The sequence below is a fragment of the Luteimicrobium sp. DT211 genome (genome assembly GCF_049844995.1).
Lineage (GTDB): Bacteria > Actinomycetota > Actinomycetes > Actinomycetales > Cellulomonadaceae > Luteimicrobium.
Genome location: NZ_JBNCMC010000004.1, coordinates 567,334 through 625,004, shown reverse-complemented (window position 1 = coordinate 625,004; position 57,671 = coordinate 567,334). Strand labels below are relative to the sequence as shown.

The 57,671-nt window shown below is 73.3% G+C and carries 47 protein-coding genes (1 of these 47 running past the window's edge); 20 read left to right on the top strand and 27 right to left on the bottom strand.

From position 1 onward, the window contains the following. Positions 1-235 precede the first annotated feature (235 nt). The 4 genes from ACLQ14_RS13770 to ACLQ14_RS13755 all read right to left on the bottom strand — a co-directional run bounded on the left by ACLQ14_RS13770 (position 236) and on the right by ACLQ14_RS13755 (position 4,787). A complete protein-coding gene (locus ACLQ14_RS13770; RefSeq protein ID WP_425813889.1) occupies positions 236-1,648 on the bottom strand; it encodes a phosphotransferase in 1,413 nt (470 codons plus the stop codon). Next, the gene (locus ACLQ14_RS13765; RefSeq protein ID WP_425813887.1) at positions 1,645-2,772 is read right to left on the bottom strand and encodes a winged helix DNA-binding domain-containing protein; all 1,128 of its coding nucleotides are present in this window, start codon (positions 2,770-2,772) and stop codon (positions 1,645-1,647) included. Before ACLQ14_RS13765 ends, ACLQ14_RS13770 begins: the two co-directional genes overlap by 4 nt. 144 nt (positions 2,773-2,916) lie before the next feature. Next, positions 2,917-3,930: an electron transfer flavoprotein subunit alpha/FixB family protein gene (locus ACLQ14_RS13760; RefSeq protein WP_425813885.1), complete on the bottom strand. Its 1,014-nt coding sequence runs from the start codon at positions 3,928-3,930 to the stop codon at positions 2,917-2,919. An 11-nt stretch (positions 3,931-3,941) separates the two neighbouring features. Continuing rightward, the gene (locus tag ACLQ14_RS13755; RefSeq protein WP_425813999.1) at positions 3,942-4,787 is read right to left on the bottom strand and encodes an electron transfer flavoprotein subunit beta/FixA family protein; all 846 of its coding nucleotides are present in this window, start codon (positions 4,785-4,787) and stop codon (positions 3,942-3,944) included. A 191-nt stretch (positions 4,788-4,978) separates the two neighbouring features. Here ACLQ14_RS13755 and ACLQ14_RS13750 point away from each other — a divergent pair, with 191 nt between their 5' ends. From ACLQ14_RS13750 to ACLQ14_RS13690, 13 genes are all read left to right on the top strand, one after another. Continuing rightward, positions 4,979-5,554 (top strand): acetyltransferase, encoded by a 576-nt coding sequence (locus tag ACLQ14_RS13750; protein ID WP_425813883.1) that lies wholly within the window; start codon positions 4,979-4,981, stop codon positions 5,552-5,554. Between the two features lie 333 nt (positions 5,555-5,887). Further along, the gene (locus ACLQ14_RS13745; protein ID WP_425813881.1) at positions 5,888-7,015 is read left to right on the top strand and encodes a sensor histidine kinase; all 1,128 of its coding nucleotides are present in this window, start codon (positions 5,888-5,890) and stop codon (positions 7,013-7,015) included. Continuing rightward, the gene (locus ACLQ14_RS13740) at positions 7,012-7,776 is read left to right on the top strand and encodes a LytR/AlgR family response regulator transcription factor (RefSeq protein ID WP_425813879.1); all 765 of its coding nucleotides are present in this window, start codon (positions 7,012-7,014) and stop codon (positions 7,774-7,776) included. Before ACLQ14_RS13745 ends, ACLQ14_RS13740 begins: the two co-directional genes overlap by 4 nt. Beyond that, the gene (locus tag ACLQ14_RS13735) at positions 7,773-8,180 is read left to right on the top strand and encodes a hypothetical protein (RefSeq protein ID WP_425813877.1); all 408 of its coding nucleotides are present in this window, start codon (positions 7,773-7,775) and stop codon (positions 8,178-8,180) included. The genes ACLQ14_RS13740 and ACLQ14_RS13735 overlap by 4 nt, the downstream gene beginning before the upstream one ends. Continuing rightward, a complete protein-coding gene (locus ACLQ14_RS13730) occupies positions 8,177-9,706 on the top strand; it encodes a cation acetate symporter (RefSeq protein ID WP_425813875.1) in 1,530 nt (509 codons plus the stop codon). Before ACLQ14_RS13735 ends, ACLQ14_RS13730 begins: the two co-directional genes overlap by 4 nt. Positions 9,707-9,875: 169 nt before the next feature. Beyond that, on the top strand, positions 9,876-10,499 hold the full coding sequence (locus ACLQ14_RS13725; RefSeq protein ID WP_425813873.1) for an acetate uptake transporter: 624 nt from the start codon (positions 9,876-9,878) through the stop codon (positions 10,497-10,499). Between the two features lie 28 nt (positions 10,500-10,527). Beyond that, positions 10,528-12,501, top strand: a complete 1,974-nt coding sequence (acs, locus tag ACLQ14_RS13720; protein ID WP_425813871.1) for an acetate--CoA ligase — start codon at positions 10,528-10,530, stop codon at positions 12,499-12,501. A gap of 71 nt (positions 12,502-12,572) precedes the next feature. Then, positions 12,573-14,780 (top strand): glycogen debranching protein GlgX, encoded by a 2,208-nt coding sequence (gene glgX / locus ACLQ14_RS13715; protein ID WP_425813869.1) that lies wholly within the window; start codon positions 12,573-12,575, stop codon positions 14,778-14,780. 78 nt (positions 14,781-14,858) lie between these two features. Continuing rightward, positions 14,859-16,526, top strand: a complete 1,668-nt coding sequence (locus ACLQ14_RS13710) for an FAD-binding dehydrogenase (protein ID WP_425813867.1) — start codon at positions 14,859-14,861, stop codon at positions 16,524-16,526. Positions 16,527-16,718: 192 nt separating this feature from the next. Next, positions 16,719-17,699, top strand: a complete 981-nt coding sequence (locus tag ACLQ14_RS13705) for a hypothetical protein (RefSeq protein WP_425813865.1) — start codon at positions 16,719-16,721, stop codon at positions 17,697-17,699. 148 nt (positions 17,700-17,847) lie between these two features. Next, entirely contained in the window at positions 17,848-20,109 is a 2,262-nt protein-coding gene (locus tag ACLQ14_RS13700) for a maltotransferase domain-containing protein (protein ID WP_425813863.1), read from the top strand. A gap of 20 nt (positions 20,110-20,129) precedes the next feature. Further along, on the top strand, positions 20,130-21,902 hold the full coding sequence (treS, locus tag ACLQ14_RS13695; protein WP_425813997.1) for a maltose alpha-D-glucosyltransferase: 1,773 nt from the start codon (positions 20,130-20,132) through the stop codon (positions 21,900-21,902). Continuing rightward, a complete protein-coding gene (locus ACLQ14_RS13690; RefSeq protein WP_425813861.1) occupies positions 21,899-23,335 on the top strand; it encodes a maltokinase N-terminal cap-like domain-containing protein in 1,437 nt (478 codons plus the stop codon). Before treS ends, ACLQ14_RS13690 begins: the two co-directional genes overlap by 4 nt. Positions 23,336-23,357: 22 nt before the next feature. Here ACLQ14_RS13690 and ACLQ14_RS13685 read toward each other — a convergent pair whose 3' ends face one another. The 7 genes from ACLQ14_RS13685 to ACLQ14_RS13655 form a co-directional block, all read right to left on the bottom strand. After that, entirely contained in the window at positions 23,358-24,596 is a 1,239-nt protein-coding gene (locus ACLQ14_RS13685; protein ID WP_425813995.1) for an ROK family transcriptional regulator, read from the bottom strand. A 31-nt stretch (positions 24,597-24,627) separates the two neighbouring features. Further along, complete coding sequence (locus tag ACLQ14_RS13680) at positions 24,628-25,434, bottom strand: ABC transporter ATP-binding protein (protein ID WP_425813859.1); 807 nt, start codon at positions 25,432-25,434, stop codon at positions 24,628-24,630. Then, a complete protein-coding gene (locus ACLQ14_RS13675; protein ID WP_425813857.1) occupies positions 25,431-26,393 on the bottom strand; it encodes an ABC transporter ATP-binding protein in 963 nt (320 codons plus the stop codon). Before ACLQ14_RS13675 ends, ACLQ14_RS13680 begins: the two co-directional genes overlap by 4 nt. After that, positions 26,390-27,367: an ABC transporter permease gene (locus ACLQ14_RS13670; protein WP_425813855.1), complete on the bottom strand. Its 978-nt coding sequence runs from the start codon at positions 27,365-27,367 to the stop codon at positions 26,390-26,392. The genes ACLQ14_RS13675 and ACLQ14_RS13670 overlap by 4 nt, the downstream gene beginning before the upstream one ends. Before the next feature lie 26 nt (positions 27,368-27,393). Beyond that, a complete protein-coding gene (locus tag ACLQ14_RS13665; RefSeq protein WP_425813853.1) occupies positions 27,394-28,383 on the bottom strand; it encodes an ABC transporter permease in 990 nt (329 codons plus the stop codon). A 31-nt stretch (positions 28,384-28,414) separates the two neighbouring features. Further along, on the bottom strand, positions 28,415-30,139 hold the full coding sequence (locus ACLQ14_RS13660; protein ID WP_425813851.1) for an ABC transporter substrate-binding protein: 1,725 nt from the start codon (positions 30,137-30,139) through the stop codon (positions 28,415-28,417). Between the two features lie 204 nt (positions 30,140-30,343). Beyond that, positions 30,344-32,635, bottom strand: a complete 2,292-nt coding sequence (locus ACLQ14_RS13655; protein ID WP_425813849.1) for an alpha-galactosidase — start codon at positions 32,633-32,635, stop codon at positions 30,344-30,346. 152 nt (positions 32,636-32,787) lie between these two features. On the opposite strand from ACLQ14_RS13655, the gene ACLQ14_RS13650 reads away from it, so the two are divergent. From ACLQ14_RS13650 to glgB, 3 genes are read left to right on the top strand one after another with little or no spacing between them, the layout of a single operon-like run. Then, positions 32,788-35,322 carry a glycosyl hydrolase 2 galactose-binding domain-containing protein gene (locus tag ACLQ14_RS13650; protein ID WP_425813847.1) on the top strand — a complete coding sequence of 845 codons (2,535 nt, stop codon included), beginning with the start codon at positions 32,788-32,790 and terminating at the stop codon, positions 35,320-35,322. Between the two features lie 20 nt (positions 35,323-35,342). Then, positions 35,343-36,182, top strand: a complete 840-nt coding sequence (locus ACLQ14_RS13645) for a LacI family DNA-binding transcriptional regulator (protein WP_425813845.1) — start codon at positions 35,343-35,345, stop codon at positions 36,180-36,182. Positions 36,183-36,238: 56 nt separating this feature from the next. Further along, positions 36,239-38,470 carry a 1,4-alpha-glucan branching protein GlgB gene (gene glgB, locus ACLQ14_RS13640; protein WP_425813843.1) on the top strand — a complete coding sequence of 744 codons (2,232 nt, stop codon included), beginning with the start codon at positions 36,239-36,241 and terminating at the stop codon, positions 38,468-38,470. A gap of 654 nt (positions 38,471-39,124) precedes the next feature. Here the strand turns inward: glgB and ACLQ14_RS13635 are convergent. The 3 genes from ACLQ14_RS13635 to ACLQ14_RS13625 are packed head-to-tail and all read right to left on the bottom strand — an operon-like array spanning position 39,125 to position 42,340. Next, complete coding sequence (locus tag ACLQ14_RS13635; protein ID WP_425813841.1) at positions 39,125-40,066, bottom strand: co-chaperone YbbN; 942 nt, start codon at positions 40,064-40,066, stop codon at positions 39,125-39,127. Between the two features lie 10 nt (positions 40,067-40,076). After that, positions 40,077-41,153, bottom strand: coding sequence for a hypothetical protein (locus ACLQ14_RS13630; protein ID WP_425813839.1), 1,077 nt, complete (start codon positions 41,151-41,153; stop codon positions 40,077-40,079). Positions 41,154-41,209: 56 nt separating this feature from the next. After that, positions 41,210-42,340 carry a hypothetical protein gene (locus ACLQ14_RS13625; RefSeq protein WP_425813837.1) on the bottom strand — a complete coding sequence of 377 codons (1,131 nt, stop codon included), beginning with the start codon at positions 42,338-42,340 and terminating at the stop codon, positions 41,210-41,212. A 332-nt stretch (positions 42,341-42,672) separates the two neighbouring features. On the opposite strand from ACLQ14_RS13625, the gene ACLQ14_RS13620 reads away from it, so the two are divergent. Together ACLQ14_RS13620 and ACLQ14_RS13615 are read left to right on the top strand one after the other, a co-directional pair. Then, the gene (locus tag ACLQ14_RS13620) at positions 42,673-44,046 is read left to right on the top strand and encodes a hypothetical protein (RefSeq protein ID WP_425813835.1); all 1,374 of its coding nucleotides are present in this window, start codon (positions 42,673-42,675) and stop codon (positions 44,044-44,046) included. A gap of 106 nt (positions 44,047-44,152) precedes the next feature. Beyond that, the gene (locus ACLQ14_RS13615) at positions 44,153-44,485 is read left to right on the top strand and encodes a hypothetical protein (RefSeq protein ID WP_425813833.1); all 333 of its coding nucleotides are present in this window, start codon (positions 44,153-44,155) and stop codon (positions 44,483-44,485) included. A gap of 12 nt (positions 44,486-44,497) precedes the next feature. Here the strand turns inward: ACLQ14_RS13615 and ACLQ14_RS13610 are convergent, their stop codons facing one another. Genes ACLQ14_RS13610 through ACLQ14_RS13600 form a run of 3 tightly spaced genes read right to left on the bottom strand, consistent with a single transcriptional unit; the run spans position 44,498 to position 46,444 of the window. After that, on the bottom strand, positions 44,498-45,331 hold the full coding sequence (locus ACLQ14_RS13610) for an alpha/beta fold hydrolase (RefSeq protein ID WP_425813831.1): 834 nt from the start codon (positions 45,329-45,331) through the stop codon (positions 44,498-44,500). Beyond that, positions 45,328-46,098 carry an alpha/beta hydrolase gene (locus ACLQ14_RS13605; protein ID WP_425813829.1) on the bottom strand — a complete coding sequence of 257 codons (771 nt, stop codon included), beginning with the start codon at positions 46,096-46,098 and terminating at the stop codon, positions 45,328-45,330. Before ACLQ14_RS13605 ends, ACLQ14_RS13610 begins: the two co-directional genes overlap by 4 nt. A 52-nt stretch (positions 46,099-46,150) precedes the next feature. Next, positions 46,151-46,444 carry a hypothetical protein gene (locus tag ACLQ14_RS13600; protein WP_425813827.1) on the bottom strand — a complete coding sequence of 98 codons (294 nt, stop codon included), beginning with the start codon at positions 46,442-46,444 and terminating at the stop codon, positions 46,151-46,153. A gap of 125 nt (positions 46,445-46,569) precedes the next feature. Here ACLQ14_RS13600 and ACLQ14_RS13595 point away from each other — a divergent pair, with 125 nt between their 5' ends. Further along, positions 46,570-47,562, top strand: coding sequence for an FKBP-type peptidyl-prolyl cis-trans isomerase (locus ACLQ14_RS13595; RefSeq protein ID WP_425813825.1), 993 nt, complete (start codon positions 46,570-46,572; stop codon positions 47,560-47,562). A 90-nt stretch (positions 47,563-47,652) separates the two neighbouring features. Here ACLQ14_RS13595 and ACLQ14_RS13590 read toward each other — a convergent pair whose 3' ends face one another. Further along, the gene (locus tag ACLQ14_RS13590) at positions 47,653-48,117 is read right to left on the bottom strand and encodes a VOC family protein (protein WP_425813993.1); all 465 of its coding nucleotides are present in this window, start codon (positions 48,115-48,117) and stop codon (positions 47,653-47,655) included. 94 nt (positions 48,118-48,211) lie between these two features. Here ACLQ14_RS13590 and ACLQ14_RS13585 point away from each other — a divergent pair, with 94 nt between their 5' ends. Then, a complete protein-coding gene (locus ACLQ14_RS13585; RefSeq protein WP_425813823.1) occupies positions 48,212-48,706 on the top strand; it encodes a phosphoribosyltransferase in 495 nt (164 codons plus the stop codon). Positions 48,707-48,942: 236 nt separating this feature from the next. On the opposite strand, the gene nrdF is transcribed toward ACLQ14_RS13585, so the two are convergent. The 9 genes from nrdF to atpD form a co-directional block, all read right to left on the bottom strand. Continuing rightward, positions 48,943-49,923 carry a class 1b ribonucleoside-diphosphate reductase subunit beta gene (gene nrdF / locus ACLQ14_RS13580; RefSeq protein ID WP_425813821.1) on the bottom strand — a complete coding sequence of 327 codons (981 nt, stop codon included), beginning with the start codon at positions 49,921-49,923 and terminating at the stop codon, positions 48,943-48,945. A 225-nt stretch (positions 49,924-50,148) separates the two neighbouring features. Then, a complete protein-coding gene (gene nrdE / locus ACLQ14_RS13575; protein WP_425813819.1) occupies positions 50,149-52,311 on the bottom strand; it encodes a class 1b ribonucleoside-diphosphate reductase subunit alpha in 2,163 nt (720 codons plus the stop codon). Further along, positions 52,308-52,739 (bottom strand): class Ib ribonucleoside-diphosphate reductase assembly flavoprotein NrdI, encoded by a 432-nt coding sequence (gene nrdI, locus ACLQ14_RS13570; protein WP_425813817.1) that lies wholly within the window; start codon positions 52,737-52,739, stop codon positions 52,308-52,310. Before nrdI ends, nrdE begins: the two co-directional genes overlap by 4 nt. 46 nt (positions 52,740-52,785) lie before the next feature. Next, on the bottom strand, positions 52,786-53,028 hold the full coding sequence (nrdH, locus tag ACLQ14_RS13565) for a glutaredoxin-like protein NrdH (RefSeq protein ID WP_386797055.1): 243 nt from the start codon (positions 53,026-53,028) through the stop codon (positions 52,786-52,788). 582 nt (positions 53,029-53,610) lie between these two features. Continuing rightward, a complete protein-coding gene (locus ACLQ14_RS13560; RefSeq protein ID WP_425813815.1) occupies positions 53,611-54,903 on the bottom strand; it encodes an N-acetylglucosamine-6-phosphate deacetylase in 1,293 nt (430 codons plus the stop codon). Positions 54,904-54,973: 70 nt separating this feature from the next. Then, positions 54,974-55,669, bottom strand: a complete 696-nt coding sequence (gene nucS / locus ACLQ14_RS13555; RefSeq protein WP_425813813.1) for an endonuclease NucS — start codon at positions 55,667-55,669, stop codon at positions 54,974-54,976. Between the two features lie 65 nt (positions 55,670-55,734). After that, entirely contained in the window at positions 55,735-56,154 is a 420-nt protein-coding gene (locus ACLQ14_RS13550; RefSeq protein ID WP_425813811.1) for a DUF2550 domain-containing protein, read from the bottom strand. Between the two features lie 12 nt (positions 56,155-56,166). After that, the gene (locus tag ACLQ14_RS13545) at positions 56,167-56,451 is read right to left on the bottom strand and encodes a F0F1 ATP synthase subunit epsilon (protein ID WP_425813809.1); all 285 of its coding nucleotides are present in this window, start codon (positions 56,449-56,451) and stop codon (positions 56,167-56,169) included. A 32-nt stretch (positions 56,452-56,483) separates the two neighbouring features. Beyond that, positions 56,484-57,671: the 3' portion of a F0F1 ATP synthase subunit beta gene (atpD, locus tag ACLQ14_RS13540; protein WP_425813807.1), read on the bottom strand. 294 nt of this gene lie beyond the right edge of the window; the window shows 1,188 of its 1,482 coding nt (coding positions 295-1,482); its start codon lies off the right edge, out of view; the stop codon is at positions 56,484-56,486.

Below are 57,671 nucleotides of genomic sequence, written 5' to 3'. Positions count from 1 at the left end.
ACGTCACCGTCGGCGAACGCAACGTCACCATCGGCGGGCCCGGCGTCGCTGCGGCCTCGGCCGGGCGACCGTCCGCGGAGACGGGCCGAGCGCGTCAGGGCGAGGCGGGTGGTGTGCGCGCGGTCGTGGACGGGCCTGGCGGGAGCGGCCCGAGGAACGAGGGCCGCGGATGGAAGACCGCGCGCACGCCACCCGCCTCGCCCGCCCCGACCACGGCCGCCCGCCCGAGCCGGCGTCAGGCCGACCGCGACACCGCACCGACGAGCAGGTCGTAGCGCTCGAGGACGCGGCGCGCCCAGAACGACATCCCGTTCGCGAACCCGGGCCACTCGTCCTCCTCGAGCGCCCGCAGGAGCCGCTGCGACGTCACCACCTGGTACGCCGCGCACAGGACGTCGGCGCGGAGCAGCGCCGCCTCGCCGTCGGCGACCTCGGGCCACTCGGCGAGGTAGGCGTCCCGCAGAGCGCCACGCTCGTCGTCGGCGACGTGGCTCAGCCACACGTCGACGTCCACGAACGGGTGCCCGACGGCCGCGTCGGACCAGTCGAGGATGCACACCGACCCGTCGTCGCGGACGCCCACGTTGCCGGGGTGGCAGTCGCCGTGGAGCAGCGTGAGCGGCGCGCCGTCGTCCTCGGCCTCGCGGCACAGGTCGGCGAACGCCGGGAGCAGGGCGCGCAGCCGCGCCCGTTCCGTCCCGTCGAGCCCCCGGACGGGCGCGAGCTCGGTGGCGAGCTCGAGGTCCTCGAGGGACGCCGCCAGGTCGTCCGCGAGCGTCGCCGGGCCGCGGTCGGGGCACCCGGCGGCGCGCAGCGCGTCCGTCCGGCCGATCCAGGCGCGCTGCCGCCGGGCCAGCGCGCGGAGACCCTCGGCCGCCTCGGCGCCCGCGATCGGCCGGATGCGAGCGTCGGCGAGCAGCACCCAGCCGCGCTCCTCGTCGAGGGCGAGGACGTCCGGGACCGAGCCCGGCGCGTCCCGGGCCAGGAGTCGCGTGATCGTGGGCTCGGTCGCGAAGACCGCGCCCACCGCCTTGCCGAACAGCGGCCCCCGGTCGGTCCGCTGCCGGACCACGAGAGAGACCCCCCACTGCTGCAGCACCTCGGGGTCGCCCTGCGGCGCGGCGCCGGTCGCCCGCACCTCCTCGTCGAGCCAGGCGAGGAAGGGCGCGATCCCGCCAGGGTTCGACCACGCCGGACGCTGGGCCGGCGCCGGGGCGCCACGCAGCTCGTCGACCCACCGCGCGAACGGGACCTCCAGCGCCGCCGGGAGCGCCGGACCGACGGACGCGGCGTCGTCGAGCGGGCACCACGCCCACCGGCCCGGACCCGGCAGGTCCGCCGGGGGGACGGCCAGGGCGTCGAAGACGAGCAGCACGGTGCGGCGCGTCGGGCTCTGCCCGGCCCCCGCTGCTGCGCCCGGTTCGCCCAGGGATTCCTCCGCCCGGCCGGCGGACCGCAGGAACACCAGACCGGAGCCGGCCAGGCGGCCGACGTCGGCCAGCACCTCGTCGAGCTCGCGCAGCCGACCGCCGGTCACGGTGGGCCAGCGCCGCTCCCCCGTGTCGTCGACCTGCACCAGGAGCGCGTCGTGCGCCGGGGACGGGACGAGGAGGAGGTGGTCGTCGCGCGAGACCGGCGCCGCGCTCACGCGGCCACGCTCTCGTCCGCCGGCGTCGCGAGCAGCGCCTCGACCCGTGCCGCCTCGGCGTCGAGCTCCGCCCCCTGCGCGCGCGTCACGCGGTCGAAGAGCTCGACCTCGACGCGACCCTCCGCCGTCGACCACAGCCCCGCCATCACGCCGTCGACCAGCACCACGCTCCCGACCCCTCCGTTCGACCCCATCCAGCGTCGGCGCGCGTCGGGCGGGGTGACCCGGTCGCGGCCCGCGTGGGAGAGCCACACGTTGTCATAGCGTCCCAGCAGCCGAGGCGGCGCGGGCACGTCCGGGTCCGCGAGCGCCGCGCCCGCGAGGTCCCACACCGTCCGGCCGTCGTCCGTGCGGTGCGGGACCAGCTCGTCGCCGAGGGCGTCGAAGACCGCGCGGATGCCCGTGATGCCGGACCAGGTGGTCACGTCGGCGGGCGTGCCGGGCCCGAACGCCGCGAGGTAGCGGCGCACGACCGCCGCGAGCGCCGTCGTCCGCGTCTCGGGGTCGGGCTCCGGACCGAGGTCGAACGCGCCGTCGGGCTCGCCGAGCCACGACTCGAGCGTCACGTACGCGACGCCGCCGGGACGACCCCACAGCCCGCGCGGGGGAACCTGGACGAGGGCCGCACCCTCCCGGAGCCGGTTGACCAGCGCCGACGGCGGCGCGTCGGGGAAGCGTTCGGCCAGCGCGGTGCCGAGCGTCCTCACGGGGACGGGCCCGTCGGCCGTCAGCGCCCGCCCCGCCTCGACCAGGTCCGCGAGCGGGACGTGCGCAGCCGGGCGGCTCGCGCCGCTGTTGCGCGAGACCTTGTCGAGGAACGGCTGGATCAGGGGGCGCAGGAGGCGCGCGTCGTCGGCGGTGACGGTGTGGATGGTCCCGCGCATGAGCAGCACCCGCAGCACTCGACGTTCGGCGAGGGCGCGCGAGAGGTCACGCGGGTCGAAGCCGCCGACGCGCGCCGCGACCGACAGGTACGGCGGAAGAGGCTCCTGCGCCTGCAGGCCCAGAAGGTGCGCGGTCATGGCGACCGGGTCGGCGAGCGGCGCGCCCGCGGGCACGCGCTCGAGCAGGTGCTGGCGCGCGAGCAGGGTCCGGTTGAGGACCTGGGGCGTGACGTCGGCCATACCCGGGACCCTACGGGCCGCGGGTGACAGGCCCGGACCGTTCCGATGACCAGCCACGCCGAGCCAGAGGGTCCGACGTCGATCAAGCGGCGCCTGCCCGCGTGCTCGACGCAGGACCCGCTCGGTCGGCGCGAGGTCCGCCGGTCAGGCGGAGCCGGCGCGGTGCTCCCTGATCCGCTCGGCGGCCTGCGGCAGCACCTCGTGAAGGTCCCCGACGACGGCGAAGTCGCTGATCTCGAACAGCGGGCAGTCGGGGTCGTTGTTGACCGCGACGATCACCTGCGACGCCTGCATGCCGCCGCGGTGGTGCGGCGCTCCCGAGATCCCGGCGCCGACGTAGAGACGCGGTGCGACCGTCACGCCCGTCTGGCCGATCTGGGCGTCGTGTCCGATCCAACCCTCGTCGACGCAGTCGCGCGTCGCGCCCACGGCCGCGCCGAGCGCGTCCGCGAGGTCCTCGACGGGCGTGAAGTCGCCGAACGTCCCGCGGCCGCCCGCGACGACGTACGCAGCCTCCGCCAGGGCGGGACGAGCGGGGCCGTCCGCGTGCTCGGGCGCGTGGACCTCGCGGGCCGTCGGGACCCCCGCCTTCGCGAGGGGGGACGGCTCGACGGCGAAGCCCTCGACCGTCGTCTCGACGGCCGCCTCAGCAGGCTCGGGGACGACGGCGTTCGCCCGCACCGTGAGGACGGCGACGTCGGTCACGACCTCGCACGCGGTGTCCCACGTGCCCGCGAGGACACGCTTGGCGCCGACGACGTGGCCGTCCTCGGAGACCGAGACGCCCGCGGCGTCGATCACCAGTCCGGCGCCGGCGAGGAACGCGAGACGCGCGGCGGCCTCCTTGTTGGGGAAGGTCGAGGACAGCAGCACCACGCCGGCCCCCGACACGTCCGCGGCCCGGGCGAGCGCCTCACCGACGAGCGCGGTCGAGTGCGCCGCCTCGGGGCCGAGGTCCTCGCTCACCTCCGCCTGGCGCACGAGCTCGACGCCGTACGCGCCGAGCTGGGCGAGGGTCGTGAGGGAGGGCGACGCGAGGGCGACGGCCTCGACGCGGCCCAGCGAACGGGCGAGCGTGAGGAGCTCGAGCGCGGAGCTGCTGAGCTCTGCGGCGGGCGTGTCGAGGTGGACGAGGACGGTGCGGCGAGAGCTGGTCATCTCCGGGCCTCTCAGACGAGCTCGTTGCGGATGAGGAACTCGGCGAGCGCGACGCCGCCCTCGCCTTTGTCGGTGACGACCTCGGTCTCCGGGCGCGGCGGCCGCGGCTCGGCGCTCGTCGTGCGGGCACGCGCGCCGGCCCCGCCGACGCCGGGCAGCGGCAGGCCCGAGTCCTCGGCGAACCGCTCGAGCGGCTCCTCGAGGTCGGCGAGCGACCACGCCTCCACCGGCTTGCTGCGCGCCGCCATGATGAGCTTGAAGTTCGGGAACCGCGGGTCGTTCGCGTGGTCCGTGACCGACACGACGGCGGGGCGCGGGACGGTGACCGTCTCGGTGACGCCGTCGAGCTCGCGGGTCGCGGTCAGCGTGGGTGCCTCGCCGTCGTCCAACGAGAACGCCGTGACGAGCCCGATCGACGGCCAGCCGAGCCACGACCCCGCCAGCGTGGGCACCACGGAGCCGAGGCCGTCGAGCGCGGCCATGCCCGTGAGCACGAGGTCGACGGGGCGCTCGTCGTGCAGGCGCTGCACCGCGGCCGCGAGCGCCACGGCGGTGCCGTGGTAGTCCGAGCCCGCGAGCGCGTCGTCGACGACGTGGACCGCGCGGTCCGCGCCGAGCTGGTAGGCCTTGCGCAGCGCCGCCTCCGCGTCGGGAGGGCCTACCGTCACGACGACGACCTCGCTGCCCTCGCGCGGGTCCTCCGGCAGGGCCTCGACGAGCCGGAGCGCGGCCTCGACCGCGTTCTCGTCGAGCTCGTTGAGGGTGCCGTCGTCGCTCGTGCGGACGAGGCGGCGGTCCTCGAACGCGCGGGCGGACTGGATGTCCGGGACGTACTTGACGGCGACGACGACGCGCAGCGCGGCAGCCATGCGGCAGCTCCTTCTCCGGATGGGAGGCAGGCGGACCCGGCGGCTCGGCGCGCGTCGGGCGATCTCGACCGAGACTACCGGCGCAGGTGTCGACGAGCGTGGGAGCCCACGGGTCGGACGCGTCACACGACCAGGCGCGCCCGCCGAAGGCTGCGCCGCCGGCCCGATATCCTCAGCCCATGCTGGAGCCCAAGCTCATCGTCCCGGCCTCCAGTCCCGAGGCCCGCGCGGCGATCGCCCGTGGCGCACGGGTGGTGGCACGGTCCTGGGGCGCCGGGCTGGATGCCGACACCGTCGACCTGCGTCGCCTCGAGCGGCTCCTGCGAGCCGTCGACGTCGCGGCGATTCGTGAGCTGACGGCCGACGACCTTCCGGCGATCCTGCGACTCGACGACGCAACAGGGGCCGACTATCCCGGCGACGTCGCGACGACTCATCGGCCGCTGACGCCCGAGACAGCGACACCCACCCCCGAGCGGCGCGCGTTCGGCGCGAAGGTCGACGCCGAGCTGGTGGCCATGACCTTCGTCGACGTCGACGGGGATCTCGCCGAGACCGACTTCACCGTCGTGGCGGCGGCGTGGCGCGCCCGCGGGCTGTCGACCGCCGTCAAGGCACTGTCCGTCAGCGCCCTCGTCCGGGCCGGCGTCATGCGGCTCCGGACCGGAGGGTCCTTCGACAATCCTGCGATCATGGCGGCGAACGACCGGCTGGGGTACGTCCGCGACGAGGAGTGGCTCACGCTGAGCGTGTAGCGGCCGGCGCGGCGCCCGGCGTAGCGGCACCAGCCACCACAGCCCGACACGGACGCCCCCGACCGCCGCCGGGCGTCAAGGTCAGGGCCTTGATCTGCGACCCGCGGGCCAGGCAGAGCGACCGGACTGTGGTGGCTGGTGCCGCTACGCACGCCCGACGTCGGCGAGGTAGCGCGACCCACCTACACAGCCGGCCAGGGGACCACCCGCCCCCAAGGCTCAGGGCTTGATCCGCCTCCGCAACCGGTCCGCTGCCGGTCGGACGGACCGGAACTGTGGAGGTGGGTCGCGCTACGTCCGACCTTCACGGAGCGGGGTCGTACCCTGTTCCGCATGACACGGCGGTCATGGCTGCGCGGGCAGCACCTCGGCAGCGACGCCGACCGCGCCACGTTCGAGACGCTCCACACCGCCTCGCTCATGGCCACGGCGTTCCGCGACGGCCTCACGCCGGCCTCCGCGGAGAACTCGGTCCGCCACCTGCGCACCCTCGTCGGGGCGCACGCCGTGGCGCTCACCGACACCGAGACCCTGCTCGCCTGGGACGGCGACGACACCCACCGCGCGGACGCGCACGCCCTCGCGACGGCGGGGGTCGCGCACGGGCGCACGGACGTCGTCGGGCACCGGGAGCTGGGCTGCGACGGGCCGTGCCCGGTACGCCACGTGGTGGTGTCGCCGCTCACGGTCGACGACGTCGTCGTCGGGACGCTCCAGGTGTACGCACCCGATGCGCAGGCCGCCCTGGTGCGGGCCACGACGGAGCTCGCGGACTGGGTCTCGACCCAGCTCGAGCGCGGCGAGCTCGAGCTGTCGCGCTCCCGTCTCATCGAAGCGGAGCTGCGGGCCCTGCGGGCGCAGATCTCGCCGCACTTCGTGTGCAACGCCCTGACGGCGATCGCGTCGTTCGTGCGCACCGACCCCGATCGGGCGCGCGAGCTGCTGCTCGACTTCGCCGACTTCACGCGCTACTCGCTGCGGCGGCTCGGCGACTTCACGACGCTCGAGGAGGAGCTCGAGTCCGTGCAGCGCTACCTCGTGCTCGAGCAGGCGCGGTTCGGCGGGCGGATCGGCGTCCACGTGCGGATCGCGCCCGAGGTGCTCCCCGTGGTGCTGCCGGTGCTGTGCCTGCAGCCGCTCGTCGAGAACGCCGTCCGGCACGGGCTGGCGCCCAAGCCCGAGGGCGGCTGCGTGACCATCCGGGCGCGCGACCTCGACCGCGAGGCCGTCATCACCGTCGAGGACGACGGCGTCGGCGAGGACCCCGAGCGCATCCGCCGGGTCCTCGCGGGCGACACGACCCTCGACTCGCTCGGCCTGCACAACGTCGACGAGCGCCTGCGGTCGGTGTTCGGCGACGAGTACGGGGTCGTGGTGGAGACGGCGCCGGGCGCTGGCACCAAGGTGAGCGTGCGGATCCCGAAGTTCGCGCCCGGCGTCGCGCCGGGGGTCGCCGTATGACGGCGCCGCTGCGCGTGCTCGTCGTCGACGACGAGGCCCCCGCCCGCGACGAGCTCGCCTACCTGCTGGGCCGGGACCCGCGCGTCGGGCCGATCCTGGCGGCCGGGTCCGTCCCCGACGCGCTGCGGGTGCTGCGCGACGCCGACGTCGACGCGGTGTTCCTCGACGTCGCGATGCCCGGCCTCGACGGGCTCGAGCTCGCCGCCACCCTCGCCCGGTTCCGCGACCCGCCGGCCGTCGCGTTCGTGACCGCGCACGCCGAGCACGCGGTGACCGCGTTCGAGCTGTCCGCCGTCGACTACCTGCTCAAGCCCGTGCGCGAGCCGCGCCTGCGCGAGGCCGTCCGCCGCATCCGCGCCGAGCGCGGCGGCCCCGCGCCGGCGACCCCCACGCCCCGCGCCGAGACGCCGCCGGCCCCGCCCGACGACGCCATCGCCGTCGAGCTCGGCGGCGTCACCCGGCTCGTCGCGCGCTCCCAGGTGCGCTACGTCGAGGCCCACGGCGACTACAGCCGCCTCCACACCGGCGACGGCAGCCACCTGGTGCGCCTCACCGTCACGGGCCTCGAGGAGCGGTGGGGGCCGGCCGGGTTCGTCCGCGTGCACCGCTCCGTGCTCGTCTCGCTCGCGCACGTCGAGGAGGTGCGGGAGTCGGGCGGCCGCGTGGCCGTCGTCGTCGGCGGGAGAGAGCTGCCCGTGAGCCGCCGGCACACGCCCGCGCTGCGCGAAGCCCTGCGCCGCACCCGCCGGGCGCCCGGGTGAGCGGCGAGCCGACCGGGCGCGTCGGCCGGGCCGGCCGGGTCACCGTCACGGCGCCCCCCACGCACCGGCGGCGCCGCACGACCATCACCTCCGAGATCGACGCGCAGACACAGGTCGGCGAGGTGTACGTCCGGTCGCTCGTGCGCGCCCAGCTCCGGCTCGCGCTCGTCGTGTGCGGGGTGCTGGCCGTGACCGTCGGGCTCCTGCCGGTGCTGTTCGTCGTCGCGCCCGGCCTCGGCGAGGTGCGCCTGCTCGGCGTCACGCTGCCCTGGCTCGTGCTCGGCGCCGGCTGCTACCCCGTCCTGATCGCGCTGGCCGTTTGGTACGTCCGACGCGCGGAGCGCAACGAGCGCGCGTTCGTCGAGCTCCTCGAGACGCGCCCGCCGCCCTCGGAACGCCCGTGAGCACGCGCGCCCTCGCGACCGTCGTCGGGGTGGTCGTCGTCGTCGCCCTCACGCTCGGCGCGGGCGCCTTCAGCCTCCGGCGCGCGCGGACCCCGAGCGAGTACTACGTCGCGTCCCGCGCCATCTCCCCCGCGACCAACGCGGCGGCGGTGAGCGGCGAGTACCTGTCGGCGGCGTCGTTCCTGGGCATCGCGGGGCTCGTGCTGTCCCGCGGCGCGACGAGCCTCTGGTACCCCGTCGGGTGGACGGCCGGCTACCTGCTCCTCCTGCTCTTCGTCGCCGCCCCGCTGCGGCGCTCGCGCGCGTACACGCTGCCCGACTTCGCGGAGCTGCGGCTCGGGACGCGCGCCGCCCGGACCGCGGCGAGCACGGCGGTCGTCGTCGTGGCGGTCCTCTACCTCGTGCCCCAGTTCCGCGAGGCCGGGCTCACGCTGCGCATCCTGACGGGCGCGCCGACGTGGGTCGGGGCCGCGATCGTCGCGGCCGTCGTCCTCGTCAACGTCACCGTCGGCGGGATGCGCAGCATCACCCTCGCCCAGGCGCTCCAGTACTGGCTCAAGCTCGTCGCCCTGTGCCTGCCGCTCGCGTTCCTGCTCGTGCGCCGGTCGGGCGGCGGGCAGGTCGTCGTGGAGCGGCTGCGCGACCCCGGCTGGCTCGAGCCCGTGCACGGCGGCCAGGGCCTCTACGTCACGTACTCGCTCGTCGTCGCGCTGTTCCTCGGCACCATGGGGCTGCCCCACGTTGCCGTCCGGTTCTACACGAACCGCGACGGCCGGGCCGCCCGCCGCACGACCGTCGTCGTGCTCGCGCTGCTCGGCGTGTTCTACGTGCTGCCGCCCGTCTACGGGGCGCTGGCCCGCGCGTACCTGCCCGAGACTCCCACGCCCGGGACCGGGGCAGCCGACGCAGCGATCCTCACGCTGCCCGGGCACGTCGTCGGCGGGACGCTCGGCGACGTCCTCGTCGCGGTGCTCGCCGCGGGCGCCTTCGCCGCGTTCCTGTCGACGTCGTCGGGGCTCGTGCTGTCGATCGCGGGCGTCGTCGGGCAGGACGTCATCGGGCGGCGGCTACCCCCGGTGCCCGCGTTCCAGGTGGCCGGCGCCGCGGTCGCGGCCTGCGCCCTCGCGCTCACCCTCCTGACGAGCGGGCTCGCCGTCGCGCAGGCCGTCGAGCTCGCGTTCGTCGTCGCCGCGTCGACGCTGTGCCCGCTGCTCCTGCTCGGCATCTGGTGGCGCGGCCTGACGTCGCCCGGCGCCGTCGCGGGGATGGTCGTCGGCGGGGTGCTGTCGACCGCGGCGGTGCTGACCGTCACGACGGGCGCGGTACCGGGCGGCGGGCCGGGCGTCATGGTCGCGCAGCCCGCTCTGGTCACCGTGCCCGCCGCATTCGCGACGATGGTCGTCGTCTCGCTGCTCACGCGCGGTGCGCGTCCGCCCCACGTCGCCCGGATCATGGTCCGGCTCCACACCCCGGAGGCCGTCGTCCTCGACCGCGACGGCTTCCGCGCCCGCGGCGCCGACGACTGACCTCGTCGCTCGTCGCAGCAGAAGCACCGCTCGTCGCACCGCCGACGACGCTCGTCGCAGCGGGCGGGCCGCTCACCGATCCGGCGGCACGGGGCGTACCGGGCACCCGCCCCGGTCACTAGCGTCGGTGGCGCCTCGGAGCCGAGGCCACGCTCAAGGAGGAGTGTTCATGACCGCTGTGAATCCCCCGCGCGACGTCACGACGCCGCCCGCACCCGAACCGCCCCGCGGCGCCGCCGCGTTCGCCGACCCCGCGCCGCTCGGGCTCGCCGCGTTCGCGCTGACGACGTTCGTGCTCAGCTTCACCAACACCGGGCTGTTCAAGGCCGAGCCCGTCGTGTTCGGGCTGGCGCTCGCGTACGGCGGCATCGCGCAGATGCTCGCGGGAATGTGGGAGTTCGCCAAGGGCAACACGTTCGGCGCCACCGCGTTCACGTCGTTCGGCGCGTTCTGGATCGCGTTCTGGTACCTCACCGGTCACACCGACCTCAGCGGGGTCGACCCCAAGGACGCCGGGCACGGGATCGGGCTGTTCCTGCTCGCCTGGGCGATCTTCACGGCGTACATGTTCCTCGCCTCGCTGCGCACGTCGGGGGCGTTGATCGCCGTGTTCGGGCTTCTGACGGTCACGTTCCTGCTGCTCGCGCTCGCCGACCTCACCGACACGTCGGGCCTCACCAAGGCGGGCGGCTGGTTCGGTGTCGCGACCGCGCTGGTGGCCTGGTACGCGTCGTTCGCGGGGGTGCTGGCGTTCACGAACAAGCGCCCCGTCCTCCCCACGGGCCCGCGCTGAGCCGCGCGACGGACGGAAGTGAACCATCGTGACTGACGAGACCCTGTCCAACCTGCTCCACGAGAACCGCCGGTTCGCGCCGCCGCCCGAGCTCGCTGCGCACGCCAACGTCACCGCCGACGCCTACGCCCGGGCCGCGGCCGACCCGGAGGCGTTCTGGGAGCAGGCCGCCGAGCGCCTGAGCTGGGAGCGCCGCTGGGACCGCGTCCTCGACTGGGACGACCCGCCGTTCGCGAAGTGGTTCGTGGGCGGGACCCTCAACGCCGCCTACAACTGCGTGGACCGGCACGTCGAGAACGGGCGCGGCGACCGCGTCGCGCTCCACTGGGTGGGCGAGCCCGAGGACGACAGCCGCGACCTCACGTACGCCGACCTCCAGGCGGAGGTGTCCCGCGCCGCGAACGCGCTGGGGGCGCTCGGGGTCCGGGACGGCGACCGGGTCGCGATCTACCTCCCGATGATCCCCGAGGCGGTCGTCGCGATGCTCGCGTGCGCCCGCATCGGGGCGATCCACACGGTCGTCTTCGGCGGGTTCTCCGCCGAGGCGCTGGCGAGCCGCATCGAGGACTGCCGGGCCACGCTGGTCATCACGGCGGACGGCGGGTACCGGCGCGGGGCAGCGTCGGCGCTCAAGCCGGCCGTCGACGACGCCGTCGAGATCGCGGCCCGCGCCGGGCACGAGGTGCCCACGGTCCTCGTGGTGCGCCGCACCGGCCAGGACGTCGCGTGGCACGAGCGCGACGTCTGGTGGCACGAGACGGTCGACGTCGCGTCCGCGGAACACGTCCCGCAGGCCTTCGACGCCGAGCACCCGCTGTTCGTCATGTACACGTCGGGCACGACGGGCAAGCCGAAGGGCATCCTCCACACCACCGGCGGCTACCTGACGCAGGCGGCGTGGACGCACTGGGCCGTGTTCGACCTCAAGGCCGACACCGACGTGTACTGGTGCAGCGCCGACATCGGCTGGATCACCGGCCACTCGTACCTCGTCTACGGGCCGCTCGCGAACGGCGTCACGCAGGTGATGTACGAGGGGACGCCCGACTTCCCCGAGCGGGGCCGGTGGTGGCGGGTCATCGAGGAGAAGAAAGTCTCGATCTTCTACACGGCCCCCACGGCGATCCGCTCGTTCATGAAGCAGGGCCGGGAGATCCCCGACCGGCACGACCTGTCGTCCGTCCGGCTCCTCGGCTCGGTCGGCGAGCCCATCAACCCCGAGGCCTACATCTGGTACCGGGACGTCATCGGCGGCGGGAAGGTCCCCGTCGTCGACACGTGGTGGCAGACCGAGACCGGCGCGATCATGATCAGCCCACTGCCGGGCGTGACCGCGGGCAAGCCGGGGTCCGCCATGACGGCCCTTCCGGGCGTGGGTGCGGACGTCGTCGACGACGCCGGCGTACCCGTCCCGAACGGGTCCGGCGGCTACCTCGTGCTCACCCAGCCGTGGCCGTCGATGCTGCGGACGATCTGGGGCGACGACGACCGCTACGTGGACACGTACTGGTCACGCTTCAGGGACCAGGGCTACTACTTCGCCGGCGACGGCGCGAAGAAGGACGAGGACGGCGACGTCTGGCTGCTCGGGCGCGTCGACGACGTCATGAACGTCTCGGGGCACCGCCTGTCGACCACGGAGATCGAGTCGGCGCTCGTCTCGCACCCGAAGGTCGCGGAGGCGGCCGTCGTGGGGGCGAGCGACGAGACGACCGGCCAGGCCGTGGTGGCGTACGTCATCCTCCGCGAGGAGGCCGGCGACGGCGGACCCGAGGTCGTGCAGGAGCTGTCGGCTCACGTCCGCACGCAGATCGGCCCGATCGCGAAGCCGCGGCAGATCATGATCGTGCCGGAGCTGCCCAAGACGCGGTCCGGCAAGATCATGCGGCGCCTGCTCCGTGACGTCGCCGAGAAGCGGCCCGTCGGCGACGTGACGACGCTCGCCGACTCGTCGATCATGGAGCTCATCTCGGCCGGGAAGGCGGAGTCGACCGAGGACTGAGCACTCACCACGACGGCGCCTCCCGGCCCTCCGTTTGGCCGGGGGGCGCCGTCGTCGTCAGACTGAGACGCGTGCCACCGTCCCCGCGCCACGTCGCGACGCCGCCGCTCGGCGTCCACGTGACTCCCGACGGCGTGAGCGTCGCGGTCCTCGCGTCGCACGCCACCGCCGTCGACCTGTGCCTGCTCGACCCCGCGTCCGACGGGGCCCTGCGCGAGCGCCGCGTCCCCCTCGAGGGCCCGAGCTTCGGCGTCTGGCACGCGCACGTGCCCGGGGTGGCGCCGGGCCAGCGCTACGGCTTCCGGGTGCGCGGCGCGTGGGACCCCGCCGCCGGGCTGCGGCACAACCCGGCGAAGCTGCTCGTCGACCCGTACGCTCGCGGCGTCGTCGGGCGGACCGACCTCGACGGGGCCGTCGCGGGGTACGCGCCGGGTGACCCGTTCGGTCCCGCCGACCCGCGCGACTCGGCGCCGCACGTGCCCCACTCCGTGGTCGTCGACGTCGAGGGCATCCGCGACCGCAGCCCCGACCCGCGCGCCAACCGGCCGTACGTCCCGTGGAGCGACACCGTCGTGTACGAGGCGCACGTCCGCGGCCTGACGATGCTCCACCCCGACGTGCCCGAGGAGCTCCGGGGCACGTACGCGGCGCTCGGCCACCCGGCCGTCGTCCGGCACCTGACCGCGCTGGGCGTCACGGCGATCGAGCTGCTGCCGGTGCACGCCAAGGCCGACGAGCCGCACCTCGTCGAGAAGGGCCTGACGAACTACTGGGGCTACAACACGCTGGGCTTCTTCGCGCCCGAGCCGTCGTACGCGACGCGCGCCGCGCAGGACGCCGGCCCGGGCGCCGTCCTCGACGAGATCCGCTCCGCCGTGCACGCGCTGCACGAGGCCGGCATCGAGGTGCTGCTCGACGTCGTCTACAACCACACGTGCGAGGGCGGCGTCGACGGCCCGCAGCTGTCGTGGCGCGGGCTCGACAACACCACCTACTACCTGCACGACGGGAACGTGCCCGCGCGCCTCGTCGACACCACCGGCACGGGCAACACGCTGGACTTCCGCCGGCCGCGCGTCGTGCAGCTCGCGCTGGACTCGCTGCGCTACTGGGCGGACGTCGTGGGCGTGGACGGCTTCCGGTTCGACCTCGCGGTCACGCTCGGCCGCTCGTTCGCCGGGTTCCAGGCCGACCACCCGTTCCTCGTCGCGCTGCAGAACGACCCGTCGCTCGCCAACCTCAAGCTCGTCGCCGAGCCGTGGGACGTCGGGCCGGGCGGGTGGCGCACGGGCCAGTTCCCGCCGCCCTTCGCCGAGTGGAACGACCGCTTCCGCGACGTCGTCCGACAGTTCTGGCTCGCCGACGTCGCCCGCCTCCAGCGTGGCGAGCCGGGCCCCGGGCACGACGGCGTCCGCGACCTCGCGACCCGCCTCGCGGGGAGCGCCGACCTGTTCGGGCACAGCGACCCGCCGCTCGCCCGGGGACCCGTCGCATCGGTGAACTTCGTGACCGCCCACGACGGATTCACGCTGCGCGACCTCGCCACCTACGACCGCAAGCACAACGAGGCCAACGGGGAGGACGGGCGCGACGGCTCGGGCGACAACCGGTCCTGGAACCACGGGATCGAGGGCGTCGGCGACCCGCGCGACCCCCGGACCGCGCGCGTGGCGGCGCTGCGGGCCCGGAGCGTGCGGAACCTGCTCGCGACCCTGCTGCTCGCGGCGGGGACGCCCATGCTGACGGCGGGCGACGAGCTCGGCCGGACCCAGCGCGGCAACAACAACGCGTACTGCCAGGACGACGCGACGTCGTGGGTCGACTGGGACCTCGCACCCTGGCAGCAGGAGCTCCTCGCCTCGACCCGCACGCTGCTCGCGCTCCGGCGCGAGCACCCGGCGCTGCGCGTCGACGCGTTCTACCGCGGCACCCCGCTCCCCGGCGACGCGCCCTCCCAGCCCGACCTCGCCTGGTACGACGCCGCCGGCGAGCCCTTCACCCACGACGACTGGCACGACCCCGAGGCCCGGACGCTCCAGATGATGCGGCGCACCCCCGTCGCCGGGTCGTCGCACGTGCTGGTCGTGCTCAACGGCGCGCTGTCCCCCATGGAGGTCGCGCTCGCCGGGCGGGGCAACACCGACCGGCGGTGGCGGCGGGCGTGGAGCTCGACGTCGGGCACGCGCGCCATGGCCGAGCACCCCGAGCGCGAGCCCGGCGACCGGGTCCTGCTCGACGCGCTGTCCGTCGTCGTCTACCTGGCGGCCCCGCGCGACTGACCCGTGCGGCCGCCCCCTGCTGTCCCGGTCCCGGCCACGACGGCAGAACGCCTGCCCGCACCGGGTACGCTCCGCGGCATGAACGACACCGAGGTCGACGTCATCGTCGTCGGGGCCGGGCTCTCCGGCCTCGTCACCGCGGGCGAGCTCACCGCCGCCGGCAAGCGCGTGCTGCTGCTCGACCAGGAGCCCCGCGCGAGCCTCGGCGGCCAGGCGTTCTGGTCGTTCGGCGGGCTCTTCCTGGTCGACTCGCCCGAGCAGCGGCGCCTCGGCGTGCACGACAGCGCCGACCTCGCGTTCTCGGACTGGCTCGGCTCGGCGCAGTTCGAGCCCGGCGCCGAGCGCGGCGAGGGCCCCGACCGCCACGGGTACGCGTGGGCCCGCGGGTTCGTCGACTTCGCCGCCGGCGGCATGCGGTCCTGGCTGCACGGCAAGGGCGTGCGCTGGTTCCCGCTCGTCCAGTGGGCGGAGCGCGGCGGCTACCTCGCCGACGGGCACGGCAACTCCGTCCCCCGGTTCCACGTCACCTGGGGCACCGGGCCGGGCGTCGTCGAGCCGTTCGTCGCTGCGGCGCTCGACGCCGCGCGCGGCGGGCTGCTCGACGTGCGGTTCCGGCACCGGGTCACCGACCTCGTCGTCGCCGACGGGCGCGTCACCGGCGTCCGCGCCGAGATCCTCGCCCCCGACGACGGCGCGCGCGGCGTCCCGTCGTCGCGCGAGGTCGTGGGCGAGGTCGAGCTCGCGGCGGGCGCCGTCGTGATCGCGTCGGGCGGGATCGGGGCGAACCACGACCTCGTGCGGGCGCGCTGGCCCCGCGACGCCGGGACGCTGCCGCCGCGGATGCTCCAGGGCGTGCCTGACTCGACCGACGGCCTGCTCCTCGAGGTCGCCCGCGACTCCGGCGCCGCGATGGTCCACGAGGACCGCATGTGGCACTACCCCGAGGGCATCGCCAACCACTCGCCCGTCTGGACGAACCACGGCATCCGGATCCTGCCCGGGCCGTCGTCGCTGTGGCTCGACGCCGACGGGCGCCGGTTCCCCCAGCCGCTCTACCCCGGCTTCGACGCCCTCGGCTCCCTCCAGCACGTGACCAGGCAGAGCGACACGCACTCCTGGTTCGTCCTCAACCGCAAGATCATGGAGTCCGAGTTCGCCCTCTCCGGGAGCGAGCAGAACCCCGACCTCACCCGCAAGGACGTCCGGCTGCTCACCAGGCGGGTGCTGCCGGGCGCCGTCGGGCCGGTCGCGGCGTTCGCGGAGAAGTCGCCCGAGTTCGTGTTCGCGGCGACCCCAGCGGACCTCGCCGCCGGCATGAACGCGCTCGTCGGCGAGCGCCGCATCGACGCCGGCGAGCTGGCCCGGACCATCGCCCTGCGCGACGCCCAGGTCACGAGCGGGCTCGGCAAGGACCACCAGGTCGTGGCGACGGCCATGGCGCGGCGCTTCACGGTCGACCGGCTGATCCGCGTCGCGCCCCCACGGCCGCTGACCGACCCCAAGGACGGGCCGCTGCTCGCCGTGCGGCTCTCGGTGCTGACCCGCAAGACGCTGGGCGGGCTGCACACCGACGCCGTCGGGCGGGTGCTGCGGTCCGACGGCGAGGTTCTCGAGGGGCTGTGGGCCGTCGGCGAGGCCTCGGGTTTCGGCGGCGGTGGCGCCCACGGGCACCGCGCGCTCGAGGGCACGTTCCTCGGCGGCTGCCTGTTCACCGGCCGGACCGTGGGCCGCGCCCTGGCCCGCTGACTCCGCCCCTGACGCCGACTCCTCCGCCGAGTACGAGGATTTCCGCCGAGTACGAGCATCAGGCCCTCGTACTCGACGAAGATCCTCGTACTCGGTGACCACCGAGGCGAGGGCCGACCACAGACCGTCGTCTCGTCCACAGGCGCGCAGACGACCCGTCCGTCGCGGCCGGCGTCATGCACGCTCGCCGGTGTGACGAACATCGTGACCGCCACCGCGCGCGAGACTCCGCAGGCCCGATCCGCTCCCCGCCGGGCGTTGCGTCGGCCCGTGGTTCCTGAGGTCCTGCGCTCCGACGACGTCCCCGCGGCCGAGCTGCGGACCGGCCTCAGGAACGGCACCCTCGTCCGGGTCGCTCCCGGCGTGATCGGGCACGCACCACCGTCGGAGCCGCGCTGGCAGCGCTCCGAAGGGCTCCAGCTGCTCGGGGTGCGCGCCACGAGCAGGAGACTCTCGACGCCGTTCTGGTTCAGCCACGAGACGGCCGCTCTGCTCTGGGGCTGCCGGGTGTGGCGGCCGGGAGCCGAGGTCCATGTCACGCAGCTCTCGAAGCCACCACAGGACAAGCTCCCGAAGGTGCACCGCCACGCCGACGCGCTCCCGGAGGCGGATCGGACCGTCGTCGGCGGGCTCCCGGTGACCTCCCTCGTCCGCACGGCGCTCGACTGCGCATGCAGCATGACGCCCGAACGCGCGCTCCCCGTGGTGGATTCGGCGCTGTTCGCCGGCGCCGACCTCGCGTCGCTCGTCGCTCAGGCGGACGATGCCGTCGGGCGGCGAGGCATCAGGCTCGCCCGGCGCGTGATCGCACTGGCGGACGCGCGCTCCGACTCCGTGGGCGAGTCGCGGACGCGCTGGCAGCTGGCCGCAGCCGGGCTCCCTGCCCCCGATCTCGCCATCCCCGTCGAGACGTTCCTCGGCACCCGCTGGGTCGACCTCGGCTGGCCGGACCTGAAAGTCGGCATCGAGTTCGACGGGGCGATCAAGTACAGCGGCGGCGAGTACGGCGACCCGCGGCGCCGCCTGCTCGACGAGAAGCGGCGCCACGACGCGCTGGTCGAGGCGGGATGGATCATCGTCCGCGTCACGTGGGAGGACCTGGCCGATCCCGAGCGGCTCGTCGCCCGGGTGCGGGCAGCGCTGGCGGCCGGGCGTCGCCGTCGGCGGACGTGATCGCCGAGTACGAGGGTTTCCGCCGAGTACGAGCACCACGCCCTCGTACTCGACGGAAATCCGCGTACTCGGCGGAGGAAGACGCCCGGGCAAGGCGCGCGGGGTTGCTCGGCGGGAGCGCTCGGGCCCGCGGCTGTAAGTTCGAACCGTGACCTCGCCCCGCCGCGCCACGCCCCGGCCCGCCGCCGCAGCGCCTCGCGACACCGATGCCCCGACCGTTCCGACCACCCCCCGCTCGTCCGCAGGCTCCGCTCGCGCGCCCCGTCCGCCCCGGACGACGCCGCCCACCCGCACCACCCGCGGCCGCGCCGCACCCCCGGCACCCGCGGCACCCGCGGCACCGTCGGGCTTCCCCCAGGGCGCGACCGTCACGGGCGCGCCGGGCATCGGGCGCATCCCCGTCGTCGAGGTGTCCCCGACGATCGCGGAGGGCCGCTGGCCCGCGAAGGCGGCGGTCGGCGAGCTGGTGCCCGTCGAGGCGACGGTGTTCCGCGAGGGCCACGACGCGGTCGCTGCGACGGCCGTCCTCGTGGGTCCCGACGGCCGCGACCGCTTCACGTCGCCGATGGTCGACGTCGAGCCCGGGCTGGACCGGTTCCGCGGCTACGTGTCCCCGGACGAGACGGGAACCTGGGGGCTGCGCGTCGAGGGCTGGTCGGACCCGTACGCGACGTGGCGCCACGACGCCGGCATCAAGATCCCCGCCGGCATCGACGTCCAGCTCATGCTCGCGGAGGGCGCGGCGCTGTTCGAGCGGATCCTCACGGTGCCCGGCCGGCCGGGCTCGGCGCAGGAGGTGCTGCGGGCCGCCGCGTCCGCGCTGGCCGACGCGGGGCTGCCGCCGGAGGTCCGGTTCGCCGCGGCCACGAGCGAGCAGGTGCTGGCGGCACTGGCCCTCCACCCGCTGCGCGACCTCGTCTCGCCGTCGGACACGTACCCGCTCGTGGTCGACCGCCCGCTCGCGCTCGCCGGCTCGTGGTACGAGCTGTTCCCCCGCTCGGAGGGCGCGAAGCAGGCCCGCGACGGCAGCTGGCGGTCCGGGACGTTCGCGACCGCGGCGAAGCGGCTGCCCGCGGTCGCCGCGATGGGCTTCGACGTCGTCTACCTGACGCCGGTCCACCCCATCGGCACCACGTTCCGCAAGGGCCGCAACAACTCCCTCTCCCCGCAGAAGGGCGACCCCGGGTCGCCCTACGCGATCGGCTCGCCGGACGGCGGCCACGACGCGATCCACCCGGACCTCGGCACGTTCGACGACTTCCGCGCGCTCGTCCGCAAAGCCCGCGAGCTCGGGCTCGAGGTCGCGCTCGACGTCGCGCTGCAGTGCTCGCCGGACCACCCGTGGGTCTCGGAGCACCCCGAGTGGTTCACGCGCCGCGCCGACGGCTCGGTCGCGTACGCGGAGAACCCGCCCAAGAAGTACCAGGACATCTACCCGCTGAACTTCGACAACGACCCGGAGGGCATCTACGAGGAGGTCCTGCGGGTGCTGCGCGTCTGGGTCGACGCGGGCGTCACGGCCTTCCGCGTGGACAACCCGCACACCAAGCCGCTGCCCTTCTGGGAGCGGCTGCTCGGGGAGTTCCGCCGGACGAACCCGGAGGTGATCTTCCTGTCGGAGGCGTTCACCAAGCCGGCGATGATGCGCACCCTCGCGACGGTCGGGTTCCACCAGTCGTACACGTACTTCACCTGGCGCAACACGCGCGACGAGCTCGCGGAGTACCTCCAGGAGGTGTCGGGCCCGCTGGGCTCGGTGATGCGGCCGTCGTTCTGGCCGACGACGCACGACATCCTCCCCCCGTACCTGCAGCAGGGCGGCGTGGCGGGCTTCGCGGTGCGGGCGGTCCTGGCGGCGACGGGATCGCCCACGTGGGGCGTCTACTCGGGCTACGAGCTCGTGGAGAACGTGCCGCGGCCCGGGGTCGAGGAACAGATCGACAACGAGAAGTACGAGTACAAGCCGCGGGACTGGTCGCGCGGCGACGACCTCGGCATCGCGCTGCTGATCGGCCGCCTCAACGAGATCCGCCGCGAGCACCCGGCGCTGCGCCAGCTCCGCAACCTCACCGTCCACCCGACGGCGAACGACCAGGTGCTCGCGTTCTCGCGCCGCCTGCCGCCGTCGTCCGAGTCGGGCGCGAGCACGGGCACCCGGGCGGACGCCGTCGGGGACACGGTGCTCGTCGTCGTGAACCTCGACCCCCACCAGGTGCAGGAGACCACCGTCTTTCTCGACATGGACGCGCTCGGGATCCCGGAGGACCGACGCCACGACGACCCCTGGTTCCCGGTCATGGAGGCCCACGACACGCTGTCGGGCGCGACGTTCGCCTGGGGCCAGAACGCGTACGTGCGGCTCGACCCCTCGGTGCAGGTGGCGCACGTCGTGCACGTGAGGGCCTCGTGACCCCGGACTCCTCGGCGGGCATGACGCCCCAGCACCTGGTCTCGGCCCCGCCCACGGCACCCATCCCGACCTGGGCCCTGCCGCCGGCGCAGCAGCCGCACCCCCCGGGGATGGAGCGCCGCGGGCTGTCGGACGACCCGCAGTGGTACCGGACCGCCGTCTTCTACGAGGTCATCACCCGCGCGTTCTCGGACTCGGACGGCTCGGGAACGGGCGACCTCCGCGGGCTGATCGACCGCCTCGACTACCTGCAGTGGGTGGGCATCGACTGCCTGTGGCTGCCGCCGTTCTTCCCCTCCCCCCTGCGCGACGGCGGCTACGACGTCTCGGACTACACCGCGATCGCGCCGCAGTTCGGGACGATGGCCGACTTCCTGGAGCTCGTCGAGAAGGCGCACGAGCGCGGCATCCGCGTCGTGATCGACCTGGTGATGAACCACACGAGCGACGCGCACCCGTGGTTCCAGGCGTCGCGCAACGACCCCGACGGGCCGTACGGCGACTTCTACGTGTGGAGCGACGACAACACCCGGTACCCGGACGCCCGCATCATCTTCACGGACACCGAGACCAGCAACTGGACGTTCGACCCGGTGCGGCGGCAGTACTTCTGGCACCGGTTCTTCTCCCACCAGCCCGACCTGAACTTCGACAACCCGCACGTCCAGGACGCGATGGTCGACGTCGCGCGGTACTGGCTGCAGGTCGGTGTCGACGGTTTCCGGCTCGACGCGGTGCCGTACCTGTTCGAGCGCGAGGGCACGAACTGCGAGAACCTGCCCGAGACGCACGCGTTCCTGCGTCGGCTGCGGAAGATGGTGGACACGGAGTTCCCGGGCCGGATCCTGCTCGCCGAGGCGAACCAGTGGCCGAACGAGGTCGTGGAGTACTTCGGCACCGAGGAGGAGCCGGAGTGCCACATGTGCTTCCACTTCCCCGTGATGCCGCGGATCTTCTACGCGATCAAGGACCAGCGCCAGACCCAGCTCGTCGACATCCTCGCCGACACCCCGGACGTCCCCACGAGCGGCGCCCAGTGGAGCACGTTCCTGCGCAACCACGACGAGCTCACGCTCGAGATGGTGTCCACCGAGGAGCGCGCGGCGATGTACGGGTGGTACGCGAAGGACCCGCGCATGCGCGCGAACGTCGGCATCCGGCGGCGGCTCGCGCCCCTGCTCGACAACTCCCGCAAGGAGATCGAGCTGGCCCACGCCCTGCTCCTCAGCCTCCCCGGCAGCCCGTGCCTGTACTACGGCGACGAGATCGGGATGGGCGACAACATCTGGCTGCCCGACCGCGACTCCGTCCGCACCCCCATGCAGTGGACCCCCGACCGCAACGCGGGCTTCTCGACCGCGGACCCCGGCAAGGTGTACCTGCCGCTCGTGCAGTCCCTCGTGCACCACTACGCCCACACGAACGTCGAGGCGCAGCTCGCGCAGCCGACGTCGCTGCTGCACTGGCTGCACGGGATGCTCAAGGTCCGCCGCCAGCACCGGGCGTTCGGCGTCGGCTCGTACACGCAGGTCGAGACGACGGACGAGTCGGTCCTCGCGTACCTGCGGTCCACCGGGGACGAGACGATCCTGTGCGTGGCGAACCTGTCGTCGACGGCGTCGGCGGCCTCGCTGACGCTGCCCGGGCACGGCGGCGCCCTGCTGGCCGACGTGTTCGGGGGCGCGGCGTTCCCCGCCGTCGGCGCGGACGAGCGCACGCACGTGACGCTCGGGTCGCGCGACTTCTACTGGCTCGTGCTCACGGACCCCCGGCAGGAGGCCCCCTCGCCGTGACCGTCCCCCACCCGCCCGACGTCGTCGTCGGTGGCCTGCCCGTCGGTGACGCCGCCCGGGTCCTCGCCCCGTGGCTGCCCGCCCAGCGCTGGTACCCGGTCAAGGGCGTCGCGACACGCGCGCGCCTCGTGCGCACGGTCCCGCTCGGGCCCGGGGTCGCCTCGCTCCTCCTGGACGTGTCCCGCGCACCCGACGACGGCGCGCCTCCTTCCGCGGCCCCAGCCCCGGACGCTGCGCTGCTGCACGTGCCGGTGGTGGTCGAGCCGGCGCCCCCGGACGGCCGGACGCCGCCCGCGAGCGCCGTGGGCTCGCTCGAGAGCGACGGCGTCACGTACGTCGTGCACGACGGCGCCCGGCACCGTGCCTTCTGGGCGGCGGTGCTCGCGGGGGCACGGTGGGAGGACGGCGCGGGGCCCGTTGCGGAGACGGACGCGCCGGGCGGGCCGGACCTCGCGGGCGCGCGGGTCGTCGCGGGTGAGCAGTCGAACACCTCGGTGCTGCTGCCGCAGGTGGCGGGCGGGGCGATCCTCAAGGTCCTGCGCACCGTCGCGTCTGGGCCGAACCCCGACCTCGACGTCCCGCGCGCCCTGGCCCGCGCGGGCTGGCACGGGGTGCCGCGGCCCCTCGCGTGGTGGTCGGTGGACGGTGGCGCGCCCGACGCGCCGCCCGTCGAGCTGCACCTCGCGATCCTGTCGGAGCTGGTCCCCCGCGCCGACGACGGCTTCGAGCTCGCCTGCGCGTTCGCCGGCCGGGCGGCGTCGTTCGCGGAGCAGGCGGCGGCGCTCGGCACGCTGGTCGCGCAGCTCCACGCCGCCCTGCGGCGCGCGTACGGCACGGGTCCCGTCGTGGACGCCGGCTGGCTGATGGACGACCTGCGAGCGCGGGCGCTGCGAGCCGTCGGTGAGGCGCCCGTCCTGGCGCGCCGGGAGCCGGCCATCGCCGCGGTGCACGTGCGCGCGGAGACGGCGCTCGCGGCGTCGGGCGACCGGCACGCGCTGCCGCGCCTCCAGCGCATCCACGGCGACCTGCACCTCGGGCAGGTGCTCCACGGCGCGGACGGCTGGCGGGTCCTCGACTTCGAGGGCGAGCCCCTGCGCCCCGTCGTCGAGCGGACGCGCGCCGACCTCGCGCTGCGCGACGCCGCGGGCATGCTGCGGTCGTTCGACTACGCGGCCGCCGTCGGGCGCGCGCACGGCACCCGGTGGGCCGCCGACGCGCGGGACGCGTTCTGGCACGCGTACCGAGCCGGGGGCGGCAACCCGGCGACGTCTCCCGCGGGCGGCGGGGGCGACGGCGCGCAGGACGACCTGCTCGCCGCGCTCGAGCTCGACAAGGCGCTGTACGAGGTCGTCTACGAGGTGCGCAACCGCCCCGACTGGGTGGGCATCCCGCTCGCCGGCGTGGACCGGATCCTGGAGCGCGCGGGGACGTGAACGGGGGCGCCGGCGTCCGGGATCAGAGGCGCACGGCCGCCCGCTCGGGCGCGGACGCGGGCAGCACGACGCTCGACTGCCGGGGCACCAGCTCGGACTGCAGGACCATCGCCGCAGCACCCACCGCGGCCGCCTCGTAGGCGTGCGGGGAGATCGTCACGCCCACGGCGTGGTTCCCCCGGGCGAAGTAGCGCGTCTCGAGCACCCGGCGGACGACCGGAAGGTACACGGAGCCGGCGACCCCGAACGACGGCCCGGTCAGGACGACGTGGTCGGTGTCCATGATGGTCGCGACCGTGTGCGCGGCGACCGCCACGTAGCGCGCGGAGTCCTCGAGGAGCGCGAGGGCGCCGTCGTCGCCCTGGAGCGCGAGCCGCGCGACGGCGGCGAAGTCGCCCGTGACCGACGAGCCCGGCCCGGCCGGGTCGAGCAGCCCGCGCTCGCGCGCCCGGGCGACCACGGTCGCGGGACCCGCGAGGATCTCCACGCAGCCGCGGTTGCCGCACCAGCACTCGGGTCCGTCGAGGTCGACGCAGATGTGCCCGAGCTCGACCGTGTTGCCGCTCGCGCCGCGGTAGGGCATCCCCCCGACCACGACCCCGCCGCCGATCCCCGTGCCCATGTACACGGCGGCGAGGCAGACGGACCCGGGCACCGCACGGGCCCAGTGCTCGCCGAGCGCGCCGGCGGTCGCGTCGTTGTCCATGAGCGTCGGCAGCCCGATCGACCGCTCGAGGGCCTGCGCGAGCGGGAAGTCGGACCAGTCCGCGAGCGTGGGAGGCGTGAACGCGCCGGCGCCCTGGAAGACCGGGCCGGGCATGCCCACTCCCACTCCCACGACGCGGCCGCGCTCGACCCCGGCCGCCGAGATCACGGCCCCGATCTCACCCGTCATGCGCGCGACCACCTCGACCGGGCCGGCGGTGCCGATGCCGGCTCGGCGTGTGCGGGCGACGATGTCGCCGCCCAGGTCGGTCACCACGTACGTGACGGAGCCGTGGTCCAGGTGCACCCCGACGGCGTACCGCGCGGTCGGGTCGAGCCGCAGCATCGTGCGGGGCTTGCCGCCCGTGGACTCCGCGGTCCCGACCTCCGTGACCAGGCCGTCGTCGATGAGCCGGCGGACGACCGTCGAGACCGTCGCCCCGGTCAGGCCCGTCCCCCGGACGAGCTCCACCCGGCTGATCGTGCCCGCCGCACGGACGGCGTCGAGGATCACCGAGCGGCTGTTCGCATGGGTCGAGACCGACCCCGCCGGCATCGGCACGCGAGCTCCCTTCGTTCCCGGTCGGTCAGGACGAGAGCTCGGCGAGCCGGCGCTCCGGGTTGGGCGCCGCGGCCGCGAGCAACCGGGTGTACTCGTGCTGTGGGTTCAGGATGACGTCGTCGGCCGGTCCGCGCTCGACGATGACCCCCTTGTACATCACGAGGATCTCGTCCGAGAAGTGCCGGGCGGTCGCCAGGTCGTGCGTGATGTACAGGACGCCGAGGTTCTCCTGGCGCTGCAGGTCGCCCAGGAGGTTGAGGACCCCGAGGCGGATGGAGACGTCGAGCATGGACACCGGTTCGTCCGCCACGAGGATACCGGGGGACGGCGCGAGGGCCCGGGCGATGGCGGCGCGCTGCCGCTGCCCGCCCGACAGCTCGTGCGGGCGGCGGGCCGCGAACATCTCCGGCGGGTCGAGCCGGACCCGGTGCAGCAGGTCGTGGACGCGCGCCTCGACCTCGTCGCCACCGAGCCGCGGGTGGTGGAGCTGGATCGGGCGGGCGATGTGGTGCCCGATCGAGTGGTACGGGTTGAGCGACGCGAACGGGTCCTGGAAGACCATCTGGACCTGCCCCCGGTACGCGTGCTTGCCCTTGCGGCCCTTCGGGACGGGCTTGCCGTCGACGAGGATCTGGCCCGACGTCGGCCGCTCGAGCTGGAGCAGCATCTTCGCGATCGTCGACTTGCCCGAGCCGGACTGCCCGACGAGCGCGACGGTGCGTCCCGGCTCGAGGACGAGGCTGACGTCGTCGACGGCGCGCAGCGAGGCGCCTCGCATGCCGTCGCGGACGCGGTAGTCCTTGGTGACGCCGCGCAGCTCGATCGTGGTCATGCGTCCGCCTCCTCGGCGTGGTCGGTTGCGGCCGGCTGCGCCGGCGCGTCCTCGGTGTCGGGTGCGGCGTCGGCAGCCGTCTCGTCGTGACCGGTGCGCACGAAGCCCCCGCGGGCCCCGGTGAGGCTGGGGAACGAGCTGAGCAGGGTGCGCGTGTACTCGTGCTGCGGCCGGGTGTAGAGCGTGCGGGCGTCCGCGAGCTCGACGATCCGCCCCTCCCGCATCACGGCGATCCGGTCGCTGATCTCGAGGAGCAGCGGTAGGTCGTGGGTGATGAACACGACCGCGAAGCCCAGCTCGTCGCGCAGCCGCGTGATCTCGTCGAGGATCTCGCGCTGGACGACCACGTCGAGCGCCGTCGTCGGCTCGTCCATGATGAGGACCTGCGGCTCGAGCGCGAGTGCCATCGCGATCATGACGCGCTGCCGCATGCCGCCGGACAGCTCGTGGGGGAACGCCTTGAGCCGGGCCGGGTCGACGCCCACGCGTTCGAGCAGCTCGCCCGCCCGGCGACGCCGCTCGGCCTTCCTCATCTCCGGTCGGTGCGTCGTGAAGACGTCCTCGAGCTGGGCCTGGACGTTGATGACGGGGTTGAGCGAGTTCATCGCGCCCTGGAACACCATGGCGACCTTGTCCCAGCGGAACTGGCGCAGGTCCTCGCCGTGCAGGTCCGTCAGGTCGAGGGCGTAGCCCTCGCGGGAGTGGAACTCGATGCTGCCGGACGTGATGACGGCCGGCGGCTTGAGCAGGCGCGTGATCGCGTAGGCGAGCGTGCTCTTGCCGCAGCCGGACTCGCCGGCGAGACCGAGCACCTCGCCACGGGCGAGCTCGAGGGACACGTTCCGGACGGCGTGGACGGGCTCGTCGACCAGGTAGTCGACGCTCACGTCGTCGATCGTCAGGACGACGGGTCCGGTGGGGGCGGCGCCGCGCGGGCGGGCCACGGCGGGTGCGCTCACAGCGAGTCCTCCTTGACTTCCTCGAGCTGCTCGTCGGTCAGGCGCCAGCGCTTGCGCTGGGAGCGGGTCTGGCTGCGCAGCTTGGGGTTGATGGCCTCGTCGATCGAGAAGTTGATCAGCGACAGGGCCGCGCCGAACAGCGCGAGCAGCAGGCCCGGCGGGACGAACCACCACCACGCCCCGAGGCGGAGCGCGAGGCCGTTCTGGGCGTAGTAGAGCATCGTGCCCCAGGTGAACGAGTTGGTCGCGCCCAGGCCGAGGAACGACAGCCCGGCCTCACCGAGGATCGCGAAGATGATCGCGAACACGAACTGCGACGCGAGCAGCGGGATGAGGTTCGGGAAGATCTCGACGAGGATCACGCGCCAGGTGCGCTCGCCCGCGACCTTCGACGCGAGGACGTAGTCGCGACCCCGCAGCGAGAGCGTGAAACCGCGGATGACGCGGGCGGACCCGGCCCACCCGGTGATCGCGAGCACGACCGCGATGAGCCAGATGCTCTTGTTGGGCACGTAGCTCGAGATGATGATGACGAGCGGCAGGCCCGGGATCACGAGGGCGATGTTGGTGAAGAGGTTGAAGACCTCGTCGGTGGCGCCGCCCGCGTAGGCGCCGATGATCCCGAACAGCGACGACAGGATCACCGTGAGGACGCCCACGACGAGGCCGATGGTGAGGGAGCCGCGCGACGCGTGCGCGAGCTGCGCGAACACGTCCTGCCCGGTCTGGGTGGTGCCCAGCAGGTGCCCGTTGCCGGGCCCCTGCAGGCCGACGTCGGAGATCGCGGACGGGTTCTGGGTGAGGAACGGGCCGACGATCGCGAAGAGCGCGATGGCGCCCACGATGACGAGACCGGCGACCAGCTTCGCGGTGAGGCGAGGGCGCGCGCGCCGACGCTTCGGCTTCGGGCCGGGCAGGTGCTCGCGCGACTCGACGGCGCCCGGCTCGAGGGACTCGGAGAGGGTGACGGACATGAGAGCCTCCTTGCTCTGGGACGGCCCTAGCCGCGCTGGCGGGTGCGGGGGTCGATGACGGCGTACAGGAGGTCGACGAGCAGGTTCGCCCCGAGGACCGAGAGCGTGATGACCAGGAAGATCCCCTGCATCAGCGCGTAGTCGTTGGCGTTCACGGCGTTGAGGAGCGCCGAGCCGATGCCGGGGTACGAGAACACGGCCTCGGTGACGATCGAGCCCGCGACCACGAAGCCCAGCGAGATCGCGAACCCTGCGACGGACGGGAGGACCGCGTTGCGCGCGGCGTAGGTCCGCATGATCCGCCCGGCGCGCAGGCCCTTGGCCTCCGCCGTGACGATGTAGTCCTCGGCGAGGGTCGAGACCATCATGTTGCGCATCCCGAGCATCCAGCCGCCGATCGAGGAGATGACGATCGTCGCTGCGGGCAGGATGCCGTGGGAGATCACCGAGCCGATGAACGCCGGGTTCAGCCCCGGTGACGTCGTGTACACGTCGTAGCCGCCGTTGAGCGGCGAGATCATCCACACGCTCCCGAACAGGTACAGCAGGATCAACGCGAGCCAGAAGTACGGGATCGACTGGAACATCGTGGTGACGGGGATGAGGTTGTCCAGCCACGAGCCGCGCTTCCAGCCCGCGAAGGTCCCCAGCCCGACGCCGAGGACGAACGAGATCACGGTCGAGATCCCGATCAGCCCGATCGTCCAGGGCAGGGTCTGGCCGATCACCGTCGAGACCGACGTCGGGTACTGGGACACCGAGATCCCGAGGTCCCCGTGCAGGAGCTGGCCGAGGTAGTCGACGTACTGGGACCACAACGACTGGCTGGAGTCGGCGCCGAGGAGCAGCTCGATCGAGTGGCGCGTGGCGGGCGTGACGGGCCCGTGCTGCGCCAGCTTCGACAACATGATGTCCACCGGGTTGCCCGGCATGAGCCGGGGAATCAGGAAGTTCAGGCTGACGGCCGCCCAGAGGGCGATGACGTAGAACCCGATCCTTCGGGCAAGTGTCTTCATGCGTGCGCTCCGCTCCTCGGCACCGACGGGGTCACTTGGCCGGCTTGAGGTTCTTCAGGACGATGCCGTTGTCCCAGGCCTTCCACGTGGCCGCGAACGCGTACTTGTCGTCGTTGGTCGGCCAGCCCGTCGCCCGCGTGTTGTTGAACTCGGTCAGCGTGGAGTTGATGTAGATCGGGACGTACGGCATGTCCTTGACGATCTCGGTCTGGACCTTGGCGTACTCGGCCTTCTGGGCGGTCTCGTCGTTGGTCGCGGCGGCCGCGTCGAGGGCCGCGTCGACGGTCGCGTTCTTGTAGCGCGCGAAGTTCCCGGCGGACGCGGAGTCGCCGACCTTGGCGGTGTTCGCGGAGTTGTACTTGCCCTGGTAGGTGAAGTACGGGTTGCTGGACGCGCCGAGCCCGATCGAGTCCAGCGACAGCTGGTACTTGCCCTGCGTCTCGTTCGCGTTCCACTCGTTCCAGGCGAGCTGGGTGGGCTTGAGGTCGATGCCCACGGCCTTGAACTGCTGCTTGAGCGTGTCGTTGATCGAGATGTAGTCGCTCCAGCCGGTCACGGTCTGGATCGTCATCGAGAGCTTCTGGCCGTCCTTCTCGCGGATGCCGTCGGAGCCCTTGGTCCAGCCGGCCGCGTCGAGGAGCTCGTTCGCCTTCGCCGTGTCGGCGGTCTGCGGCGCCGTGACGTTCGCCTGGTCCGCGATCCAGTCCTTGTCGCGGTCGGGCAGCAGGAGCGTCGGGGACCCCGCGCCGGCGAACCCGCCGCCGGCGAGCTTGTTGAGCTGCGTGCGGTCCATCGCGTAGTACATCGCCTGGCGCACCGCCGGGTCGGTCTGCGGGCCCTTGCAGCCGAGGTCGGCGCTCGAGCACGTGAAGATCGAGGTCGTCAGCGCCGGCGTGTTGACGTAGCTGAGCTCCTTGTGGCCCTTGAGGAGCTGGTCGAGGCCGGGGAGGTAGGAGCTCATCCAGTCGACCTGGCCGGCCGTCAGCGCCGCCGACGCCGCGTCGGCGCTGTCGAGCGCGATGTAGCGGATCTCCTGGATCTCGGGCTTGCCCGACTCCCAGTAGTTCGGGTTCTTCTCGAGCGAGTAGCTCTGCGGCGAGAAGGACTTGAGCTGGTACGGCCCCGTGCCGACCGGCTTGACGTTCGCGTCCTTGGTCGGGTCCTTGATGTCCTTCCAGATGTGCTCGGGCACGATCGCCTGGTTGCCGAGGATGCTCGGCTCCTGGGTGAAGGAGTTCTCCTTGAACGTCAGCACGACGGTCTTGTCGTCCGTGGCCTTGGCCGTCGCGGCGAGCCCGGTCGTGTTGAGGGCGGGCGTCTTGTTGATGAGGTTGAAGGTGAACGCGACGTCCTTCGCGGTGAAGGGCTGGCCGTCGGACCACTTGACCCCCTCGCGGGTGGTGATCGTGAGCTCGGTGCCCTTGTCGTTCCACTTGTAGCCCGTCGCGAGGATCGGCTGCGGGTCCGCGGTGGTGGCGAGGTTGTAGTAGTAGAGCGGCTCGTAGATCACGCCGAGCGTCGGCTGCAGGGCGGTGCCCGACATGAACGGGTTGAAGTTCTCGGTGATCGTCCCGGTCGACCCGTTGAAGATCGTGATGGACGAGTTCTTGGCGTTGCCGCCGCCGCCACCGCTGGTGCTGTTCGTCGACGAGCCGCCCGAGGAGCAGGCGGCGAGCACGAGTGCGGTGGAGCAGGCGATCGCCGCGAGTGCGACGGCGCGGCGCCGTGCGCGGCGCCCTGGACGGAGGACCTTCATCGTGTCTCCTGTTCTCGGGCCACTGCCGTGTGGCTCTTGAGGACGTCCGGACTCGGCAGCATCCACGTCGAGCTGCCGGTGCGTTCGTTCGGGCGTCGGGACTTTTGTAACTGATCGAAGTTATCCCTGGCAAGAGTCGGCGCGATCGTTATACGACCGTGACCCGCGCCCTCGGGGCGCGGGCCACGGTCGAGAGGGTCCGTGTCAGGCCACGTCGACCCGGGTCGCCCGCACCAGCACCGAGCGTTCCGGGAACAGCACGGGCAGCGCCACGCCGACGCTCGTCAGCACGGAACCGGGCACCAGGACTCCCTCCCCCGCCCGCTCGGAGCCGGCCGCCCCCCACCAGGGCACGTCGATCCCCCAGCGGCTCGCGACGCCGTCGACCGGGGCGTCGGGATGCAGCGCGCGCAGCCGGTAGGTGGCCGCCGGGTCGAGGCCCGGGAGCGGGACGGCGGGCGGCGGGTACGCGCTCGACGACGCGGTCGCCACCCACGCGAACACCGCGTCCGACCCGTCGGGCGCGACGACGCCGTGCAGCGCGTACGCCGGATCCTGGAGGTCGGCGTGCACGACCGTCCCGGTGTGCAGCAGCGGCCGCAGCTCGCGGTAGGTCGCGACCCAGCTCGCGAGCTCGTCGAGCTCGTCGTCCGACGCCGCCGTCAGGTCCCACTCGATCCCGAGATGGCCGAACAGAGCCGTGGCGCCACGGAACGACAGCGGCAGCGTCCGCTCGGTCGTGTGAGCGACCGGCGCGCCGACGTGCGCGCCCATCAGCTCGAGCGGGACGAGCAGGTTCGTCCAGCCCTGGATCTGCTGCCGCTCGACGGCGTCGATGCAGTCCGAGACCCAGATCCGGTCGGTCCGGGCCAGGATCTCCAGGTCGACCCGCCCGCCGCCCGACGAGCACGACTCGACCTCCAGGCCGGGGTGCCGCCGCCGCAGCTCGTCCATCAGGGCGTAGACGGCGAGAGTCTGGTCGTGCACGCCCGGCACGCCGGTCAAGCGGTGCCCGGCCTCCACGAGGTCGCGGTTGTGGTCCCACTTGAGGTACGCGATCGGGTAGCGGGTGAGCAGCGCGTCGAGCCGCTCGAGGATCCAGGCGTAGGCGTCGGGGTTGCCGAGGTCGAGCACCTGCTGGTTCCGCGCCCGGCCCGGCAGCCGCTCGCCCGGCGCCATGATCCAGTCCGGGTGGGCCCGGGCCAGGTCCGAGTCTTCGTTGACCATCTCCGGCTCGACCCAGAGCCCGAGCTCCATGCCGAGCCCGTGCACGACCTCGACCAGAGGGTCGAGGCCGTCCGGCCAGACCTCCTTCGAGACGTACCAGTCGCCGAGCGCGCGGCGGTCGTCGCGCCGCCCACCGAACCAGCCGTCGTCGAGCACGAACCGCTCGGCACCCACGCGGGCCGCGGCCTGCGCGAGGGCCGTGAGCCGGCCCAGGTCGTGGTCGAAGTACACGGCCTCCCAGGTGTTGGCGACGACCTTGCGCGGGGTGGCCGGGTGACCCGGCCGCGCGCGCAGCATGGCGTGGAACCGCGCCGACACAGCGTCGAGCCCGACGCCGTACGCGCCGTACACCCACGGCCCCGCGTACTCGTCACCCGTGCCGAGCACGACCTCCCCGGGCAGCAGCAGCTCGCCGCCCGCGACCAGGCCGGCGCCGTGGTAGCTGCGCTCCGCGAGCGTGACGTGGTTGCCGGACCACGCCGTGTGGACGGCCCACACCTCGCCCGACCGGTGGCCGAAGCCGGGCGTGCCCGCGGCGAGCACGAAGGCCGCGTCGTAGCCCGTCCGCCCACGCCTGCTCTCGCGCAGGTGCGTCCCGTGCCCGAACGCCGTGCGCTGCGGGCTGCGCTCGCGCAGGTGGTGGCCCGTGAAGTCGAGGATCTCGGCGGCCCGCCCGGGCACCGCGTACGCGACGAGGAGCCGCTCGAGCCCGTAGCCCGGGGCCCCGGCCTCCCCCGGCGCGCTCCGGAGCGTGGCCCGCTGGCGCACCACGCCCGACGCCGCCTGCTCGACCTCGAGGCGCAGCGCGAGCCCGGCGTCGTCGTCGGTCGCGTCGACGACGAGCCGGTGCGCCCAGCCCGCGGGGGCCGGCTCGAGGCGCACGCCGCCGACCACGAACCGGCTCGAGAACGCGGCCCCGCGCCGGCTCCCGGTGAGGCCCGGGGTACCGGGCCAGCCGGCGGACTGCTCGGGCAGGACCGAGACCAGCATCTCCCCGTCGACGGGGTTCCCGATCGGCTGCAGCCGCGTGACGTCGCACAGGGCGTCGAGCCCGTGCTCGTCGAGCGGGCCGAGGTCCGATCCCCAGTGCGCCATGCGCGGCAGCCGGTCGCCGTCGAGCGCGAGCACGAGGGAGACGCCGCCCGCGCGCAGGTGGACGGCGCGGCTGCCGTGCTGCGCCTCGGCCGGCGCGAGCGCGGGATCGGGTGCCGTGGTGGGTGTGTGCGCGCCGACCTCGGCGCGTACGGTCGTGCTGGGGGTGCTCGTCATCGAATCCTCCGTCCGGCCGACGGCACCGGTGCCGTCGGTGTTGCTTTCTTCACCGATCTAAGTATCCTGCCATTGCCCCTGGTCGCGGCCGTCATGTCGACGGTGGCGACCGCGGTCCCCCTGCGAAGCCTCCGAGAAAGCCTTGGTCACCGATGATCGACACTCTCGCGCGCACCGACCTCACCGGCTGGACGCTGCGCGCCACCCGGGGGCCGGTCCCCGACGCCCTCACCGCCCCTCTCCTCACCGACGGCGTGCCCGGCACGGTCCCCGGCACCTCGCACACGATCCTGCTCGACGCGGGCCTGATCGAGGACCCCTACCTCGGTGCCGCGGAGGAGCGCCTCGCCTGGATGCGCCACACCGCCTGGCGCCTGAGCACCCCGCTCACCCTCGCCCCCGCCGACGACGAGGAGCGCATCGACCTGCTCTTCGAGGGCGTCGACACCGTCGCGGAGATCCGGCTGGGCGACCTCGTGCTCGGCCGCACCGCGAACATGCACCGTAGCCACCGGTACGACGTGCGCGCTCTCGCCGACGGCGTCGAGCGCGAGCTGACCGTCGACCTCGAGCCCGCGCGGGCGGCCGGCGAGGCCGAGGCCGCCCGGATCGGCGCGCGCCCCGCCGCCTACCCCAACCCGATCAACATGGTGCGCAAGATGGCCTGCTCGTTCGGCTGGGACTGGGGGCCCGACCTCGAGACGGCCGGTCTGTGGAAGCCCGTGCGTGTCGAGCGCTGGCGCACCGCGCGGCTCGAGCGCGTCCGCCCCGTCGTCACGGTCGCCGACGACCACCGCTGGGCGACGGTCGTCGTGCACGTGGACGTCGAGCGGTCCGGGCTCGCGTCCGCGGACGACCGGCCCCTCGCGGTCAGCGCCGTCCTCGACGGCGCGTCGGGGACGGTCCGTGCGACCGCGACCCTCGCGCCGCACGCCGTCACCGCGACACTCACGCTCGAGGTCACCGACCCCGTCCTGTGGTGGCCGGTCGGGTACGGCGAGCCGACGCTGCACGGCGTCGAGGTCGTGCTGGCCGACGGCGAGGTGACCCTCGACCGGTGGGAGCACCGGATCGGCCTGCGCTCCGTCGTCGTCGACACCACCCCCGACGAGCACGGCACGCCGTTCACGTTCGTCATCAACGGGCGGCCCGTGTTCGCGAAGGGCGCCAACTGGATCCCCGACGACCACCTGCTCACCCGGATCACCCGCGACCGGCTCGCGAGGCGCGTCGACCAGGCGCTCGGCGCGAACCTCAACCTCCTGCGCGTGTGGGGCGGCGGGATCTACGAGTCCGACGACTTCTACGACGTGTGCGACGAGCGCGGCGTGCTCGTGTGGCAGGACTTCCTCCTCGCGTGCGCCGCCTACCCCGAAGAGGAGCCGCACCGCTCCGAGTTCGAGGCCGAGGCGCGGGAGAACGTCGTCCGGCTCATGCCGCACCCGTCGCTCGTGCTGTGGAACGGCGGCAACGAGAACCTCTGGGGGTTCATGGACTGGCGCTGGCAGGAGGAGCTCGACGGCGCCACCTGGGGCTGGGGCTACTACAGCGAGCTCTTCCCGGCCGTCGTGCACGACCTCGACCCCTCGAGGCCGTACGCCGCGGGCAGCCCGTACTCCCCCGGTGCGGCGCCCTGGGAGCGGCACCCCAACGACCCCGACCACGGCACGCACCACGAGTGGGAGGTCTGGAACCGCGTCGACTACACCGCGTACCGGGCCGACGTGCCGCGCTTCTGCTCCGAGTTCGGGTTCCAGGGCCCGCCGACGTGGGCGACGCTCGAACGTGCGGTGCGTCCGGCCGACGGCGCGTGGCGTCAGGACGACCCCGTCTGGCTGCTGCACCAGAAGGCCGACGAGGGCAACGCCAAGCTCTCGAGCGGCATGGCCCCGCACCTCGGCGTGCCCGAGGAGTTCGACACGTGGGCGTGGGCGGCCCAGCTCAACCAGGCGCGCGCCGTCCAGTACGCGGTCGACCACTACCGCTCGTGGTGGCCCCGCACCGCCGGGGCGATCGTGTGGCAGCTCAACGACTGCTGGCCCGTGACGTCGTGGTCGGCGGTCGACGGCGACGAGCGGCTCAAGCCGCTGTGGTTCGCGCTCCGGCACTCCTTCGCTGACCGGGTCGTCTCCGTCCACGAGCGCGACGGCCGCCTCGTCGCAGCGCTCGTCAACGACACCGACGCGGCCTGGACCGGCACCCTCGAGGGGTCGCGCACGACGCTCGCCGGGTCCCGGCTCGCCTCCGCGGCCGTCACCGTGGACGTCGCGCCGCGGTCGGTGACGATCGTGCCGCTCGGGGCCGACCTCGCGTCGCCCTCGGACGCGGCGCGCGAGGTGCTCGTGCTCGAGTGCGGGGACGAGCGGGTGGTGCATCCCTTCGCCGAGGACGTCGACCTCGACCTCGACCCGGCTCCCCTCGTCGCGTCCGTGCGGACCGTGGGCGACGTCCTCGAGGTCACGGTGGCTGCGACGAGTCTGGCGCGCGGCGTCACGCTGCTCGTGGACCGGGTCTTCCCGGACGCCGTGGTCGACGACGGCGTCGTCGACCTCCCCGCCGGGACCCGCCACACGTTCCGGGTGCGCGGCGCTGAGCCGGGCCGCGCGGCCGAGCTCCTCGACCCCGGGGTGCTGCGCACCGCGAACGAGGTGGTCGCCGCTCACCGGGGTGTCGCCCGCGTGCGATGACCGCCTCCTATCCTGGGGCCATGGACACCCGCCCGGCCGGACTCGTGCTGGCGAGGACGCCTCGACTGTTCGGCATCGAGCCCTTCTACATGGAGCTGCTCGGTGGCATCGAGGGCGCGCTCGCCGAGGTCGACCGGGCGGTCATGCTCCAGGTCGTGCCCGACGCGAAGGCCGAGCTGGCGACCTATCGCCGGTGGGCCGCCGACCAGGCGGTCGCTGCCGTCGTCGTCGTCAACCTCGTCGCCGACGATCCGCGGATCGACCTCCTGCGGTCGCTCGGCCTGCCCGCGGCCGCGCTCGCGCCGGCGTCCGTACCGCTCCCGGTCGCGCGCGTGACCGTCGACGGCGCGTCCGCCATGCGCGAGGCGGTCCGCGAGCTGGTAGCGCTGGGGCACCGGAGGATCGCCCGGGTGAGCGGGCCTGCGGCGCTCGAGCACACCCGCGAGCGCGACGGGGCGTTCGCGCAGGCGTGCGCCGAGGCGGGCGTCGAGCCCGTCGTGGCCGTCGCCGACTACACCGAGGAGACCGGTGCGGCGGCCGCCGCGGAGCTGCTGGCGCGCGAGCCCCGGCCCACGGCGCTCGTCTTCGACAACGACGTGATGGCGGTCGCGGGCGCGCGCGTGGCCAAGGAGCGGGGACTCGACGTCCCGGGCGACGTGTCGGTGCTCGCGTGGGACGACTCCGCCCTGTGCCGGCTCGCCACGCCGCCGCTCTCCGCCATGAGCTTCGACGTCGACGCGCTCGGCCGCCTCGTGGGAGCCGTCGTGCTCGAGCTGCTCGAGCACGGGCACGCCGACGACCGCGCGGCCGTCGAGCACCGCTTCCTCGCCCGAGGATCGACCGGACCCGCACCGGCCTGAGCCACGCCGCCCGCCGGACCGGTGCGCAACCGGTGCCGTCGTGGGAGGGTGTGGGCATGTCCGGCGCCGACCCGCACCCGTCCCCCGAAGCGCTCCAGCCGCTCCCCGCCGACGACGGCGCCCTCGACGCCCTCGCCGAGGGTCGCCACCGCGACCCGCACGCCGTGCTGGGGCCGCACCTGCACGGCTCGGGCGACCGGGCCACGGTGCGGGTCCTGCGGCCCCTCGCCGACGCCGTGACCCTGCTCGTCACGGGCCCCGACGCGCGCACCACCGAGCACCCGGCCTCGCACGAACGCTCGGGCGTGTGGTCCGCCGTCGTGCCGACGACGGACGGGCACGCGCCGGACTACCGGGTCCGCGCCCGGTACGGCGAGGTCGAGGTCACCGAGGACGACCCCTACCGCTTCCTGCCGACGCTCGGCGAGGTCGACCTGCACCTCATCGGCGAGGGACGGCACGAGGAGCTGTGGCGGGCCCTCGGCGCCAACCCGCACCGGTACCCCTCGGTGCACGGCGACATCGCGGGCACGGCGTTCGCGGTGTGGGCGCCGAACGCGCAGGCGGTGCGCCTCGTCGGCGACTTCAACGCCTGGGACGGGCGGCGGCACGCCATGCGCTCGCTCGGGCCGACCGGCGTGTGGGAGCTGTTCGTCCCCGGGCTCTCCGCCGGCGCGCTCTACAAGTTCGAGCTCCTCACCCCCGACGGGTCGTGGCGCCAGAAGGCCGACCCGCTCGCCAAGGGCACGCAGGTGCCGCCCGCCACGGCGAGCGTCGTGGTGGAGTCGGCGTACGCGTGGGGCGACACGGACTGGATCGAGGCCCGCGGCCACCGCGACCCGCACGACGGGCCCATGAGCGTCTACGAGGTCCACCTCGGCTCGTGGCGCCAGGGGCTGACCTACCGGCAGCTCGCGGACGAGCTCACCGCGTACGTGACCGACACGGGCTTCACGCACGTGGAGCTCCTGCCCGTCGCGGAGCACCCGTTCGGGGGCTCGTGGGGGTACCAGGTCACCGGCTACTACGCGCCGACGTCGCGCTTCGGCCACCCCGACGACTTCCGCTACCTCGTCGACCGGCTGCACCAGGCGGGGATCGGCGTGATCCTCGACTGGGTGCCCGCGCACTTCCCGCGCGACGAGTGGGCCCTCGCCCGGTTCGACGGCACCCCCCTCTACGAGGACCCCGACCCCCTGCGCGGCGAGCAGCTCGACTGGGGCACCTACGTGTTCAACTTCGGGCGCACGGAGGTCCGCAACTTCCTCGTCGCGAACGCGACCTACTGGCTCGAGGAGTTCCACGTCGACGGCCTGCGCGTCGACGCCGTCGCGTCCATGCTCTACCTCGACTACTCGCGCCAGCCCGGCCAGTGGCGGCCCAACGTGCACGGCGGCCGCGAGAACCTCGAGGCCATCGCGTTCCTGCAGGAGGCCAACGCCACGGCGTACCGGCGCACCCCTGGCGTCGTCATGATCGCCGAGGAGTCGACCGCGTGGCCCGGCGTCACCCAGCCGACCGACGCCGGCGGCATCGGGTTCGGGCTGAAGTGGAACATGGGCTGGATGAACGACACCCTCCGCTACGTGGAGGAGGAGCCCATCAACCGGCGCTACCACCACAACCTGCTGACCTTCTCGCTCGTCTACGCGTACACCGAGCAGTTCGTGCTGCCGATCAGCCACGACGAGGTCGTCCACGGCAAGGGTTCGCTCGTCCGCAAGATGCCCGGCGACCTGTGGCAGAAGCTCGCGAACGTCCGCGCCTACCTCGCCTACCAGTGGTCCCACCCCGGCAAGCAGCTCCTCTTCATGGGCTGCGAGCTCGCGCAGTGGGACGAGTGGTCCGAGGCGAGGAGCCTCGACTGGGCGACCCTCGGCGACCCGGGCCACGCCGGCGTCCTGCAGACCGTCCGCGACCTCAACGCGTTCTACCGCGCGACCCCCGCGCTCTGGGAGCTCGACCACGAGCCCGCCGGATTTCAGTGGCTCGTCGCCGACGACGCCGGGCACGACGTCGTCGCGTACGTGCGGCGCGACCGTCGCGGCGGGGAGGTGGTCGTGGCGGTCAACTTCTCCGGCGTCCCGCAGGAGGGCTACCGGCTCCCCCTCCCCCGGGGCGGCGTCTGGCGGGAGGCGCTCAACACCGACGCGCAGACGTACGGCGGCTCCGGAGTCGGCAACCTCGGCTCCGTGACGGCGGAGGACGTCGGCGTCGACGGGTTCGCGCACTCCGCGTCGGTGCGCCTCCCCCCGCTCGGCGCGCTCTTCCTCGTCCCCGAGGAGTGACCCGCCGGCGATGACGTCAGGCGTCCGTCGGTGACGGGCGGGCGGCCGTGGTTTCGTCCGCGGGCAGGTCCGGGCAGGTGGTTCGGACTGCGTCGCCTTCAGGCCCCTGGGGGCCTTCCGGCTCCTTGACGTCCTTCACCACCTGCCCGCACCCACCCGCTCCAGCCGCCACTTCGCCCACCCAGGCACCGCCGACGGCCGACCATGCGAGCACGCACATGCTCGACGCCGAGAAGGGGTCTGCGCGCATGGTCGGCGCCGCGGACGGTGGCCCCAACCGCCTGCTCGACGCTGAACGGGTGGCCCACCGCATCCTCGGCACGCTGAGGGGTCGGAGCCCGGCGCCGAGGTCGAGGGTGCTGCGTCGAGATCGAGGGGTTGAGGCTCGTCCTCGGCGAGAAACCCTCGACCTCGACGCAGAAGTGCCGCGGGGGTCTCGGCGGTAGCCGGTCGACTGTGGAGGTGGGACGACGGCGAAGGGCGGGGCGGGGCGGGGCGGGGGTGTGGCGCGCGGTCGTGGAGGGCTTGGCGGGAGCCGCGAGGAACGAGCGGCGGATGGAAGACCGCGCGCCACACCCCCGGACCGCACGCCCCAACCACGACCGCCCACCCCGGCCGAAGGACCGCCCGACCCAGCCGGACGAAGACGCGAGCTCAGTACAGGGCGTTCGCCAGCGCGCGACGCGCCACGGCGACGCGCGGGTCCTGCGTCCCGACGACCTCGAAGTAGTCGACGAGCCGCTTGCGCAGCCGCTCGCGGTCGTCTCCGCTCGTGGTGCGCACGAGGTCGATGAGCCGGCCGAACGCGTCGTCGACCTTCCCGCCGGACAGGTCGAGGTCGGCGACGTCCAGGGCGGCGTCGACGCTGGCGGGCTCGGCCGCGGCGGCGTCGCGCGCCGTCTGGAGGTCGAGGTCGCGCGTGCGTTGCAGGAGCTCGACCTGCGCGAGCCCGGCCTTGGCGAGGTCGTCGGAGGGGTCCTGCTTGATGGCCTTGGTGTACGCGGCGACGGCGGCGTCGAGGTCGTCGCGCTCGATCGCGTCGTACGCCTCCTGGTGCAGCGGGGGCAGCGGCTCCTCGGCGGGCTCGGGCTCCGCGGCCGGCGGCGTGGTGCCGTCGCCGGCGGGGACGGTGCCGGTGACGCCGTTCTGCTCGGCGGCGGCGAGCACCTGGTCGAGGACGCCCTGGATCTGCTCGGGCGACGCGTTCCCCTGGAACAGGGGCAGCGGCTGGCCCTGGAGCACCGCGACGACGGTCGGCACACCCTGCACCTGGAACGCCGAGGCGACCGCGGGGTACGCCTGCACGTCGACGCGCGCGAGGAGGAAGCGGCCCTGGTACTGCGTGGCGAGCGCGCCGAGGGTCTGCGCGAGCGTGGCGTTCGCCTCGTCCGTAGGCAGCCACAGCAGCACGACGACGGGGTAGCGGGCGGAGTCCTCGATGAGGCTCTGGAAGGTCTCGTCGGTGACGTCGACGACGTAGCCGTCCGCGACGGGTGCGCCGCCGGGCTCCCCTGGGGGCGGGACGGTGGGCCGCTGGAGCGCGGACAGGTCCACTGCCCCGCGCACGTCGAACGAGGGTCCGGTCGGCTGGCTCATGCCGACCATCTTAGGAGTGCGTGCCGACCTTCACCGGGACGTGCTCGACGCCGAGGACCTTGACCTTCGCGTCCGACGCACCCGCGGGCGGGACGTAGAGCGCGAACACGTCGCGATACGTGACGACCAGCGTGTTCGTCGGCTTCGTGTCCCCGAACAGCGCCTTGGTCGCGTCGGTGGACGGCGCGATCTTCGCCTTCGACTCGGCGGAGGTCTTCTCGACGGCGGACGCGTCCGCCATGACGAGCGCGCCGCCGTCCGCGGTGCGGACCGACGCGGGCGCGGTCTTCGCGACCGTGAACGTCTCCGCGTACGCGCCCTTCGCGTCCTTGAAGTCCTTGTTGCCGTCGAGCGCCGCGGCCTTCGAGGCGAGGCGGGTGCGGAACGGGTCGTTCGCGTAGCTCTTCGCGTGCTTCGACTTGCTGCCCTTGTTGAGCACGTCGACATAGTTCGCGACCGCGGCCTTCGGCGTGACGACGAGCGTCGTGTCGTCCGAGGGCACCGCGGCGCTGCCGGTGCCGGGCGCGGCGAAGCTCGGCATCGTGATGCCGGGGAACAGGCGCGCCCATCCCCACAGTGCGTAGTCGGCCCGGGCGGAGCTCTGCCGGAGCGCCAGGAGGCGCGGGGGCTCGCTGCCCGACGGCTGGGCCGAGACGGCGAACGCGGCGCGGGGCCACGTCGTCGAGGTCGGGACGACGACCGTCTGCACCTTGGTGGGCAGCGCGGTCACGTCGTCGTCGGACTTGGTCTTCTTCGCGACCGACAGCTCCGCGGTCCGCATGGCGAGCGCGGGCCCCGCGAGGCGCTGCGAGAGCGCCTTGGAGTCGCGCTTCTTGTCGGCGACCGCGAGCACGTCGCCGACCTTGCCGAGGATCGCCGTGTCCTGGTCGAGGCTCAGGGCGGGCTGGGTGACGCTCGGCTCGGGCGTGGCCTGCGGCACCGGCGTCGAGCAGGCGGTCGTGACCAGCCCGACGACGACGGCGAGCGACGCCGGCAGCGCAAGACGGCCGAGGCGGCGGGCACGCCGCGCGGCGGTGGTGCCGTGCGAGGCGCCGGGGACGGGTCGGGTCGCTGCGTCAGCTGTCATCGTGTTCACGCGGTCCTGGGTCGGTGCGGTGTCCGGGCGGCGGCGGGAGGGACGGGTCACTTGCGCGACCTCCGTCGCTCGTCGGCGCCGAAGATGTCGTCCCAGCCGGGCGTGCCGGGCGGCGTGCCCTGCCCGTCGACGGACCCGGCGGGGGCCTCGGGTGCGGGGGCGGCGGGCGGCGTGGCCCCGGACGTCGACGCGTCCTGGGCCCCGGAGGAGGCCGCGGGCTGACGCTCGATCGGGGGGATCCGGGCGGGGACGTTCCAACGGCGGCGCCACGCGTCGGCGGCGCCCTTGGCGGTCTCGTCGACCGGGATCGCGACCGTGGACGGCTCCGGCTCGTCCGCCGACGGGACGGGCGGGCCGGCCCAGGCGGCGGCGTCCTCGGCCTCCTTGCCGCGTTGGCGCGAGCGCCGGCGCGGCTGGTTCTGCGCCTCGCGCAGCGCATGCTCCCGCAGCTCGCGGCGGGTGAGGGTCGTCGTCGTGCTGACGGCGGGCTCGTCACCCACGGCACCCGCGGCGGGCGGCGTGGGCACCGAGGTCCGGGCCACGGCGAGCACGGCCTCCTGACGACGGTTGCGGGTGCTGCGGCGCCCGAGCGACAGGAGCACCAGCCCCACGACCACGAGGATCGCGCCGACGCCGACGAGCGGCCAGAGCCACGGCGTCGTGACCTCGCGGTCCCAGGTGAGCGCCAGGGTCGGGGCCCGGGCGTCGTCGCCGGTCGCGGCGACGAGCGCCGTCCACTGGCCGGGGCGCGCGGTCCACGGGAGTGTGACCTCGCCCGTGCCGGACGTGGAGGAGACCCACATGTCGGAGTCGGTCGGGTCGGGCGCCGTCGTGGGGGCCTTGCCGGTGACGGTCTTGGTGGACAGGGTCGACCAGTCGCTCATGCCGGTCACCTGGGCGACCGGGTCGTCCCCCACCCACCCGCTGACGTCGTCGGCGCGGCCGACGGCGATCGTCACGTCGCCCCCGTTCGCGGCGCGGGCCGTGATGTCGACACGGTCGTCGACGAGGCCGAGGACGCCGGGCTCGGTGGTGACGAGCGTCGGCCCGTCGGACGAGAGGTGCGTGGTGGCGGTCACGGTCGAGTCGGCGCGCCAGACGGTCGCGGAGGCGACGCCGAGGGCCGCGGACACCACGCCGAGGACGACGAGGGCGAGCCCGATGATGCGGTACGGCACTCGTTTCCTTCCGGTCGGGGGTCTCGAGGGGGCTCGAGGCTGTGGGCGGGACACCTCAGGATAGGGGCGGCGTCCGGCGGCTCGTCCCGAATGCCCGATCCGGACGGCCGCCCCCACACCCTTCGGCACGCACGTTCACGCGCCCTCCACAGCCGCAGGCACGCCATGTATCCTTCGGATTCGGGCCGCACGAACAGATCGCGCCGACGGACCAGCGCCGGCTCCGGCATCGTCGAACACTCGGTCGAGCGCACGCCGGAGCACTCGCTCGCCGTCGTGGTCACCCCGGAGGGACGTCCTCGTGCGGCCGTCACACATCCGTGGAGGTCTTCGTGTCCGACGAGCAGTCGCTGTTCCCCATCGTCATGCGCGGCTACGACCGCGGCCTGGTCGACAACCGCATCGCCAACCTCGAGAAGTCCCTCGACGAGGCCCACGGCCAGGTCGAGTCCCTCGACGTCCGGGTCCAGCAGCTCAGCGCCGAGGTGGCCGACGCCCAGCGTCAGGCGCGCGAGGTCGAACGCCCGTCGTACTCGGGCCTGGGATCCCGCATCGAGCAGCTCCTGCGCACCGCCGAGGAGCAGTCGTCGGACATCCTCGCGCAGGCCAACCAGCAGGCGTCCGACATCATGGCCCGCGCGAACCTCGCCGCCGGGCAGATCCGCAACCGCGCCGAGACCGAGGTCGCGGAGCTCGTCGCCGACGCGCGGCGCGAGTCCGACGAGATCCGCTCGGCCGCCGGCAGCGAGGCCGAGACCACGCTCGTCAACGCGCAGCGGCGCGCCGAGGAGCTCGTCGGCTCGGCCGAGCGCGAGGCGTCCCGCATCCAGAGCGCCCTGGCGACCGAGGAGCACGAGCGCCGCACCACGCTCGAGCGCGAGCTCGCGCAGGCCAAGGCCGTCACCGAGCGGGAGACGACCGAGCTGCGGGTCCGGACGGAGAACGAGACCGCCGCGCTGCGCGCCGAGGTCGCGGCCGAGACGACGGCCCTGCGCGAGACGGCGGAGCGCGAGACGAGCGAGCTGCGCGAGCGCACCCGCATCGAGGTCGAGCGCCAGCTCTCGGACGCGAAGCGCGCCGGCCAGGAGGCCGCCGCGGCGGTGACGGCCGAGATGGAGGAGCTGCGCGAGAAGGCGCGGGTCTCCCTGGCCCAGGCCGAGCTGGACATCGCGGCGCGGCGCGAGGACGTCGAGCGCGAGGCCGCCGAACGGCACGCCAGCGCCCAGAAGGAGACCGCGGCCCTCGTCGCGGCCGCCGAGTCGCAGGCCGCCGAGGCCGAGGAGCGCGTCGCCGCGGCCCTCGAGCACGCCGAGAAGGTCCGGCAGGAGTCCGACGAGTACGCGAAGGACCTGCTGGCCACGGCCCGCGCGAACGCCGACCGCATCCTCGCCGACGCGCGCGCCTTCGCGGACCAGACGGTCGCGGACGCCACGCTCGAGGCCGAGCAGCACCGGCTCGCGGCCACCCGCCAGCTGCAGGACCTGAGCCGCCAGCACGAGTCGATCACCACGTACCTCGACGAGCTCCGGGCGCTGCTCGCCGAGCGGGTCGAGACGCCCTCGATGATCACGCCTCCCCTGCCGCCCAAGCCGCCGGCCGCGTCGACGCCGGCCCAGCGCGCCCGGGCCGCGGCGACGGTCGTGACGGAAGACGCGGAGGCGCCCGCCAAGGTGACCGACGAGGCCGAGGAGCAGGCCCACGCCTGACCCGCACGGCGTCGACGACGAGCGGGCCCGCCGCGCGCGCGACGCCCACGAGCTCGCGGCCCGGCTGGACGCGCGGCGGGACGCGGAGTCCGCGACCGCCCGCCGGATGCTCGCAGGTTTCGTGGAGCGGGCCCGCGAGCACGGGCCCGCTCCGGTCCCGCTGCGCGTGCGCGCGTACGGCGGCGCCGGCTCGTACCGCACCTCGCTGCACGGCTGGTACCTGCGCACCGACCGCACGGCCGCGGTCGGCGAGGACGGCCGGTTCTACGTCCTGACGGCGCCGCGAAGCCTCCGGGCGCGGGTCGCGGGGACGGTCCCGGCGCCGAGCGACCCGCCGCTCGTCCTCGGCGCGGGAGGGAAGGACGGCGAGTCCGTGGACCTGGCCGTCGCGCTCGAGCGCGCTCTCGGCGCGGCGTCCGAGGACCCGCCCCGCGCCTGAGCGCGGATCGCTTCAGCCCTGCAGCACCCGGGCCCGCAGACGCTCGAGCGCACCCGCGACGTGCTCGGGCGCCTCGAGCGGCGCGAGGTGCCCGGCGTCGGGCGCGAGGACGAGCGCCGCGTCGCTCGCCGCGCTGGTGTGCGCGAGGGTGTGCTCGGCGTCCTCCACGGGCGTGAGCTCGTCCTCCGTCCCGACGACGACGGTCACCGGGCCCTCGTAGGCCTCGAGCACCGCCGTGCGGTCGGGTCGGGCGGCCATCGCACGCTGCGCCCACGCCACCGATGCCGGACGCTGCGCGCCGATCCAGCCGGCGACCGTCTCGACGAGGTCCCGGCGCGTGCGCCGCGACGTCTCGCCGAGCATCGTCTCGCTCATGCCGCGTACCGGGTCGACGGTGCCGCCGGCCTCCGCCTCGCCGGCGATGCGGAGGCGGTTGTCTCGCGCGGCGGGCGCGTCAGCCACCGTCTTGGTGTCGACGAGCGCGAGGCCCGCGACCAGCTCGGGGCGCCGCTCGGCGAGCGCGAGCGCGACGTACCCGCCCATCGACATGCCCGCCACGACGGCCCGGTGGACGCCCCGGGCGTCCAGCGCCGCCGCGAGGGCGTCCGCGAGCGCCTCGACCGACGGCTCCCCCGCCGCGTCCGGCGCGTCGCCGAAGCCCGGGAGGTCGACGGCGAGCGACGGCCCGGTCAGTTCGGCGACCGTCTCGTCCCACATGCGGTGGTCGACCGGAAACCCGTGGACGAGGACGAGCGGGACCGTGGTGCCGCCGTGATCGGCAGCGTCGTCGTCGGCGCTCGGGTGGAGGACGGCGGTGAGCGGGCGGTTCTCGGCGTGGTCGGTCATCGGGATGCTCCGTCCGGGACGTGGTCGGTGGTCGGGGACTCGGATGTCAGGTGTTCCGTGGGCAGCGGCACCGGGACCGCCGGGTTGACGTGCCGGACGATCTCGTCGAGCACCCGCCGCACCTGGCTCTCGCCCACCCACAGGTGCTTGCCGCCGTCGACGGCGATCACCTCCGCCTGCGGCACGCGCGCGAAGCGGCGGCGCGCCTCGTCGGGGCGCAGGTAGTCGTCGTGCTCGGGGACGATCACGACCAGGGGACGGCCGAACGCGGCCCAGGCGTCGAGGTCCGCGTCGGTCGCGCGGCGAAGAGGCGGCGAGAGCAGGATCGCACCCTCCACGGCCGGGTCCGCGCCGTGCTTGAGGGCCAGCTCCGTGCCGAAGGACCAGCCGACGAGCCACGGGTGCGGCAGGTCGTGGAGTGCGACGTGCTCGAGAGCCGCCCGAACGTCGAGGCGCTCGGCGTCGCCGCCGTCGAACGTCCCCTCGCTCGTGCCGCGCGGCGAGCTGGTGCCGCGCGTGTTGAAGCGCAGGACGGCGAGGTCCGCGAGCGCCGGCAGCCGCCAGGCGGCCTTCCGGTACAGATGGGAGTCCATGAACCCCCCGTGCGTGGGGAGCGGGTGCAGCGTCACGAGGGTCGCCGCGGGCTCACGCCCGGCCGGGAGCGCGAGCTCCCCGACGAGGGTCAGCCCGTCGGCGGTGTGCAGCTCGACGTCCTCCCGGCGTGCGGGCAGGACGGTCATCGCGCGGAGGGGTTCGGTGCTGGTCATCGTCTCCGAGCCTACGATCCCCGCCGGCGGCGTCCTGCCGGCGGCGACGTCCCTACCGACGGCGGAGGCGCGCCGCCCAGCAGGACGTGTGCCAGTGGCGGCGGTCGTCCAGGGCGCTGTCGGCGCCGAACATCGAGTCGTTCGCCCATGCCACGACGTGCTCGACCCCGGGCGGGACCGTCTGGCGGCAGCCGGGGCATGTGTAGCTCTTCTCCCCCGACCGCACCGTGCGGACCGTCCACTCGCCGTCGGGCCCGTGCTCGACGCGCGCCCCGCCGCGCGCCCGCTCCAGGTCGAGGGGGCGGTGACCGGTCTGCTGGCGGCGGGAGCGGCGGGACGTGGGCACGTCTCGATTCTGGCAGACGGCCCGACGCCCGGCGGGGAGCCAGGAGCCTCACAGAAAGGGCCGTTAGGGTGGCCCGAGCCTCGCAGCCGGAACGGCCGCGTCCACGACCCGAAGGATCATCCCTCGTGAAGAACCGCACCGTGCTCCGTGCCCGGACCGCGACCGGACTCGTCGCCGTCGCGCTCACCGGGGCGCTCGCCCTGGCGGGCTGCTCCAGCGACGACAAGGACGCGTCGTCGACGCCGTCGGGTACGTCCACCACCTCCGCGACGTCCGCGGCCACGTCGAGCGCCGCCGACGTCGCCGCTCTCGAGAAGGTCACCGTCAAGGGCACCGTCGGCAAGAAGCCGACCCTGACCGTCCCCAAGGACTTCTCCGTGACGGGTGCCGTCGCCCGCGTGGACACGCCCGGGACGGGCACCGAGATCAAGGACGGCGAGATGCTCGCCATCGACAGCCTCGCGGTCCAGGGGTCCGACGGGACGGCGCTCGGCGACACCTACTCGAGCACGCCGCAGTCGATGTACTTCAGCGAGTCGAGCATCGTCCCGCAGCTCGCCGCGGCCCTCAAGGGCCAGAAGGTCGGCGCCCGGGTCGTCTACGCGGCGCCGTCGACGGACTCCGAGGGCAAGACGGTCACGTACGTCTACAGCCTCGACGTCGAGTCCGCGAAGACCATCCCGCTCCGCGCCGAGGGCACCGCGGTGACCCCGAAGTCCGGCCTGCCGACCGTGAAGCTCGACTCGAAGACCGGCGAGCCCAGCATCACGATCCCCAAGGGCTACAAGGCGCCCAAGAGCCTCGTCTCCCAGACCCTCATCAAGGGCAAGGGCGCCAAGGTCAAGGCGACCGACAGCGTGACCGTGCAGTACTCGGGCTGGCTGACGGACGGCACCGAGTTCGACTCGAGCTGGAAGAACGGCGCCCCCGCGACGTTCAGCCTCAGCCAGGTCGTCAAGGGCTGGGGCCAGGGCCTCGCCGGCCAGACCGTCGGCTCGCAGGTGCTGCTCGTGATCCCGCCGTCGCTGGGTTACGGCGCCCAGGCCTCGGGCTCCATCCCCGCGAACTCGACGCTGATCTTCGTCGTCGACATCCTCGACACCCAGTCGGCCTCCTGATCTCAGGCTGACGCCCGACGGCGCCGTTCCCCGGTCGGGGGGCGGCGCCGTCGTCGTTCCCCGGCCGCGGCGTCCCGGCTCCGGCCCGGCTCAGCCGGGGAGGTCCTCCGGCCGCTTCGCGGCGTGCTCGCCTCGCAGGAGCCCGGTCGACTGCCCGACCTCGATCAGGTACCCGTCCGGGTCCCGCAGGTAGCAGCGCAGCTCGGCGCCGCGGTCGAGCGGCGGGGTGAGAAACTCGGCACCCTTCGCGGTCCAGTCGTCGTAGCACGCCTGCAGGTCGGCGACGCGGAGGTTCATGAAGCTTGACGTTGTCTCGCCGGGCTCGTAGTCGACGACGGAGATGCCGGGCTTGTCAGGCGTCGGCGGCCCTCCGGGATTCATGATCACCCACGAGTTCGCGAGCCGGACGATGCAGGGGTTCTCCTCCATGGCCACGACACCGCCGAGCACCCGGGTGTAGAAGTCCCGAGACCGGGCGACGTCGCGCACCGTGAGGAACTGCGTCACGAGGATGCCCTCGGTGGGCGCCGGCAGGTCCGCGGCGTTCGGCGGCATCTCGGGCACGGCTGCTCCACTCGGTAGGCGCTGCGCGGGCCGCTCCAGCGTCGCACGGCCGTCCGGCGCCCGCACGGCCGATAGGGTCGTGCCCATGACGGTGTCCTTCGAACGCGAGGTCCTCACCTGGGACCTGTTCGGCCGCGCGTCGCGCGAGCTCGCCCTGCAGGTGACCGACAGCGGATGGCTGCCGGACGTCGTCGTCGCGGTCGCCCGCGGCGGCCTCGTCCCGGGCGGCTCGCTGGCCTACGCCCTGGGTTCCAAGGGGGTGGGGACGCTGAACGTCGAGTTCTACACGGACATCGGCGCGACGCTCGACGACCCGCGCGTGCTCCCGCCTCTCATGGACACCGAGGACCTGGGCGGCAAGCGCGTGCTCGTGGTCGACGACGTCGCCGACTCGGGGCGCACCCTGCGGCTCGTGCTCGACATGCTCGCGGGGCACGGCGCGGACGTCCGCTCGGCGGTGCTCTACACGAAGCCCCGCTCGATCGTGAAGCCCGAGTACTCGTGGCGGGACACGGACCTGTGGATCACGTTCCCGTGGTCGGCGCTGCCCCCGGTGACGGAGGACCGCTCCGTCGCCTGACGGACCCGCCCGGCCCGCACCCCTCACCCTGCCGAACACGGGCTACCTTCGCGCCGAGCACGGGCTGCTCGCCCGTCTGGTCGACCTGACGGACGGGCAGCCCGTGCTCGGCGGGCGCGTGTCCCGTTCTCGACGGCGCGGCTAGGCCGGTCCCGGCACGGGTTCGACGGCGGGGCGACGGCCCGCCGGAGGGGCGGGCGGCGTGGCGCGCCGCCCCTCCGGGGAGAACGGGGGTGTCAGAACTCCCAGTCCTCGTCCTCGGTGGCCACGGCCTTGCCGATGACGTACGAGGAGCCGGAGCCCGAGAAGAAGTCGTGGTTCTCGTCGGCGTTGGGGCTGAGGGCGGCCAGGATGGCCGGGTTGACGTCGGTCTCGTCCTTCGGGAACAGCGCCTCGTAGCCCAGGTTCATGAGGGCCTTGTTGGCGTTGTAGCGCAGGAACTTCTTGACGTCCTCGGTGAGCCCGACGCCGTCGTAGAGGTCAGCCGTGTACTGGACCTCGTTCTCGTACAGCTCGAAGAGGAGCTCGTACGTGTAGGCCTTGAGGTCGTCACGCTCCGCCTCGGTGAGGCGCTCGAGGCCCTTCTGGTACTTGTAGCCGATGTAGTACCCGTGGACGGCCTCGTCGCGGATGATGAGGCGGATGAGGTCGGCCGTGTTGGTGAGCTTGGCACGGCTCGACCAGTGCATCGGCAGGTAGAAGCCCGAGTAGAAGAGGAACGACTCGAGCAGCGTGGACGCGACCTTGCGCTTGAGCGGCGAGTCGCCCCGGTAGTACTCGAGCACGATCTCGGCCTTGCGCTGCAGGTTCGGGTTCTCCTCCGACCAGCGGAACGCCTCGTCGATCTCCTGCGTCGAGATCAGCGTCGAGAAGATCGACGAGTACGACTTCGCGTGCACCGACTCCATGAACGCGATGTTCGTGTACACGGCCTCCTCGTGAGGCGTCAGCGCGTCAGGGATGAGGCTCACAGCCCCCACGGTCCCCTGGATCGTGTCGAGCAGCGTCAGGCCCGTGAACACGCGCGTGGTGAGCTCCTGCTCCTGCGGCGTGAGGCTGTGCCAGCTCTGGATGTCGTTCGACACCGGCACCTTCTCGGGCAGCCAGAAGTTCCCGGTCAACCGCTCCCAGACCTCGAGGTCCTTGTCGTCCTCGAGCCGGTTCCAGTTGATCGCGCTGACACGATCGATGAGCTTGAGCTTCCCGGTGGGTGACATCTGCTTCTTCTCTCTCTGCACCCCGGAGAGGACCGAGGTGGCGGATCTACGAAACCCTGCGCCGTCGTGCACGAGGGCGACCCGACGGATGAGTGGTGACGCGGGGAACGATGCGCCGGGTCGTGGCGGGTCTGGCGGGAGGCCGCGAGGAACGAGCGGCCGGATGGAAGACCCGGCGCATCGTTCCCCGCGGCACCGCGGACTCAGCGCGGCTGATTTAGTTGCTCAGAGCATGCAGCTGACGCAACCGTCCACCTCAGTGCCCTCCAGCGCCATCTGACGAACCCGGATGTAGTACAGCGTCTTGATGCCCTTCTTCCAGGCGTAGATCTGCGCCCGGTTGACGTCGCGCGTCGTCGCGGTGTCCTTGAAGAACAGCGTCAGCGACAGGCCCTGGTCGACGTGCTGCGTCGCGGCGGCGTACGTGTCGATGATCTTCTCGTAGCCGATCTCGTACGCGTCCTCGTAGTACTCGAGGTTGTCGTTCGTGAGGTAGGGCGCCGGGTAGTACACGCGCCCGAGCTTGCCCTCCTTGCGGATCTCGATCTTCGAGGGCACCGGGTGGATCGACGACGTCGAGTTGTTGATGTACGAGATCGATCCGGTGGGCGGGACGGCCTGGAGGTTCTGGTTGTACAGCCCGTGCTCCATGACGGAGGCCTTGAGCGCGCGCCAGTCGTCCTGCGTGGGGATGCGGACGCCGGCCTGGTCGAAGAGCTCGGCCACCCGGGCCGTGGCCGGTGCCCAGACCTTCTCCGTGTACTTGTCGAAGTACACGCCGCTGGCGTAGGTGGACTTCTCGAAGTTGTAGTACTTCTGGCCGCGCTCGATCGCGAGCTTGTTGGACGCCGCGATCGCGTGGAACGCGACCGTGTAGAAGTAGATGTTCGTGAAGTCGACGCCCTCCTCGGACCCGTAGTGCACGCGCTCGCGGGCGAGGTAGCCGTGGAGGTTCATCTGGCCGAGGCCGATCGCGTGGCCGAGGTCGTTGGCCCGACGCACGGACGGCACGGAGTCGATCGCGGTCTGGTCGGCGACGGCCGTCAGCGCGCGGATCGCGGTCTCGACGCTCTTGGCGAGGTCGGGCGAGTCCATCGTCTTCGCGATGTTCAGCGAGCCGAGGTTGCACGAGATGTCGCGGCCGGTGTGCGCGTAGGAGAGGTCGTCGTTGAACGTCGACGGCGTGGAGACCTGGAGGATCTCCGAGCACAGGTTCGAGTGGGTGACCTTGCCCTCGTTGGGGTTGGCCTTGTTCACCGTGTCCTCGAACATGATGTACGGGTACCCGGACTCGAACTGGAGCTCGGCGAGCGTCTGGAAGAACTGGCGCGCGTTGATCTTGGTCTTCTTGATGCGCGGGTCGTCGACCATCTCGTCGTACTTCTCGGTGACCGAGATGTCGGCGAACGGCTTGCCGTAGATCCGCTCGACGTCGTACGGCGAGAAGAGGTACATGTCCTCGTTCTTGCGCGCGAGCTCGAACGTGATGTCCGGGATCACGACGCCGAGCGAGAGGGTCTTGATGCGGATCTTCTCGTCCGCATTCTCCCGCTTGGTGTCGAGGAACCGCATGATGTCGGGGTGGTGCGCGTGCAGGTACACCGCGCCGGCGCCCTGCCGGGCCCCGAGCTGGTTCGCGTACGAGAACGAGTCCTCGAGGAGCTTCATCACAGGGATGACGCCCGACGACTGGTTCTCGATCTTCTTGATGGGCGCACCGTGCTCGCGGACGTTGCTCAGCAGCAGGGCGACGCCGCCGCCGCGCTTGGAGAGCTGCAGCGCCGAGTTGATGCCGCGCGCGATGGACTCCATGTTGTCCTCGATGCGCAGCAGGAAGCAGGACACGGGCTCGCCGCGCTGCTTCTTGCCGGCGTTGAGGAACGTCGGCGTCGCGGGCTGGAACCGGCCCGAGATGACCTCCTCGACGATCTCCGTCGCGAGCTGCTCGTCGCCCGCGGCGAGGCTGAGCGCGACCATGCAGACGCGGTCCTCGAACCGCTCGAGGTAGCGCTTGCCGTCGAACGTCTTGAGCGTGTAGCTCGTGTAGTACTTGAAGGCGCCGAGGAACGTGTCGAAGCGGAACTTCTTGGAGTACGCCTGCTCGAAGAGCTGCTTGACGAACTCGCGCGAGTACTTCTCGAGGACCTCGGACTCGTAGTAGTCGTTGTCGACGAGGTAGTCGAGCTTCTCGTCCAGGTCGTGGAAGAAGACCGTGTTCTGGTTGACGTGCTGCAGGAAGTACTGCCGCGCGGCCTGGCGGTCACGGTCGAACTGGATCTTCCCGTCCGCGCCGTAGAGGTTCAGCATCGCGTTGAGCGCGTGGTAGTCGAGCTCCACGAGCCCGGGAGCCACGACCTCTCCGGGGGCGGTGGCGAGGCTCGTGCTCACGCCGGGATCTGCTGCTGTCGTTGCCAAAATCGCCCCAATCCGTCGCGGACGCGCGTGACGTCCTCGGCTGTCCCAAGCAGTTCGAAGGCATACAGGTACGGGACCTGGCACTTCGCGGAGATGATGTCGCCGGCGATGCAGTACGCCTCGCCGAAGTTGGTGTTCCCTGCCGCGACGACGCCGCGGATCAGGGAACGGTTGTGCGCGTCGTTGAGGAACCTCACGACCTGTCGCGGGACCGCTCCCCCCTCGTTCCCGCCGCCGTACGTCGGGACGAGGAGCACGTAGGGCTCCTCGACCCGGAGAAAGCCGTCGGTGGGCCGCAGGGGGATCCGCCGCACTCCCATCCCCAGCTCGGACGCGCGCAGCTTCTGGACGAAGCGGTGCGTGTTCTCCGAGACGCTGGAGAAGTAGACGAGGTCACCCATGGTGTCCCCCCTGCGGCCGGCGGTGGATCGATCGGGGCGGCCGCGCTCAGGCGAGCGTGGCGACCTTCGCAGCGAGCGCGGTGATCTGGTCGGGACGGAAGCCCGACCAGTGGGTGTCGTCAGCGACCACGACGGGCGCCTGGAGGTAGCCGAGCTCACGGACCAGGGCCAGCGCCTCGGGGTCCTCGGTGACGTCCACGACGTCGTACTCGAGGCCCTTCTTGTCGAGCGCGCGCTTGGTCGCCTCGCACTGGACGCACGCCGGCTTGCTGTAGACCGTGATGCTCATCGCTGTCCCCTTCGTCTCTTGGTGGTGCCCGACTGCTGCCGGCCCGGTGCCGGCGTCGTCGGCCGGCGGTTCGCGGTGGGTCGCGTCCCGACTCCTCGTGGGTGGCCGGGAGGCCCTCTGACCTCGAACGACGCCGGTGGAACTACGCCTGTGTCATTCGCTCGAGGGTCTGACGCCCCCTCGGTGAAAAACACTATACCTAGTGGCCGACAGCCGCGCGGGCACTAGATGTCGTGGTCGGAGTTCATCCATCGAGGTTCGTCACCACCCTCCCCGCGGGCCTCGGCGACCGCCCGGACGCCACTTTTCAGGATGCCAGGGGCCACCCACACACCGGGTTGTCCACCGCCCGATCGGCGTCTCTCCGCGCCCCGGACCACGCATCCACAGGGTGTGCAGGGCGCCGCTCCACAGGCTGTGCGGACGTGCGTCACGGTCCGTTTCGCCCGTTCTCAACGCCGCGAGCCGGCACCCCGAGATCCGGACATCCCGGGCGAACCACTGGCCGAGCGGTTCAGGAAATCTTCTCGCCGACCGGCGTGTCGCGCGTGTCGGCGTGTCGTCCGGCGCGCGCCCCCGGGGTCAGGCGAGGGACCGCCCGGCCCGCACGACCGCGAGCACCCGGAGGTCCCCGTCGGTCACCACGACGTCCGCTCGCCGCCCAGCCTCGAGCGCGCCGACGTCAGCCCGCCCCAGGACGCCCGCGGGCGTCAGTGACGCCGCGCGCACCGCGTCGGCCAGCGGGACGCCCGCTGCGACCGTGTGCCGCACGACGTCGAGCAGGTGAGCCGTCCCGCCGGCGATCGCACCGCCCTCGGGCGACCCGTCCGCGACGCGCGCGACGCCGCCCGCCACGACGACGCCCATCGGCCCGAGCTGGTAGCTGCCGTCCGCCATGCCCGCGGCCGCCATGGCGTCGGTGACAAGCGCGACGGCGTCCGCCCCGACGAGCTCGAAGACCGTCGCGACGGTCCCCGGGTCGAGGTGCGTCCCGTCCCCCACGAGCTCGACGACGACCTTGCCTCGCTTGGCCGCCTCGAGGCACGCCGCGATCGGGCCGGGGTCGCGATGGTGGAGCGGGCGCATCCCGTTGAACAGGTGGGTGGCCGTGAGGCGCGACGACCGCGCCCGCCCGCCGGCTCGCTCGAGCGCGGCCGAGCCCGCGGCGATCGCCGACTCCGTGACGCTCCAGTGCGCGTCGGTGTGCCCGATCGAGGGGACGGCTCCGACGTCGACGAGCGTGTCGATGACCCCACCGGGGCCCTGGACTCCCGCGACCTCCGGGGCGACCGTCATGGTCACGAGGTGGCCGCGCGCGGCATCGGCCACGGCCCGCACGAGCTGCGGGTCCCCGGCGAGCATGTCAGCCGGGTTCTGGGCGCCGCAGCGGTCGGGCGACAGGAACGGACCCTCGAGGTGCACGCCGGCGATCTCCCCCGCGTCGGCCAGGTCCGCCAGCATCGCGGTCCGCGCCAGGAGGACGTCGCGCGGCGCGGTCACGAGCGACGCCACGAGGCTCGTCGTGCCGTGCGCCAGGTGCTCCCGGACGGCCACCCTCGCCGTGTCCAGGTCTCCCGCGTCGGGGAAGCTGGCGCCGCCGCCGCCGTGGTCGTGCAGGTCGACCAGCCCGGGCAGCACGGTCGTTCCCGACTGCGGCGCCCCCGCCCGCCCGACGACGTCCCCGTACCCCGCGCCCTCCGCCTCCGACGCGCGCCCCACCCAGGCGATGGTGGCACCGTCGACGACGACCGCTCCGTCGTCGAGCACCTTGCGCGGGAGCACCACGCGCCCGCGGAAGGCGCGCAGCGACGGGGACGGCGCTGACGAGACAGCGGCGGACGAGACAGGGCCGGGCAGGACACGGTCGGACGTCATGCGGCCATTCTCACCTATTCGGCAGGAGCCCTCACAACCGCCCTCGGTGGGGCGCGGTGGGCGATGCGCTTCAGAAGAGGCGCGACTCGACGTCGTCGACGCCGCGCATCGCGTCGTAGTCCAGCAGGAGGCACCCGATCCCACGGTCGGTCGCGAGCACGCGCGCCTGCGGCTTGATCTCCTGCGCGGCGAAGATCCCGCGCACGGGCGCGAGCAGCGGGTCGCGGTTGAGCAGGTCGAGGTAGCGGGTGAGCTGCTCGACGCCGTCGATGTCGCCGCGCCGCTTGATCTCGATCGCCACGGAGCCGCCGTCGGCGTCGCGCGCGAGGATGTCGACGGGCCCGATCGCCGTCGGGTACTCCCGGCGCACGAGCGTGTGCCCCGCCCCGACCAGCTCGATCTGAGCCGCCAGGAGCTCCTGCAGGTGCGCCTCGACGCCGTCCTTGATGAGCCCCGGGTCGACCCCGAGCTCGTGCGCCGAGTCGTGGTGCACCGCATGCAGCTCGATCTCGAGGCGGTCGTCCGACTTGTGGTGCTGGACCGTCCACACCTGGGTCACGCCCTGCCCGGCCTGCTCGGCGGACGGCTCGTGCACGAGGAGGGTGCACGGCGGGCTCATCCAGTTGAGCGGCTTGTACGAGCCGCCGTCGGAGTGCAGCAGGACGCTGCCGTCGGCCTTGACCACGACGAGGCGAGTCGCGAACGGGAGCTGCGCGGCCAGGCGGCCGCTGTAGCGTGCCGAGCAGTCGGCGACGACGAGACGCACGGGGAGTCCTTCCGGTGGGGTCGGCGGCGGTGGGTGGCGCGGCCGGGGTGGGCCGGCCGACGAGCCTAGACGACGGCGCCGTAGAAGCTCGGCGGAGCTGCCTCGAGCCAGGCGGCGAGGCCGGCGTAGGCGCCGGGCGCCATCGAGAGCTCGAACGCCACGCCGTCGTGCTCGCACTGGACCACGACGACGTCTCCGCGCGGCCCGCCCGTCACCAGGGCGCGCGAGACGACCCGCAGGCGGTCGCGGCGCCACGACCGCTTGGGCCGCGGGAACAGCGACCAGCACCGCCACCAGTCCACCCGCTGCGCACGAAACTGCGCGAAGCCCAGCGACACGTGGCTGCCGCGGCGGGTGCGGGTGCGGAAGCCGCACTCGAAGGTGCCCGTGCGGGCCGCCAGCGTGCGCAGACGAGACGCCCCCAGCCCGATCACCGCGAGCGCTGCGACGAGCAGCGCGAGCAGGATCCAGACCAGGGGCGTCACGTCAGGCGGTCCTCAGTGCGTCCCGGCTACCGCGCCGGTCCGCAGCGTCGCGCCGTCGACGACCGCGGTGAGGCGGTTCGAGTCGACGGAGATGAAGCCGCCCTCGATGTCGGCCTCGACCGAGCCACCCTCGGCGAGGCGTACCCGGATCGTGCCCGGCTTGAGCACCGACAGGAGCGGGGTGTGCCCTGCGAGCACGCCGATCTCGCCGTCGGCCGCGGGCGCCACCACGAGGCGGGCCTTGCCGGCCCAGATCGTGCGGTCCGTGGTCACGAGGTCCACGTCAAGCTCTGCCACTGCTCCTCCTTCTCGATGCGGTCCGGACGGCGTCAGACGCCGTACTCCTTCTGGATGCGGGCCCAGTTCTTCTCGAGGTCCTCGAGGCCGCCGATGTTGAAGAAGGCCTGCTCGGCGATGTGGTCGAACTCGCCGTCGGCGATCTTCTTGAACGCCTCGACGGTCTCCGAGAGCGGCACGGTCGAGCCGGGCACGTTCGTGAACTGCTCGGCCATGTACGTGTTCTGCGAGAGGAACTGCTGGATGCGACGCGCGCGCGAGACGATCGTCTTGTCCTCCTCCGACAGCTCGTCCACGCCGAGGATCGCGATGATGTCCTGGAGCTCCTTGTTGCGCTGCAGGATCGACTTCACGCGGGTCGCGACGTCGTAGTGGTCCTTGCCCACGTAACGCGGGTCGAGGATGCGGCTCGTCGAGGCCAGCGGGTCGACCGCGGGGTACAGACCGCGCGAGGCGATCTCGCGGCTGAGCTCCGTGGTCGCGTCGAGGTGCGCGAACGTCGTGGCCGGCGCCGGGTCGGTGTAGTCGTCGGCCGGCACGTAGATCGCCTGCAGCGAGGTGATCGAGTGGCCGCGCGTCGACGTGATGCGCTCCTGGAGGACACCCATCTCGTCGGCGAGGTTCGGCTGGTAGCCCACCGCGGACGGCATGCGGCCGAGCAGCGTCGACACCTCGGAGCCCGCCTGCGTGAAGCGGAAGATGTTGTCGATGAACAGCAGCACGTCCTGCTTCTGGACGTCACGGAAGTACTCCGCCATGGTGAGCGCAGACAGGGCGACCCGGAGACGCGTGCCCGGCGGCTCGTCCATCTGGCCGAACACGAGGGCCGTCTGCTTGATGACGCCCGAGTCGGTCATCTCGTCGATGAGGTCGTTGCCCTCACGGGTGCGCTCGCCGACGCCCGCGAACACCGACACACCGTTGTGGTTGTTGGCGACGCGGTAGATCATCTCCTGGATGAGGACCGTCTTGCCGACGCCCGCACCACCGAAGAGGCCGATCTTTCCACCCTGCACGTACGGGGTCAGCAGGTCGATGACCTTGATGCCCGTCTCGAACATGGTGGTCTTCGACTCGAGCTGGTCGAACGCCGGCGGCCTGCGGTGGATCGGCCAGCGCTCGGTGATCTCGATCTTCTCGCCCGGCTCGGCGTTGAGCACCTCGCCGGTCACGTCGAACACGTGGCCCTTGGTCACGTCGCCCACGGGCACCGAGATCGG

Bases quoted from the DNA above. Each gene is read 5' to 3' on its own strand.
- ACLQ14_RS13765 (WP_425813887.1), bottom strand. From the start codon at position 2,772: ATGGCCGACGTCACGCCCCAGGTCCTCAACCGGACCCTGCTCGCGCGC.
- ACLQ14_RS13760 (WP_425813885.1), bottom strand. From the start codon at position 3,930: ATGACCAGCTCTCGCCGCACCGTCCTCGTCCACCTCGACACGCCCGCC.
- ACLQ14_RS13750 (WP_425813883.1), top strand. From the start codon at position 4,979: ATGCTGGAGCCCAAGCTCATCGTCCCGGCCTCCAGTCCCGAGGCCCGC.
- ACLQ14_RS13745 (WP_425813881.1), top strand. From the start codon at position 5,888: ATGACACGGCGGTCATGGCTGCGCGGGCAGCACCTCGGCAGCGACGCC.
- ACLQ14_RS13740 (WP_425813879.1), top strand. From the start codon at position 7,012: ATGACGGCGCCGCTGCGCGTGCTCGTCGTCGACGACGAGGCCCCCGCC.
- ACLQ14_RS13725 (WP_425813873.1), top strand. From the start codon at position 9,876: ATGACCGCTGTGAATCCCCCGCGCGACGTCACGACGCCGCCCGCACCC.
- ACLQ14_RS13710 (WP_425813867.1), top strand. From the start codon at position 14,859: ATGAACGACACCGAGGTCGACGTCATCGTCGTCGGGGCCGGGCTCTCC.
- treS (WP_425813997.1), top strand. From the start codon at position 20,130: ATGACGCCCCAGCACCTGGTCTCGGCCCCGCCCACGGCACCCATCCCG.
- ACLQ14_RS13685 (WP_425813995.1), bottom strand. From the start codon at position 24,596: ATGCCGGCGGGGTCGGTCTCGACCCATGCGAACAGCCGCTCGGTGATC.
- ACLQ14_RS13680 (WP_425813859.1), bottom strand. From the start codon at position 25,434: ATGACCACGATCGAGCTGCGCGGCGTCACCAAGGACTACCGCGTCCGC.
- ACLQ14_RS13670 (WP_425813855.1), bottom strand. From the start codon at position 27,367: ATGTCCGTCACCCTCTCCGAGTCCCTCGAGCCGGGCGCCGTCGAGTCG.
- ACLQ14_RS13665 (WP_425813853.1), bottom strand. From the start codon at position 28,383: ATGAAGACACTTGCCCGAAGGATCGGGTTCTACGTCATCGCCCTCTGG.
- ACLQ14_RS13660 (WP_425813851.1), bottom strand. From the start codon at position 30,139: ATGAAGGTCCTCCGTCCAGGGCGCCGCGCACGGCGCCGCGCCGTCGCA.
- ACLQ14_RS13655 (WP_425813849.1), bottom strand. From the start codon at position 32,635: ATGACGAGCACCCCCAGCACGACCGTACGCGCCGAGGTCGGCGCGCAC.
- ACLQ14_RS13650 (WP_425813847.1), top strand. From the start codon at position 32,788: ATGATCGACACTCTCGCGCGCACCGACCTCACCGGCTGGACGCTGCGC.
- ACLQ14_RS13645 (WP_425813845.1), top strand. From the start codon at position 35,343: ATGGACACCCGCCCGGCCGGACTCGTGCTGGCGAGGACGCCTCGACTG.
- glgB (WP_425813843.1), top strand. From the start codon at position 36,239: ATGTCCGGCGCCGACCCGCACCCGTCCCCCGAAGCGCTCCAGCCGCTC.
- ACLQ14_RS13635 (WP_425813841.1), bottom strand. From the start codon at position 40,066: ATGAGCCAGCCGACCGGACCCTCGTTCGACGTGCGCGGGGCAGTGGAC.
- ACLQ14_RS13630 (WP_425813839.1), bottom strand. From the start codon at position 41,153: ATGACAGCTGACGCAGCGACCCGACCCGTCCCCGGCGCCTCGCACGGC.
- ACLQ14_RS13615 (WP_425813833.1), top strand. From the start codon at position 44,153: ATGCTCGCAGGTTTCGTGGAGCGGGCCCGCGAGCACGGGCCCGCTCCG.
- ACLQ14_RS13610 (WP_425813831.1), bottom strand. From the start codon at position 45,331: ATGACCGACCACGCCGAGAACCGCCCGCTCACCGCCGTCCTCCACCCG.
- ACLQ14_RS13605 (WP_425813829.1), bottom strand. From the start codon at position 46,098: ATGACCAGCACCGAACCCCTCCGCGCGATGACCGTCCTGCCCGCACGC.
- ACLQ14_RS13590 (WP_425813993.1), bottom strand. From the start codon at position 48,117: ATGCCGCCGAACGCCGCGGACCTGCCGGCGCCCACCGAGGGCATCCTC.
- ACLQ14_RS13585 (WP_425813823.1), top strand. From the start codon at position 48,212: ATGACGGTGTCCTTCGAACGCGAGGTCCTCACCTGGGACCTGTTCGGC.
- nrdF (WP_425813821.1), bottom strand. From the start codon at position 49,923: ATGTCACCCACCGGGAAGCTCAAGCTCATCGATCGTGTCAGCGCGATC.
- nrdI (WP_425813817.1), bottom strand. From the start codon at position 52,739: ATGGGTGACCTCGTCTACTTCTCCAGCGTCTCGGAGAACACGCACCGC.
- nrdH (WP_386797055.1), bottom strand. From the start codon at position 53,028: ATGAGCATCACGGTCTACAGCAAGCCGGCGTGCGTCCAGTGCGAGGCG.
- ACLQ14_RS13560 (WP_425813815.1), bottom strand. From the start codon at position 54,903: ATGACGTCCGACCGTGTCCTGCCCGGCCCTGTCTCGTCCGCCGCTGTC.